Annotated in this window: 48 protein-coding genes, 4 pseudogenes and 1 riboswitch (2 of these 53 only partly in view); of the genes and pseudogenes, 26 read left to right on the plus strand and 26 right to left on the minus strand. The window is 74.2% G+C overall.

Going from position 1 to position 57671, the window contains the following annotated elements:
- Both ACIP5O_RS18105 and ACIP5O_RS18110 read right to left on the minus strand, forming a co-directional pair.
- Positions 1-599, minus strand: the 5' portion of a protein-coding gene (locus ACIP5O_RS18105; protein WP_401294369.1) for an MFS transporter. 637 nt of this gene lie to the left of the window's left edge; the window shows 599 of its 1236 coding nt (coding positions 1-599); its start codon is at positions 597-599; its stop codon lies beyond the left edge, outside the window.
- 290 nt (positions 600-889) lie between these two features.
- Complete coding sequence (locus ACIP5O_RS18110; RefSeq protein ID WP_401294371.1) at positions 890-1690, minus strand: SDR family NAD(P)-dependent oxidoreductase; 801 nt, start codon at positions 1688-1690, stop codon at positions 890-892.
- A 291-nt stretch (positions 1691-1981) separates the two neighbouring features.
- On the opposite strand from ACIP5O_RS18110, the gene ACIP5O_RS18115 reads away from it, so the two are divergent.
- Together ACIP5O_RS18115 and lanL are read left to right on the plus strand one after the other, a co-directional pair.
- Positions 1982-2152, plus strand: coding sequence for an SflA family class IV lanthipeptide (locus ACIP5O_RS18115; protein ID WP_356613668.1), 171 nt, complete (start codon positions 1982-1984; stop codon positions 2150-2152).
- 2 nt (positions 2153-2154) lie between these two features.
- Positions 2155-4674: a class IV lanthionine synthetase LanL gene (lanL, locus tag ACIP5O_RS18120; protein ID WP_401294374.1), complete on the plus strand. Its 2520-nt coding sequence runs from the start codon at positions 2155-2157 to the stop codon at positions 4672-4674.
- Between the two features lie 90 nt (positions 4675-4764).
- Here lanL and ACIP5O_RS18125 read toward each other — a convergent pair whose 3' ends face one another.
- The gene (locus ACIP5O_RS18125) at positions 4765-5214 is read right to left on the minus strand and encodes an ATP-binding protein (RefSeq protein WP_401294376.1); all 450 of its coding nucleotides are present in this window, start codon (positions 5212-5214) and stop codon (positions 4765-4767) included.
- Positions 5215-5743: 529 nt separating this feature from the next.
- Between ACIP5O_RS18125 and ACIP5O_RS18130 the strand changes: the two genes are divergently transcribed.
- Both ACIP5O_RS18130 and ACIP5O_RS18135 read left to right on the plus strand, forming a co-directional pair.
- Complete coding sequence (locus ACIP5O_RS18130; protein WP_401294378.1) at positions 5744-5953, plus strand: hypothetical protein; 210 nt, start codon at positions 5744-5746, stop codon at positions 5951-5953.
- Between the two features lie 355 nt (positions 5954-6308).
- Positions 6309-7202: an alpha/beta fold hydrolase gene (locus ACIP5O_RS18135; protein WP_401294380.1), complete on the plus strand. Its 894-nt coding sequence runs from the start codon at positions 6309-6311 to the stop codon at positions 7200-7202.
- 199 nt (positions 7203-7401) lie between these two features.
- On the opposite strand, the gene ACIP5O_RS18140 is transcribed toward ACIP5O_RS18135, so the two are convergent.
- Positions 7402-7740 (minus strand): thioredoxin family protein, encoded by a 339-nt coding sequence (locus tag ACIP5O_RS18140; protein ID WP_401294382.1) that lies wholly within the window; start codon positions 7738-7740, stop codon positions 7402-7404.
- 110 nt (positions 7741-7850) lie between these two features.
- A complete protein-coding gene (locus ACIP5O_RS18145; RefSeq protein ID WP_401294384.1) occupies positions 7851-8789 on the minus strand; it encodes a GlxA family transcriptional regulator in 939 nt (312 codons plus the stop codon).
- 196 nt (positions 8790-8985) lie between these two features.
- On the opposite strand from ACIP5O_RS18145, the gene ACIP5O_RS18150 reads away from it, so the two are divergent.
- The 10 genes from ACIP5O_RS18150 to ACIP5O_RS18195 all read left to right on the plus strand — a co-directional run bounded on the left by ACIP5O_RS18150 (position 8986) and on the right by ACIP5O_RS18195 (position 19640).
- Positions 8986-9675 (plus strand): DJ-1/PfpI family protein, encoded by a 690-nt coding sequence (locus ACIP5O_RS18150; RefSeq protein ID WP_401294386.1) that lies wholly within the window; start codon positions 8986-8988, stop codon positions 9673-9675.
- Between the two features lie 73 nt (positions 9676-9748).
- Complete coding sequence (locus ACIP5O_RS18155) at positions 9749-10066, plus strand: hypothetical protein (RefSeq protein WP_401294388.1); 318 nt, start codon at positions 9749-9751, stop codon at positions 10064-10066.
- Positions 10063-10530 carry a DUF2269 family protein gene (locus ACIP5O_RS18160; protein WP_401294390.1) on the plus strand — a complete coding sequence of 156 codons (468 nt, stop codon included), beginning with the start codon at positions 10063-10065 and terminating at the stop codon, positions 10528-10530. Before ACIP5O_RS18155 ends, ACIP5O_RS18160 begins: the two co-directional genes overlap by 4 nt.
- A 59-nt stretch (positions 10531-10589) precedes the next feature.
- Positions 10590-11093 carry a GNAT family N-acetyltransferase gene (locus ACIP5O_RS18165; protein WP_401294392.1) on the plus strand — a complete coding sequence of 168 codons (504 nt, stop codon included), beginning with the start codon at positions 10590-10592 and terminating at the stop codon, positions 11091-11093.
- Positions 11094-11486: 393 nt separating this feature from the next.
- The gene (locus tag ACIP5O_RS18170; protein ID WP_356547835.1) at positions 11487-11990 is read left to right on the plus strand and encodes a hypothetical protein; all 504 of its coding nucleotides are present in this window, start codon (positions 11487-11489) and stop codon (positions 11988-11990) included.
- Positions 11990-13384, plus strand: coding sequence for a hypothetical protein (locus ACIP5O_RS18175; protein ID WP_401294395.1), 1395 nt, complete (start codon positions 11990-11992; stop codon positions 13382-13384). Before ACIP5O_RS18170 ends, ACIP5O_RS18175 begins: the two co-directional genes overlap by 1 nt.
- Positions 13381-14808, plus strand: a complete 1428-nt coding sequence (locus ACIP5O_RS18180; protein ID WP_401294397.1) for a VWA domain-containing protein — start codon at positions 13381-13383, stop codon at positions 14806-14808. Before ACIP5O_RS18175 ends, ACIP5O_RS18180 begins: the two co-directional genes overlap by 4 nt.
- A 20-nt stretch (positions 14809-14828) precedes the next feature.
- The gene (locus ACIP5O_RS18185) at positions 14829-15950 is read left to right on the plus strand and encodes an AAA family ATPase (protein ID WP_356547840.1); all 1122 of its coding nucleotides are present in this window, start codon (positions 14829-14831) and stop codon (positions 15948-15950) included.
- Complete coding sequence (locus ACIP5O_RS18190; RefSeq protein ID WP_401294399.1) at positions 15947-19009, plus strand: hypothetical protein; 3063 nt, start codon at positions 15947-15949, stop codon at positions 19007-19009. The genes ACIP5O_RS18185 and ACIP5O_RS18190 overlap by 4 nt, the downstream gene beginning before the upstream one ends.
- A 103-nt stretch (positions 19010-19112) precedes the next feature.
- A complete protein-coding gene (locus ACIP5O_RS18195) occupies positions 19113-19640 on the plus strand; it encodes a hypothetical protein (protein ID WP_401294401.1) in 528 nt (175 codons plus the stop codon).
- 24 nt (positions 19641-19664) lie between these two features.
- Here the strand turns inward: ACIP5O_RS18195 and thpR are convergent, their stop codons facing one another.
- The 6 genes and pseudogenes from thpR to ACIP5O_RS18225 form a co-directional block, all read right to left on the minus strand.
- Positions 19665-20297 (minus strand): RNA 2',3'-cyclic phosphodiesterase, encoded by a 633-nt coding sequence (gene thpR, locus ACIP5O_RS18200; protein WP_401294403.1) that lies wholly within the window; start codon positions 20295-20297, stop codon positions 19665-19667.
- Positions 20298-20437: 140 nt separating this feature from the next.
- A complete protein-coding gene (locus ACIP5O_RS18205; RefSeq protein WP_356547847.1) occupies positions 20438-20647 on the minus strand; it encodes a ferredoxin in 210 nt (69 codons plus the stop codon).
- Between the two features lie 14 nt (positions 20648-20661).
- A complete protein-coding gene (locus ACIP5O_RS18210; RefSeq protein ID WP_401294405.1) occupies positions 20662-21915 on the minus strand; it encodes a cytochrome P450 in 1254 nt (417 codons plus the stop codon).
- 306 nt (positions 21916-22221) lie between these two features.
- Positions 22222-23658 (minus strand): choice-of-anchor A family protein, encoded by a 1437-nt coding sequence (locus tag ACIP5O_RS18215; RefSeq protein WP_401294407.1) that lies wholly within the window; start codon positions 23656-23658, stop codon positions 22222-22224.
- 96 nt (positions 23659-23754) lie between these two features.
- Positions 23755-24636: a peptidoglycan-binding protein gene (locus ACIP5O_RS18220; RefSeq protein ID WP_401294409.1), complete on the minus strand. Its 882-nt coding sequence runs from the start codon at positions 24634-24636 to the stop codon at positions 23755-23757.
- 137 nt (positions 24637-24773) lie between these two features.
- Positions 24774-25389: pseudogene (locus ACIP5O_RS18225) on the minus strand (MFS transporter); the annotation flags it as partial.
- Positions 25390-25662: 273 nt separating this feature from the next.
- Between ACIP5O_RS18225 and ligA the strand changes: the two are divergent.
- A complete protein-coding gene (gene ligA / locus ACIP5O_RS18230; RefSeq protein WP_401294411.1) occupies positions 25663-27729 on the plus strand; it encodes an NAD-dependent DNA ligase LigA in 2067 nt (688 codons plus the stop codon).
- A gap of 139 nt (positions 27730-27868) precedes the next feature.
- Positions 27869-28326 (plus strand): annotated as a pseudogene (locus ACIP5O_RS18235) (SRPBCC family protein).
- Positions 28327-29060: 734 nt separating this feature from the next.
- Here the strand turns inward: ACIP5O_RS18235 and ACIP5O_RS18240 are convergent.
- Positions 29061-30047 (minus strand): MBL fold metallo-hydrolase, encoded by a 987-nt coding sequence (locus ACIP5O_RS18240; RefSeq protein WP_401294413.1) that lies wholly within the window; start codon positions 30045-30047, stop codon positions 29061-29063.
- Between the two features lie 244 nt (positions 30048-30291).
- On the opposite strand from ACIP5O_RS18240, the gene tsaD reads away from it, so the two are divergent.
- From tsaD to ACIP5O_RS18265, 5 genes are all read left to right on the plus strand, one after another.
- Positions 30292-31362 (plus strand): tRNA (adenosine(37)-N6)-threonylcarbamoyltransferase complex transferase subunit TsaD, encoded by a 1071-nt coding sequence (gene tsaD / locus ACIP5O_RS18245; RefSeq protein WP_401294415.1) that lies wholly within the window; start codon positions 30292-30294, stop codon positions 31360-31362.
- Between the two features lie 31 nt (positions 31363-31393).
- Positions 31394-34039, plus strand: coding sequence for an alanine--tRNA ligase (gene alaS, locus ACIP5O_RS18250; RefSeq protein ID WP_401294417.1), 2646 nt, complete (start codon positions 31394-31396; stop codon positions 34037-34039).
- A gap of 413 nt (positions 34040-34452) precedes the next feature.
- On the plus strand, positions 34453-35400 hold the full coding sequence (locus tag ACIP5O_RS18255; protein WP_401294708.1) for a 2OG-Fe(II) oxygenase family protein: 948 nt from the start codon (positions 34453-34455) through the stop codon (positions 35398-35400).
- Between the two features lie 116 nt (positions 35401-35516).
- On the plus strand, positions 35517-36998 hold the full coding sequence (locus ACIP5O_RS18260) for an amidohydrolase family protein (RefSeq protein ID WP_401294419.1): 1482 nt from the start codon (positions 35517-35519) through the stop codon (positions 36996-36998).
- Positions 36999-37129: 131 nt separating this feature from the next.
- Entirely contained in the window at positions 37130-38545 is a 1416-nt protein-coding gene (locus ACIP5O_RS18265; protein ID WP_401294421.1) for a nucleobase:cation symporter-2 family protein, read from the plus strand.
- A gap of 55 nt (positions 38546-38600) precedes the next feature.
- Here the strand turns inward: ACIP5O_RS18265 and ACIP5O_RS18270 are convergent, their stop codons facing one another.
- Genes ACIP5O_RS18270 through ACIP5O_RS18290 form a run of 5 tightly spaced genes read right to left on the minus strand, consistent with a single transcriptional unit; the run spans position 38601 to position 44029 of the window.
- Positions 38601-39374, minus strand: coding sequence for an enoyl-CoA hydratase (locus ACIP5O_RS18270; protein WP_401294423.1), 774 nt, complete (start codon positions 39372-39374; stop codon positions 38601-38603).
- The gene (gene mmsB / locus ACIP5O_RS18275; protein WP_401294710.1) at positions 39371-40300 is read right to left on the minus strand and encodes a 3-hydroxyisobutyrate dehydrogenase; all 930 of its coding nucleotides are present in this window, start codon (positions 40298-40300) and stop codon (positions 39371-39373) included. The genes ACIP5O_RS18270 and mmsB overlap by 4 nt, the downstream gene beginning before the upstream one ends.
- Complete coding sequence (locus ACIP5O_RS18280; protein ID WP_401294425.1) at positions 40297-41379, minus strand: enoyl-CoA hydratase/isomerase family protein; 1083 nt, start codon at positions 41377-41379, stop codon at positions 40297-40299. Before ACIP5O_RS18280 ends, mmsB begins: the two co-directional genes overlap by 4 nt.
- The gene (locus tag ACIP5O_RS18285; protein WP_401294427.1) at positions 41376-42512 is read right to left on the minus strand and encodes an acyl-CoA dehydrogenase family protein; all 1137 of its coding nucleotides are present in this window, start codon (positions 42510-42512) and stop codon (positions 41376-41378) included. The genes ACIP5O_RS18280 and ACIP5O_RS18285 overlap by 4 nt, the downstream gene beginning before the upstream one ends.
- A gap of 17 nt (positions 42513-42529) precedes the next feature.
- The gene (locus tag ACIP5O_RS18290) at positions 42530-44029 is read right to left on the minus strand and encodes a CoA-acylating methylmalonate-semialdehyde dehydrogenase (RefSeq protein WP_401294429.1); all 1500 of its coding nucleotides are present in this window, start codon (positions 44027-44029) and stop codon (positions 42530-42532) included.
- Positions 44030-44239: 210 nt separating this feature from the next.
- Positions 44240-44418, minus strand: a riboswitch (cobalamin riboswitch).
- 218 nt (positions 44419-44636) lie between these two features.
- Here ACIP5O_RS18290 and ACIP5O_RS18295 point away from each other — a divergent pair.
- A complete protein-coding gene (locus ACIP5O_RS18295) occupies positions 44637-45146 on the plus strand; it encodes a hypothetical protein (protein WP_401294431.1) in 510 nt (169 codons plus the stop codon).
- Between the two features lie 29 nt (positions 45147-45175).
- On the opposite strand, the pseudogene ACIP5O_RS18300 reads toward ACIP5O_RS18295, so the two are convergent.
- Together ACIP5O_RS18300 and ACIP5O_RS18305 are read right to left on the minus strand one after the other, a co-directional pair.
- Positions 45176-46301 (minus strand): annotated as a pseudogene (locus tag ACIP5O_RS18300) (mechanosensitive ion channel family protein); the annotation flags it as partial.
- Between the two features lie 98 nt (positions 46302-46399).
- Entirely contained in the window at positions 46400-47800 is a 1401-nt protein-coding gene (locus ACIP5O_RS18305) for an MFS transporter (protein ID WP_401294433.1), read from the minus strand.
- A 117-nt stretch (positions 47801-47917) separates the two neighbouring features.
- Here ACIP5O_RS18305 and ACIP5O_RS18310 point away from each other — a divergent pair, with 117 nt between their 5' ends.
- A complete protein-coding gene (locus tag ACIP5O_RS18310; RefSeq protein ID WP_401294435.1) occupies positions 47918-48835 on the plus strand; it encodes a LysR family transcriptional regulator in 918 nt (305 codons plus the stop codon).
- On the opposite strand, the pseudogene ACIP5O_RS18315 reads toward ACIP5O_RS18310, so the two are convergent.
- Positions 48804-49025: pseudogene (locus ACIP5O_RS18315) on the minus strand (CGNR zinc finger domain-containing protein); the annotation flags it as partial. The gene ACIP5O_RS18310 and the pseudogene ACIP5O_RS18315 overlap by 32 nt on opposite strands.
- Before the next feature lie 138 nt (positions 49026-49163).
- On the opposite strand from ACIP5O_RS18315, the gene ACIP5O_RS18320 reads away from it, so the two are divergent.
- The 3 genes from ACIP5O_RS18320 (at position 49164) to ACIP5O_RS18330 (ending at position 51137) form a co-directional block, all read left to right on the plus strand.
- On the plus strand, positions 49164-49454 hold the full coding sequence (locus ACIP5O_RS18320; RefSeq protein ID WP_401294437.1) for a hypothetical protein: 291 nt from the start codon (positions 49164-49166) through the stop codon (positions 49452-49454).
- A gap of 186 nt (positions 49455-49640) precedes the next feature.
- A complete protein-coding gene (locus tag ACIP5O_RS18325) occupies positions 49641-50660 on the plus strand; it encodes a metallophosphoesterase family protein (RefSeq protein ID WP_401294439.1) in 1020 nt (339 codons plus the stop codon).
- 123 nt (positions 50661-50783) lie between these two features.
- Complete coding sequence (locus tag ACIP5O_RS18330) at positions 50784-51137, plus strand: serine protease inhibitor (protein WP_401294712.1); 354 nt, start codon at positions 50784-50786, stop codon at positions 51135-51137.
- 46 nt (positions 51138-51183) lie between these two features.
- On the opposite strand, the gene ACIP5O_RS18335 is transcribed toward ACIP5O_RS18330, so the two are convergent.
- From ACIP5O_RS18335 to pgsB, 6 genes are all read right to left on the minus strand, one after another.
- Positions 51184-51837: a hypothetical protein gene (locus ACIP5O_RS18335; RefSeq protein WP_401294441.1), complete on the minus strand. Its 654-nt coding sequence runs from the start codon at positions 51835-51837 to the stop codon at positions 51184-51186.
- A gap of 87 nt (positions 51838-51924) precedes the next feature.
- The gene (locus ACIP5O_RS18340) at positions 51925-52632 is read right to left on the minus strand and encodes an NAD-dependent epimerase/dehydratase family protein (RefSeq protein ID WP_401294443.1); all 708 of its coding nucleotides are present in this window, start codon (positions 52630-52632) and stop codon (positions 51925-51927) included.
- A 151-nt stretch (positions 52633-52783) separates the two neighbouring features.
- Positions 52784-55174, minus strand: coding sequence for a SpoIIE family protein phosphatase (locus tag ACIP5O_RS18345; protein ID WP_401294445.1), 2391 nt, complete (start codon positions 55172-55174; stop codon positions 52784-52786).
- 190 nt (positions 55175-55364) lie between these two features.
- Positions 55365-56444 carry a C40 family peptidase gene (locus tag ACIP5O_RS18350; RefSeq protein WP_401294447.1) on the minus strand — a complete coding sequence of 360 codons (1080 nt, stop codon included), beginning with the start codon at positions 56442-56444 and terminating at the stop codon, positions 55365-55367.
- A 36-nt stretch (positions 56445-56480) separates the two neighbouring features.
- Positions 56481-56963 carry a poly-gamma-glutamate biosynthesis protein PgsC/CapC gene (locus tag ACIP5O_RS18355; RefSeq protein ID WP_356547878.1) on the minus strand — a complete coding sequence of 161 codons (483 nt, stop codon included), beginning with the start codon at positions 56961-56963 and terminating at the stop codon, positions 56481-56483.
- 44 nt (positions 56964-57007) lie between these two features.
- Positions 57008-57671, minus strand: the 3' end of a protein-coding gene (gene pgsB, locus ACIP5O_RS18360; protein WP_401294450.1) for a poly-gamma-glutamate synthase PgsB. The gene runs 872 nt beyond the window's last position; only the last 664 of its 1536 coding nucleotides appear in the window; its start codon lies beyond the right edge, outside the window; the stop codon is at positions 57008-57010.

Below are 57671 nucleotides of genomic sequence, written 5' to 3' on the forward strand. Positions count from 1 at the left end.
TGGGGGTTGCGGAACGCCTTCAGCTCCCGGCGCAGGTGGGTGCCCTCGGGGCGGGGCACGGCGGGCACGAGCCGGGCGATGCCGACCAGCCCGGCCACACCGAGCGCGGCGACGACCGCGAAGGTGGTGCGCCAGCCGATCGCCTGCCCGATGAACGTGCCGAGCGGCACGCCGACGATGTTGGCGACCGTCAGGCCGGTGAACATGGTGGCGATCGCGCCGGCCTTCTTGTCCGGGGCGACGAGGCCGGCGGCGACGACGGACCCGATGCCGAAGAACGAACCGTGGGCGAGCGAGGCGACGACGCGGCCGGCCAGCATCAGCCCGAAGCTCGGGGCGAGGGCGGAGAGCGCGTTGCCGAGCACGAAGAGGCCCATCAGGAGCATGAGCATCCGCTTCCGGCTCACCCTGCCCCCGAGGACGGTCAGCAGCGGCGCGCCGACGACGACACCGAGCGCGTAGCCGGTGACCAGCAGGCCCGCGGTGGGGATGGAGACGCCGAAATCGGTGGCGACCTCGGGCAGCAGTCCCATGACGACGAATTCGGTGGTGCCTATCCCGAAGGCCCCGACCGCAAGAGCGAGTAGCGCGAGCGGCATGGCTCGCCCCCTTCCAGGATTGATTGAGTGATCCCTTTGCACGCTTCGACAATAGTTGCATGCGCGCTATAAGTGCAAGCGCGGGTAGATGGTGGGATCTGGGTGATGCTGCGTGCGGGCGGGGCCGGCCCAGGAGGCGCACGGGCGTTCGGCGCTCCTGCGGACGGGGGGAGCGGGCGGCCTGTACTGCCTTGACGCATCCGGCCGGCCGGCGCGGGGTGCGGCGCGCCGCGCCGTCTCCCGCGTGCGCGGCGCTGGTCTCGGCCGGCTCCGGCTTCGCCCGGGTACTTCTACTCTTCGTCGCCGGAGCCGGGCTCGGCCATCTTCCGATGCACCCGCGCCTTGAGGCCGTCGGGCAGGACCTTGTTGGCCGCGGCCTGCGCCTTGGTCCCGACCGAGCCCGCGACGACCTCGGTCTTGCCGTCGAAGAGGGCCTCCAGGCCCTGGCGGGCGACCTGGGCGGGGTCGTCCTTGTCCATTCGGCCGACCCTGGTGTCGTCCATACCGGCACGGCGGAAGACATCGGTCCCGGTCGGGCCGGGCATCAGGGAGGTCAGGGTGACACCCGTGTCCTCGAGTTCGTTCTGCAGGGCCTGGACGAAGGACCGCAGGAACGACTTCGAGGCGTTGTACACGCTGTTGAAGGCGCCGGGCATCGCCGAGGCGGTGGACGAGGTGACCATGACGCGGCCCGCGCCGCGGGCGGCCATGTCGCGGAGGACGAGCTTGGCCAGGTGGACGGTGGAGCGGACGTTGAGGTCGATGATCTCCAGTTCGTCCGCCAGGCGGGTGTCGACGAACGCGCCGCCCCGTGCGACACCGGCGTTCAGGACGACGACGTCGAGCGGTCTGCCCAGGGAGGCGCAGCGGGCGAAGAGGGCTTCGGCCTGCTCGGGGTCGCGCAGGTCGGCCCGGACCACCTCCACCCGCGCCCCGGCCGCCCGGATCCGTTCGGCCGCGCGCCGGAGCCGCACGTCGTCCTCGGCGTTGACGACGAGGTCGTAGCCGCGTTCGGCCAGCTGCTCGGCCAGCTCGAAACCGATGCCGCTGGAGGCGCCGGTGACGAGGGCGAGGGGCTTCGCGTCACTCATGTGAGAGTGCTTCCGGCCCGGGCGGCAGAACGGATGCGGGGAAGCCGGCGTCCGGCCGGGTCGACCGTGGTCGCGGGAGACCGCCCGCGCGCCCCTCCTGCCCGCACGGTGGGTGAATACCGGCCATTGCCGAGCGCTCTCCCGGAAAGGCGACCTGCCCCCTTGTCAGGTCGACCGGTCCTTCCTAGCTTTGTGCAGCACGCCCTTGGCCCAGCGGGTTCACCTGCCCGCGCCCCCCGCCGGCCCGCTCCGGCGCACGACAAGACATGGAGGCGTCACATGCCCGTAGCCGTGCCCGACCTTCTGCAGGACGGCGAACTCCGCGACGCAGGACCGTTGGAGATCGACGACGAGATGATCGTGTTCGAGGACGACGACCGCGGTGGGCGCGAGCACACCCCGTGTCTCGCCGATCCCTGGGTGACCGCGACCACCCGCTTCGCCTGCGACCTGAACTCGTAGGGGTGCCCGGTTCCATCGCCGGCCGCGGCGACCGGTCCGACGACACGTGGTCGTACCTGAACGATCCGCGCATGCCGGCGATGGAACACGGCTGGAAACTCCACGTCTCCACGCGTCCCGGTGACCTCGGGGCCGTGACGGAACTCGTCCTGCCGGTGCTGGACCGGTACGTCTGTCACGCGAAGTTCGTCCGGGATCCGGAAACGCTCCGCCGCATCAACTCCGGAGTGCCGAGCGGGGGCGCCGTCGGAAAGGCGGTCACCGTCTACCCCCTGGCCTGCACCGTGGTGGAGGTCGCCCGCGAACTCGTCGCCGTACTGCGCGGCCGGGAGGGACCGCAGGTCCTCAGCGACAGGAGGGTCGACCCGCGGGCGCCGGTCTACTACCGCTACGGCCCCTTCACGGGCGACTACAGGACCGGCCGGAGCGGACGGCTCGAATCGGTCATGACCGGGCCGGACGGCCGGATCTTCGACGGCCTGGCCGTCGGTCGCTACCGGTGCCCGCCCTGGGCCGAGGACCCCTTCGCGACCGGCTCCGGACACGGTGCCGAACGACCCGCACCCGGCTTCGGCGGCGGCCGTTACGCGGTCACCACCGGCATCGTGCGCGCACCGCGGGGCAACGTCTACCGGGCGGTCGACCGGACCCTGGAGCGGCCGGTGGTGGTCAAACAGGCGAGGGCCTTCGTGGGCGAGGACGAATCGGGCGCGGACGCCCGCGACCGGCTGCGCAACGAACGCACCGTCCTCACCGCCCTCCACGGCGTGCCGGGCGTGCCCCGCGCACTGGACTACTTCGGTCACCACGCGGACGAGTACCTGGTGATGAGCGACTGCGGCGCCCGGAACCTGCGCCGGGAGGTCCAGGAGGAGGGGCCCTACCGCGACGACGACGTCCGGCCCGCGCGCACCCTCTCCGGCCTCGCGGCCCGGCTCCTCCGCGTCCTGGACGCGGTCCACCGCCGAAACGTGGTCGTCCGCGACCTCAAGCCCGACAACGTCGTGCTCGACGCCTCCGGTCACTGCCACCTGGTCGACTTCGGGATCAGCGAGCTGGACGGCACCGGTCCGGGGGGCGCCACCCCCGGGTACGGCGAGCCGGTCCTGCGCGCGGCCGGTCCGGCCGCGCCCGCCGACGACCACTACTCCCTCGGCGCGACCCTGTTCTTCGCCGCCACCGGCATGGATCCGGTGGTCGTCGACGCCGACCACCGGGTCAACCGGGACCGGACCCTGGCCTGTCTGGAGCGGGCGCTGCCCGGACGCGTCCACCGGCGGGCCCGCTCGGTGGTCGCCGGCCTGCTGAGCCTCGTCCCGGCCGAGCGGACCGCCGCCGCCGACCGGCTGCGCACCGGCACGACCACCGTCTCCCGCCCGCCCTCGCGGCCCCGGATCGACGAGGGCCTGCTCGACGAGGTCATCGAGCACACGACCGGGTTCTGTGTCGACGAGGCGCAGGGAATCGTGGATCCCGTACGGGCCGCGCACCGCAACACCCCCATGCCGGTCGACGTCTACGGCGGCAGTTCGGGACTCGGCCTCGAACTCCTCCACCACCTGCACCGTCCTCGCGTACGACCGGCCGTCACGGACCTGGCGCGGTGGACGGCACGGCAATCAAGGAACCTGCCGCCGGGCTTCTACACGGGGCACACCGGCGTCGAACTCTTCCTGACGGCCGCGGGAGCGGACGTACGGCCCGGCCGCCCCGCCCTGCCGGAGCGCGCACCGGACGGCGGGCCTCCCGAAGCGGATCTGATCGCGGGCGCCGCCGGAATCGGCCTGGGCCGACTGGCGCTCGCCCGGCACGCGCTCCGGTCCGGCCACCGGGATGCCGCGGACCGGCACCTCGCCGTCGCCGCCGACTGCGACCGGATGCTGGCGTCCGGCACGGCCCGGCTGACGCCGACCGGCTCCGGCGCGGCCGGCGCCGCCGCACTCCGCGAAGGCCTCGCGCACGGCGAGGCGGGCATCGTCTGCTTCCTGCTCGCGTACGGCGGTGCGACCGGGGACCGGACCGTGATCGACCGCTCCGAAAGGGCCGCCGCCCGTCTGGCCGCCGTGACGCCCGGGATCATCTCGGCGGCCCTCTCGCCGGGAGCGACACGCCGTTACGGCTCCTGGTGCCGCGGCCTGGCCGGAATCGGCGCCGTACTGGTCCGGGCCGCCCGGCACCTGGAGGAACCCGAGTACCTCACCCTCGCCCAGCGGGCCGCACGCGCCTGCGCCGCGCTGGCACCACGGATGCCGCTGGTCACCCAGTGCTGCGGCCTGGCCGGAGTGGGCGATCTGATGGTGGACGTCGCGGAGGCCTCCGGGACGGAGGAGTTCTGGGACGCGGCGGAAACCGTCGCCGTGCTCATCCTGAGCCGCAGCGGCGGCACCTGGTCCCGACCCGTGTTCCCGGATCCCGGCCTGGTCCGGTCGAGTGCCACCTGGGCCGGCGGTTCGGCCGGTGTGCTCGCCTTCTTCAGACGGCTGCGGGACCGGGGCGGACCGAGGCTCGGCCTCCCCGGCTGACGGGCGCCCCCGGTGGACGGACCGCCGCGCCGCCGCGAACGGACCCGGCGCCGTCCCGTCCGCCGGGCGAAGGGGGTTCGTGCACGGGGGTCACCGGTGGTCGTCGACCAGGCCGACGACGGTGGTGATCCGCTTGCCGAGGGGCTCGCGGCACACCGCGAAGCTCCGGGCGACCTTCATGACGATCTCCAGCCCGTGCTGGCCGATCCGAGCGGGGTCGGGCGGGAGGATGGCCGGCGGAGTGGGGTTGCCGTCCCACACGCTGATCTCGATCGTGCCGCCCTCCAACCGCAGGGTCAGCAGGCTGGGGCCGGGGGCGTACTTGCTCGCGTTGGTCATCAGCTCGCTGACCACGAGTTGCACGACGTCCATCGCGTACTCGGAGACCGGCAGGCCGTGGACGGCCTGGACATCGGCGAGGAAACGGTACGTGAGGTCGCGGGCGGCGGCGATGTCCTCGCTGCCCTCGAACGCCCCGGACACCGAAACGGCCTCGTCCCGGCGCGTCCGCCGGTCCCCGCGGTTCGCGATCTGCTCCATGATGCCCAGTCCTCTTCCCTGCCCGACAGAAGCGCAACCCGCATACCCCTGGAATCCGATCTCAAGCACCTCCCGAGCACGCGTACATCAGGGAGGGGGTGACGAGCGCCCGCGGACCTCGGCCCGTCCTCACCCCCCCCCGTAGGGCGCGGTCCGGCACCAAGTGGTCTCCCGCGCGGTCCCCGCACGTGGGCGTCACCCCTATCCTGGGACGGAGCGGGACCGCGCGTGGTCCCGCAGGTTGCGTGCCGTGGCAGAGTGGTCCATTGCAATCGTGGCGGGGGAGGCCCCTCCCGCCACGAGTGATGGGGAAGGGGCGGGCCTGCCCCCATCCGTCTCGCGGGTTCGAATCCCGTCGGCACCGCAACCGTCGGTCCGGGCGACGAGCAGGTCCGCCCTCGCCGCCCTGGCGGTCTCCGCACTCCTGCCGCCTCCTCCGCCCGGAGGACGGCGACCGCGTTGATTCCCTCGGCGAGTGATGGCCGATAACGGCCGATACCGAAGAGCCGGTCACCCAGTTGGGCGGCACATGACGGATCGACACGCTTCCCAGGGCCTGGTCAAGATCGAGATCACGGCCGGAGACCGGCGCGCCGCCGAGGCGGCGGCCGAAAGGATCTCCCGGCTCTGGCTCACCGGCCTCGTGGCCGCGGGACCCGGCGCGGGGCCCGGCCTCCGTACCGCCGACCGTACCGACACGGACCGCACCGCGCGGGCCGGAGCGGCACCGGAGGACTGACCCCAACCGTTCCCCGTCGCACCAGTGACAGGATCAGATCGAAGTCGTTCACAGAGCGTGGACGCTCTCGGGGTTGTCGCACCGACACCACTGCGGGAACCGTTCTGCGGGATCGGCGCACGCGTCGGCGGGAGTGGCGGCGACAGGACGACCCGCTCACGTTCCCCGACGACGGCACCGACGCGGCCCTCACCGGCCGGAGCCGGCCATGGGGCGCCCGGCGCGCCACCGCGGCCGGTGACGCCGGTCCTGCCGGGGCCGTCGAGCCCGACGTGTCCACGCCCGGAAGCACGGACGACGAGGAGGACCCGCGGTGACAGCGGAAGTCAGCAGGGCGAGTGCGAACGAGACGGTCATGGAGCACAGGTTGTCGTACGAGGGCTTCGCCTACGACGCGCGGGTCGTGGGGTCGCCGGCCGCACCGGGCGCCGTGCCGGTGGTGATCCTGGGAGGCTCCTCGCAGGACCGCTACACCTGGGTGAGGCACGAAACGCGGCTGACGCCGACGGCCGCGGTCATCACCGTGGACCTGCCGGGTTACGGGTCCGCCGACTTCCTGCCGGCCACCTACGGCCTGGACTTCCTGGCCGACGCGGTCCACCACATGATCACCGGTCTCGGACATCCCGTCGTGCACCTGATGGGAGCCTGCTACGGAGGCAACGTCGCCCTGCGCTTCGCACAACGCCACCCGGAGGCCGTGAGGAGCATGATCCTGGCGGGTACGACGCTGGTGGTGCCCGAGAACTTCAAGGCGGCGGTCGCCGGATGGGAGGAGATGCTGCGACGGGGGGACCGCGTCGGCTACGCCTCCGGCATGGTGGCGGCGTTCACGGCGCCCGCGGAACTCGGTCCCGTGCGCAAGCGCAACGTCATGGCCCGCATGCTCCACCGGCAGGGCACGAACCGTACCGCGCGCGAACTGCGCATGGACGCGGAGCACAGCGACCGCCTGCTCCGCCACGGCGTGTACGCCTCCGGCCCGCTGCCCGACGTGCCCTGTCTCGCTTTCACCGGCGAGTACGACACCCTCACGCCGCCTTCGGACAGTCGCCAGGTGGCGGGTCTCTTCCCCCGGGCACGGTTCACCACGGTCAAGGAGACCGACCACCTCTCGCTCCTCGAGAGGCCCTCGGAGGTGGCTGACCTCTGGCAGCGCTTCTACACCGGCAGTCCTTTCGACGAGCTGGACTTCCTGAACGACGTCGAACGGCTCGAGCGCCCCGCGGCGCCCCTGGCGGCCGTGTGAAGCACCGGGGCCCGACCCCTCGCGAACGCGGTCGTTCATCGCCCCGACCCGTCTGGCGTCCGTAGCGCCTCTCCTCCGTTCCCGAACGCCGGCGCCGCCCGACCGCGACGCCGGCGAGGAGCACCCCGAGGACGAGGACCACCGGACCGCACAGCCGCACTCCGGCCTCGACCCGGGCGGCCGGCGGGGCGCGGGGTTCTCAGAGGCGGCCGTCCAGGAGCTTCCGCACCTCGGCGGTGGTCAGGGGGCCCGTGCCGTGCGCGACCGCCTCCCCCTCCTCGATGAGGACGCAGGACGGCGCCCCGGTGACCCCGTACCGCTCGGTCGCGGCCGGACAGCGCGCGATGTCGGCGCGGACGACCGTCAGGCGGCCCGCGTACTCGTCGGCGACGCCGCCCACGACGAGGTCCATCGCCCGGCAGGCCTCGATCGCCTTGGGCCACGTCCCGATGAAGTACGCGAGGACCGGGACCCCGCTCAGCCCGAGGACGAAGTCGAACTCCGCGTCCTCACGGGGCCGGTGGACCCGCTTCGTCATGAGACTCCCGTCCTCGTGATCCGTGTTCTCGTCCCCATCATCTCCCGCATCATCTCCCGCGCGACGAGCACGGACGCGCGGCGCCCGAGATGCCGGGCCGGTGGGTCCGCTCAGCCGAAGGTGCGCCGGTAGGTCTGCGGGCTGACGCCGGTGGTGCGTTTGAAGCGGTCGCGGAACGTGGTGGGCGAGCCGAAGCCGACCTGGGCGCCGATGCGCTCCACGGAGTGCTCCGTGGTCTCCAGGAGGTGCTGTGCCCGGCGGATGCGGGCCCGGTGGAGCCACTGGAGCGGGGTGGTGCCGGTCTGGTCGCGGAACCGCCGGATCAGGGTCCGGGTGCTGGTGCCGGACCGCGCGGCGATGTCGGCCAGCGTGAGGTCGCGGGCCAGGTTCTCCCGCAGCCAGGCGAGCAGCGCCTCCAGTTCGGAGCCCCGCGGCGCGGGGGTGTGGTCGTGGACGATGAACTGCGCCTGGCCGCCCTCGCGTTCGAGGGGCATCACCGACAGGCGGGCGGCATCGGCGGCGACCGCCGATCCGTAGTCCCGGCGGATCATGTGCAGGCACAGGTCCAGGCCCGCGGCCGCGCCGGCCGAGGTGAGGATCCGGCCGTTGTCGACGTAGAGGACGTCCGGGTCGACGTCGACCTCCGGGTGGAGGGCGGCCAGGAGTCCGGCCGCCTGCCAGTGGGTCGTGGCCCGCAGCCCGTCGAGGAGCCCGGTGGCGGCCAGGGGGAAGGTCCCCACGCAGAGGGAGGCGATCCGGGTCCCCTCGGCGGCGGCCGACCGCAGCGCGTCGCGCACGGCGGGGGAGAGCGGGGCCGTGGGGTCGGCGACGCCCGGCACGACGACCGTGTCCGCGCCCCGGAGGCCCTCCAGGCCCCAGGGGGCGCGCAGGACGAAGGCCCCCGCGTCGACCTCGTCGCGCTCGGCGCAGACCCGGACCTGGTAGCCGGGCCGCCCGTCGGGCAGGCGGGTCCGCGAGAAGACCTCGATCGGGGTGGACAGGTCGAACGGGATCACCCGGTCCAACGCGAGAACGGCGACGGTGTGCATGGCCGGAACCTACCCCCTCGCCGTACGACCGCTCCAGGACGGACCGCGGAAACTGCCATGTCAGCGCAGTCCTGAGGCCTTCACAGACCTCTGGCAATTTCCCGTTGGAACCTGTCACTCCTGCCACTGGGCGAACGGGCCGACGGACGGTTGACTTCAACGCGTCGCAGAGAGAGATCGACCCCGAGGAACGCCCGTGCACATCCAGATCGTCCTGTTCGACGGTTTCGACCCGCTCGACGTCGTCGCCCCCTACGAGGTGCTCTACGCCGGCGGCACGGCGTCGGGCGGCGCGGTGACCGTCGAGCTGGTCTCCGCGGAGGGCCCCCGCGAGGTGACCAGCGGCACCGGGGGGTTGGCACTGCGCGCCACCAGCCCCCTCGACCCGGAGCGGGCGGACGTGCTGCTCGTGCCCGGCGCCTCCGGCCGCGCGGGCGAACCGGGCGAGCTTCCGGAGGAAGAGGTGGGCGCCGGAGGGCGGAAGCAGGACGAGTTCGTCCCGGTGCTGCTGGGCCGCGCGCTGACCACCGGACTCCCCGCCCTCCTCGGGCGGGCGATGGACGACCCGGACGTCACGGTCGCCACCGTCTGCGGCGGCTCCCTCGTCCTGGCCATGGCGGGCCTGCTGGAGGGACGCCACGCCACCACCCACCACCTGGGCCTGGACCTGCTGGACGCCACCGGCGCCCACGCGGTCCGCGCCCGCGTCGTCGACGACGGCGACCTGATCACCGGAGCCGGCGTCACCTCCGGACTCGACCTGGGCCTGTACCTGCTCGAACGCGAACTGGGCCCCCGCGTCGCCCACGCCGTCGAGGAGCTGTTCGCCCACGAGCGGCGCGGCACCGTCTGGCGCGCCCGGGGCCCGGTCCCCGCCGCCCTCTGAGCCTCCCCTCGTACCGCACCGCACCGCATCACACCGCGCTGCACCACATCGCACAGTCAGGAAGAACATCGGCATGACCGTCGAAGGCATCTGGGACCTGTCCCTCTCCACCCCCATCGGCAGGATGAAGGCCGTGCTCGAACTCCGTGAGCAGGACGCCGTCCTGACCGGGGTCGCCCACGGAGCCGGCGAGCGGGTGCCCCTCGTCGACATCGCCCTCGACGGCGACCGGCTCACCTGGAAGCAGGCCGTCACCAAGCCCATGCGGCTGAACCTGGCGTTCGACGTGACGGTCGACGGCGACACCCTCCGGGGCACCTCCAGGGCCGGCCGCCTCCCGGCCTCGAAGGTCACCGGCACCCGCCGGACCGCCCCGGAGGACCGGGCGTGACCAAGCTCCTGCTGTCCCTGCACGTCCTGGCCGCCCTCGTCGCCGTCGGCCCGGTCACCGTCGCCGCGAGCATGTTCCCCGCGACGCTGCGCCGCGCCCTGGGCGATCCCGGTGACGGCGACGCGCGGACGACCCTGCGGACCCTGCACCGCGTCTGCCGGGTCTACGCCGGCGTCGGCGTCGCCGTCCCCCTCACCGGCTTCTTCACGGCCGGCAGCCTCGGCGTCCTCGGCGACGCCTGGCTGATCGCCTCGATCCTGCTGACCGCGGCCGCCGCCGGTGTCCTGGCCCTGCTCGTCCTGCCCGCCCAGGAGGATGCGCTGACCGGGACGGCGGGTCCCATCACGCCGCCGACCCCCTCGGACCCGAGCCGACTGGCCGTGTCCACCGGTGTCTTCAACCTGCTGTGGGCCACCGTCACCGTCCTGATGATCGTCCGCCCCGGCTCCACGACGGGGGCGTGACCACGAACACCCGGTATCCCGACCGCGGTCCGTGATGGCCCATGAGGCAGGGTGGGTCCATGACCTCGTACAAGGCGATGGCGTACCACCTGGAGACCGAGCGGCTCGTCATGCGGCCGTGGGCCGAGTCGGACGCCTCCGAGTTCTGCGCCCTCCTCTCCGAACGCGGCAAGGGGACGCCCCCGGTCGAGCGCATCCGGACGGCCATCGCGGGCTTCCTCACCGCGACGGAGGAGACGGGCATCGCCCTGCTGCCCGTCCAGCGCCGCGAGGAGGGCGACTTCATCGGCTACTGCGGGCTGATCGTCGGCCGCACCACCCTGGAGGAGCCCGAGATCGCGTACGAACTGTTCCAGCGCGTGCACGGACGCGGTTACGCCACCGAGGCCGCCGCCGCGGTCCTCGACGCCGCCGCGGCGACCGGACGGAAGCGGCTCTGGTCGACCGTCGGCACGTGGAACGGGCCGTCGCTCCGCGTCCTCGAGAAGCTCGGGTTCGAGCGGGACCGCGTCTCCACGGAGGAGAACGGCGAAGTGGCCTGGCTCACGCGCGCGTTGCCGTGAAGCGGACGCCGTGACCACCGGTGTCGGGGGAGCGGGGGAGTCCTGGCGGCTCCGCCGCGACCAGGGAGATCAACCCTTTTCGTACGCGCATGGTCGTCCTCGCTGTGAACCGTCCCGCCTCGGTGCGGGACGGTTCACGGGTATCGCGCGGCCGTGTTCGAGCTCCGGCTCACCCGCCGGGTTCCACTCTCCGAGCGCAGAAACGCCCTCGGTCCGGCGGGCCCCCGTGTCCGAAGCCCCGTCAGAAGCCACGCCCGATGCCGCGTCCGATGCCGCCTCAGGAGCCGTGCCCGATGCCGCGTCCGAGGCCGTTGTCAGTGGCCGGGGATAGGTTCGTCGACGTTCCGCCGGTCGGGCGTGAACACCCCCTTCGACGTGCATGGGAGAGGTACGTTGCCGGTCTGGGAGAGGTCGAGTACGGCGCGGGTGGTACCGCCCGCGCGACCGCGGAAACTCGCCAAGGTGCCGTTCGTCGAGCTGGCCGACGGACGGTTGCAGGGCGTCGTGTCCAGCGGTTCCGACACGGGACGCGTGTACGTGTCCTCCGTCGCCGCCGGGACGTACGCGTTCGCGTGCAGCACCAACAACAACCGCCCCTGCGGCGGCGCGCGCGGCTCCTTCTGCAACCACATCCGCGCGCTCGTCGGCGAGGCCGTCCTCCAGTACGGCGCCGGGCGCGTCGCCCGCTACCTGAAGGCCGACGCGCCGGGTACGGAGCCCGACGCGTCCGCGCTCGTGGCGGCGATGACCGCCACGCGCCCCGCGCAGGGCGACACCTCGGCCGCCGCCCCGGTCTTCAGCCGGTTCCTGCGGCACCTGGCCTACCTCGAACTGGAGCCGACGACCCTGCCGGTGCCCGAGCTGCACTGGTTCCCGCCGACGAGGGCGGTGGCCTGATGCGCACGGACCTGCTCGCCGATCCCCTCGACGGCCTCGACGAGGCCCTGGACGCCGTCGACGCCTTCGACCGGGTGCTCGTCGCCGGCCTGCTCCGGCCCGGGCCCGAACAGGCCGGCGGACTCGCCGCCCTCGTGGACGCCGTCGCCGGGACACCGCTGGCGACACGGGTCGCCGAGGCGGCCGACAAGGCCGCGGCCGGTGCCGCCGGCGAGGACCACTTCGTCGCGCTCGCCGCCGCCCGCACCGCCCTCATGGGCTCCGCGCACGACGCCCTGACGGCCCGCGTCGCGGACGTCACCGGCCGGCCGGCCGCCGAGCCGACGGCCCCGCGGACCGCGGCGGAGGAGCCCGCCGCGCACGTGCTCGCCGCCGCCCGCGCCTGGCTGTGCGACCTCGCCCGCGCCGGCTGGCGGGGCATCGACCACGACCTCGTCGGCGGCGCCGCGCCCGTCGTCTCCGCCCTGCTCCCGGACCCGGCGCTGCGCCGGCAGGCCACGCTCCTCGACGGATTCGCGGCCGAACTCGCCGCCTCCTGCCCGGGAGCCACCCTGGAACACGTCCCGGTGCGCCGCTGGGCCGACCTGTGGTCGCGCGCCCTGCTCCTCACCCTGCCCGGCGCCGACCGCACCGCCGCCGTCTCCACCGCGACCGGCCGCCTCCTGCCGCTCGGCGTCGACCTCCAGGAGCACGCCACCGCCGTACAGGCCCAGGTCCACGCCGTGTTCGAGCCCGCCGACGGCACGGCACCCCGCCTCGTCCGGGCCGCGGTGTCCGCGCCCAAGCCGGACACCGTCGTCGGCGCCGGCCTGTGGCAGCTGCTCCGGCCCCGCATGTCGCTGCTCGCCGCCGCGGGCGAGGGCCGTTCCGTGGAGCTCGACGCCATGCCCGTCACCGCCGAGGGCGACCTCCTCTGGGACGACGGGCGGGCCCGTACGGGAGAGCCCGCCGATCCCTTCGCCACGGCCCGGGTGATCCTCTCCACCGCCGCCGACCCGGTGACCGCCCCGCTGGACCGCCACCCGTCCCGCATCGCCGTGCCCGTCCTCCTGGAGGGGTACGCGACGGAGCGGGCGGACGACGGGGCGCTCGCCCTCACGGTCGCGGGACACCGGCTGGCCGTCGACACCGACCGGATCCCGGTCGCCGGGCCGCTCACCCCGGAGGCGGTCGCCGCGTCCGGCGCGTGCCTGGGGCTGCTCCGCTGGGACGCGGGGGAGTTCGTCCTCCAGCCGCTCGCCGTCGAGACGACCGTCCGGAAGAAGACCATCGCCGTCCACGCGGGCGCGTGGGCCGGGGGCACCACCGACAAGGCCGGGGCCCGCGCGGAGAAGGCGGCCACGGACGCGGTCTCCGTCCTGCGCGAACGAGCCGGAAAGCTGCTGCGCACATGACCGACTCCACCGCTCCGGCGCCTACTGGTACGGCATCCATCGGCCCGGCATCCATCGGCCCGGCGCCCGCCGCGCCGCAGACCGCGGGCCCCGCCGGTACGGGACCCGTCCCCGATCCCGACGACAACCGCCGCCAGGTCCTCTACTGGCGTCTCCTCGCCCGGCTCTTCGACCCCGAGGAGCAGGCCGCCCTGGAGTCGGCGAGCCTCGCCGTCGTCGAGGACGTCGGCCTGCCGCCGGCCCTGCTCGACCCGGGCGTCTCCGTCGACTCCGTCGTCCAGCGCCACCCGGAGCTGGCCGACGAGTTCGACGGCCTGATGAGCCCAGAGGCCGAGCCGGACGGGGCGCGCGACCGGGCCGCCGAGGTCCGGCGGGCCGCCCTCGCCTCGAAGCTGCTGCTCAACGTCTTCTCCACCGGCTCGGGCGCCGTGTCCGCCGGACAGCTGGCCCGCTGGCAGTCGGACGCCAAACGGCTGGAGCGCGCCCTCGGCCGCCCGCCCGGCGGGAGGGGAGCCGGAGCGTCCGCCGACGGCGGCCTCGGGGCCGAACTCGGCGACATCGAGGCCGACCTCGTGAGCCGCATGCGTCTGCGCGAGGTCCTCGCCGACCCGAAGCTGGCCGCCCGGCTCACCCCCAGCATGTCCCTGATCGAGCAGTTGCTCCGCGACAAGGGCAACCTCTCCGGCACCGCCCTCGCCCAGGCCAAGTCCCTCATCCGGCGGTACGTCGACGGGGTCGCCGAAGTCCTCCGCACCCAGGTGGAGAAGGCCACCGCCGGCGAGCTCGACCGCTCGGTCCCGCCCAAGCGGGTCTTCCGCAACCTGGACCTCGACCGCACCATCTGGAAGAACCTCACCAACTGGAGCCCGGAGGAGGAGCGGCTCTACGTCGACCGCCTCCACTACCGGCACACGACCCGCAGGACCACGCCCCAGCGGCTGATCGTGGTCGTGGACCAGTCCGGTTCCATGGTCGACTCGATGGTCAACTGCACCATCCTCGCCTCGATCTTCGCCGGGCTCCCCAAGGTGGACGTCCACCTCGTCGCGTACGACACCCGCGCGATCGACCTCACCCCCTGGGTGCGCGACCCGTTCGACGTGCTCCTGCGCACCAACCTCGGCGGCGGCAACGACGGGCCCGTGGCGATGGCCATGGCCCGGCCGAAGATCGCCGAACCGAAGAACACCGTCATGGTCTGGATCTCCGACTTCTACGAGTTCGACCGCTCGCAGCCGCTGTTCGAGGGCATCGAGGCGGTCCACCGCTCCGGCGTGCGGTTCATCCCCGTCGGCTCGGTGACCAGCTCGGGACGGCAGGAGGTCAACCCCTGGTTCCGGGAGCGCTTCAAGGCGCTCGGCACCCCGGTGGTCTCCGGCCGCATCGACAAGCTCGTGCACGAACTCAAGACCTTCCTCACCTGAGAACCCGAAAGGCCCCTCGCATGTCCGACCTGCTCCGCGCTCCCGCCGAGATCAAGTACGCCGAGGAACTCGACTGGCTGGAGTCGATCGACGACGCCCCCAAGCCGTTCTCCTGGCGCCTGTCCCCGAAGATGGTCCGCCTGTTCGTCCTGGGCTCCGAGCGCGCCGACGGCCTGGACCGGGAGGTAGCGCAGAAGTGGTTCGGCGACCGCAGCTTCGTCGAGCGCTCCATCGTCACCCTCGCCTCCGACCGCGGCCTCCTCCTCATCGGCGACCCCGGCACCGGCAAGAGCTGGCTCGCGGAACTCCTCGCGGCCGCCATCAGCCGCAACTCCACGCAGGTGGTCCAGGGCACGGCCGGCACCACCGAGGACCACATCAAGTACTCCTGGAACGTCTCCATGGTCATCGCCAAGGGACAGTCCCGCGAGTCGATGATCCCCTCGCCGATCATGACCGCCATGGAGACCGGCACCATAGGCCGCTTCGAGGAGCTGACCCGCTCCACCAGCGACGTCCAGGACGCCCTCATCTCGATCCTCTCCGAGAAGTACGTCTCCGTCCCCGAACTCGACGGCGCCGACGGCGGGAACATCGTCTTCGCCAAGCCCGGCTTCTCGGTCATCGCCACCGCCAACAGCCGCGACCGGGGCGTCAACGACCTCTCGTCCGCGCTCAAGCGCCGGTTCAACTTCGTCCGCATCCCGGTCGTGACGAACAAGAGGAGCGAGGCCGAGATCGTCCGCTTCCGCACCGAGGAGCTGCTGCGCCGGCACCGGATCGAGCTGGACGTGCCGCCCACCCTCCTCGACGTCCTCCTCCAGAGCTTCGCCGACCTGCGCGCCTCCGCCGCCGCGGCCGGCAGCGACGACGAGAAGCTGGAGTCCGCGCTCTCCACCGCCGAGCAGATCGGCGTCCTGGAGGACTCGATCCTGCACGGCACCTTCTTCGGCGAGCGCACCCTGACCGCCCGCACCCTCGCGGCCTCGCTCGTCGGCACCCTCGCCCGCCGCGAGCCCGAGGACCTCGCCATCCTCAACAAGTACCTGCACGGCGTCGTCGAGCCCCGGGGCAAGGAGGAGGGCGGCCCCTGGCCCGAGTTCCTGGAGGGCGGTCGCGAGGCGATCGCGAAGCTGGCATGAGCACGGCCCCCGAGACCCGCGCGGCCTCCGCCACCGGGACGACCACCGAGTCCCGCGCGGCCTCCGCCACCGGGACGGCCGTCACCCCGACGGCCGTCACCCCGTCCTTCGCCGCTCTGCGCGGTCAACTGCACACCGCAGCAGAGGAGTTCGCCGGAGGGCCGGACGCCCTGGAGGACATCCTCCTCGGCATGGTCGACGACGTCGACCGGGCGGTCCGCGAACCGCTGGAGATCTTCCCCGTCTGCCACCACTCGCCCGCCTCCGCCCTCGCCATGGCCCGCCGACTGCGCGAGAAGCGGCCCAAGGTCGTGTACCTGGAGCTGTGCGAGGACATGGCCCCGCTCCTGACCGAACTGCGCAACTGCCGGCTGCCGGTCGCGGTGCAGGCCTTCGCGAGCGACATCGACGGCTTCCCGCCCGACTGGGCCCCGCTGTCCGTCGTCGCCCCGATCACGGAGGCCTCCGCCGAGTACCAGGCCGTCGCGTACGCCCTCGACACCCCCGGCGTGGAACTCGTCCTCGTCGACCGCTCCTCCGACCACGTCTTCCAGTGGGACGCCCGCCGCCCGGCCGGCGACGACCAGGAGGAGACGGCCCGGGAGGACGGGGCCGCGCTGCACGGCGAGGCCGTCGGCGTCGAGATCGGCGACCTGCGCCCGCGCTTCGCCGAGCTGGAGGAGCACCTCCTGCGCCACGGCAAGGTGCGGCACTGGTCGGAGTGGTGGCACCAGTACGTCGAGGTACCGCTCGGCGACGGCGACCACGACACCTACCGCCAGGTCATGTTCCTCATCGGTAGCCTCTTCCGGCGGCTCGCCCCCGGCGACGGGGATCGCGTCCGCGTCGACGAGGACCGTGAGCGGTACATGTGGACCCGGATGCGCGAGCACCTGGCCGCCACCGGCACCGACCCGGCGGACTGCCTCTACGTCTGCGGCGCCTTCCACGCCGCCAGCCGCGTCGAGGAGTTCGGCGTGCACGGTGCCGACGGCTTCGCGATCTCCCCGCGCACCGCCACGACCTGGCAGTACGGCCTGATCCCGTCCAGCCACGCGGCCATCGAGGCGCAGTTCGGCCTCGCCTCCGGCTCCGTGTCGATCGCCGCCGCGCAGTGGACGAAGAACCTCGCGCGCACCCGCGTGCGGCCGTACCGCCTGGAGGGACAGGCCGGGACGAGGAAGAGCTCCGCGAAAACCCCCACGAAGGCCCTCGCGAAAACCCCCGCGAAGACCCTCGCCGAGAAGACGGCGGCGCCCGTCGCGATCCCGGGCCCGGACCAGAACCCGGACCAGGACCCGGCTCCCGCCGAGGACAGGCTCTCCGGTTTCCTCCGGCGGCCGCCCGTCCTCGACGCCCTGGACGAGGCCGAACTGCTCGGCTGGTCCGTGGACGTCGTCCGCGCCGCCCGCCGCAGCGGCTACCTCGCCTCCACCGCCGACGCCATCGCCGTCTTCGAGACCTCGATCCTGCTCGCCGGGATGCGGGACCGGGCCAAGCCCACCCCGTACGACTTCCAGGACGCGGCGGTCACCTGCATCGAGAAGGACGCCGTGCCCGGGCGGCGGGACGTCCGCAGGATCGTCGAGATCATGATGGGCGGCGACCGGATCGGCCAGGTCGGCTACGAGGCGCTGCCGCCCCTCGCCCGCGACGTGCACGACCGGCTCGCACCGCTGGAACCGAACCTCCAGCAGCGCGGCGTACGACGGGCCCTGCTCGACATGACCTCCCGGCCGGAACTGCGGGCCTGCTCCGACGTGCTGTGGATGCTGCGCCGCCTGCTCCCGGCCGGCGCGGCCCGCCCCGTCATGGGGGAGCGGCGGCTGGGCGAGCGGTCCCTCCAGGAGTCCTGGGACCTCGCGCTCGGCACCCACCAACGAGCCCTCATCGAACTGGGCTACGAGGGCGTCAGCCTCGAACAGGTCCTGGAGCAGCGCCTGCGCCGCACCTCCTACGGGCCGCGGGCGACGGCGGCGGAGGTCCTCGCGGCCGTCGAGGACGCCACCCTGTACCTCGGCGGCCGGCGGCTCGCCGACGAACTGGGCACGCGCGCCCTGGAGGTCCTCGCGGGCGAGCGCACCGTGGACGGGGCGCCGGAGGTGCTGCGCCGGGTGCGCGGCCTCCTCGCGTACCACCGCACCGCCGAACCGGTGCTGCCCCCGTGGATCGAGTCCTTCGTCCGCACCGGGTACGCGCACTACTGCACCCTGCTGCCCACGGCCTTCCAGGACGAGGACGCGACCGCGGGGCAGGTGGCGGCCATGCTGGGCTTCCTGTTCGGCATGGAGGGCCTGGCCCTGTCCCTGGGCTGCGACAGGACCCAGCTGGAACTGGCCGTCGCCCAGTCGCATCCGAAGGACCCGGCGAAGACGGCGCTGCTCTGGGCGGCACAGGTGCGACTCGGCACCCTCTCCCGGGAGGAGCTGCGGGCCCGCTGCGACGAACTGCTCGCCAGCCCCCTGGTCGTGCCCTCCTACCCGCGCTACCTCAGCGGCTTCGTGCACGCCCTCGAACCGGTGCCCGGGCTCGCGGACGTCGTGGTGGAGGCCGTGTCGAACGCCTTCGCACGGCTGCCGGACGCCGTCCTGCTGCCCTGGCTGCCGGTCCTCGTCACGACCCTCCGCGCGAACGCGGCGGACCTCGCCCCGCTGCTCGTCCGCGAGGCGGGACGGACCTTCCCGGCCCGGCTCGCCGACCTGGACGCCTGGATCCCGCCGTGGCGCCGGCCCCCGGCCGCGCCCCGCGCCGCCCGCCCCGGCCCGGCGTCCGCCGCCCCGCGCGGCGCCGCGCTCCTGCCCGCCCACCCGGCGACCTGCGACGCGCTCGCGGAACTCCTGGGCTGCACGGAGGAGTGGGCTCCGGCCGGCGGACCGCCCCCGGGCGCGACCGGCGCGGCGCTCCTGTCCGCGCACCCGGACACCTGCGACGCGCTGGCGCGGCTCCTGGGCTGCGACGAACCGTGGGCCCCGGCCGGCGCGGCCCCCCGCCCGCCGTCCCTGACGGACCGCCACCCGGCCACCGCCCACGCGGTGGCGGCCCTCCTCGCGGACCGGTGACCCCTCGGTCCGGCCCCGTCCACCCACGGGGCCGGTTCACTCGTCACGGTGATACGGGCCGCGCCGCCTCCCCGTCCCGTACGGGCTCGGGCAGCGTGGCCCCATGCACGCCCGCCGCACCCCGTACCTCCTGATCGCCGCGTTCCTCGCGAGCGGCTGCGTGGCCGTTCCGCACGGCCCCGCCCCGGGCCCGCCGGACCGCCCCGCCGCCCTCGCTCCGGCCGCCGAACGAGCCCCTTCGCCGCTGCCGACCTGGCCGGATCCCCCGCAGGGAACACCGCGCGAGGCGCTCGTCACCACGGAGCCCCGGACCGAACCTGCCCGAACACCGGCCTCCCGTCGGCCGGCGGCGGAGAAGAGCGGCACGGGATCCGTCCCCCGCTCCCCGAAGACGACGATGAAGCAGAGAACGACCAAAAAGAGGGAGACGGCCAAAAAGAAGGAGACGACCAGGAAGAACCGGACGCGAGCCGTCCCCCGCCCCCCGAAGCAAAAGAGACCCCTCCAGGACCGCAACCGTCCGTCCACCGCCGCCGGTCAGCCCGAGCTGCGCCGGCTCTGCCGGCAGGCCGAACGGATCGAGGCCCCCATGGGCGCGGCCGACCTCTGCCGGGGAATGTACGGCCGGTGAGCGCGCCCCTCCGGGAGGGCGGGCTCAGACCCCGCCGAAGGGCCAGGACTCGACGTCGCGGTAGCGGATCGGCCCCGGGCCGCGCCCGAAGTCGCTGCCGACCAGGTGCAGCCGCCCGGCCCGCCACCGGCGCCCGGTGAACCCGGCGAGTCCGGCGGCGGCCTCGACCACGGAGGCGGTGTCGTTGCGGCGGGCGCGGGCCAGCGTCAGATGCGGGCGCAACGGCCGGTCCTCGAAGGGGATCCCGCACTCCTCGACCACGCCGCGCACCCCGGCCGCGAGCCCGTGCAGCCCCTCCAGGTCCCCGTCGATCCCGCTCCACAGCACCCGGTCGTCGAAGTGCCCGCCGCCGCGCAGCGCCAGTTCGACCGGCCGGTGCGAGGCCGCGAGGTCCGCGAGCGGCGGCCGGAGGAGCGGGACGGTCGCGACCGGGAGCTCACCGAGGAACGCCAGCGTGATGTGCCAGTCCGCGATGCGGTTCCACCGCATGCGCGGGTACGCCGCGTAGGCCGGGCCCAGCGCGTCGGCCAGCTCGTCCTTCGCGTCGTCGGGCGGCGCGAGCGCGACGAACACGCGGACGGTCGCGGACCGCGCCCGTACGTCCCCGCCGGACTCGCCGGACCCACCGGACTCGCCGGGTCCGGGCCCCTCGCCCATGTTCCGTTCCCCACTCACCGCTCACCGCTCGCCGTGCCGCTCTGTTCCCGCTCTGCTCCGAGGCGAGGGTACGCGGCCGGCGCGCCGCGACCGGCACCGGCCCCGGCCCCTGAGGCCGGGGCCGGGCGCGGCTCTCCGGCTCACGTCCCCGGTCCACCGCCGGGGCCGTCGAGGGTGATCGCCTGTACGGGACAGGCACGGGCGGCCTCGCGGACCAGCGTCCCGCGGCCGTCCTCCCGGCCCGGCACGACCGTCCCGAACCCGTCGTCGTCCTGGGTGAAGACGTCCGGCGAGGTCAGGGCGCACTGCCCGGCGCCGATGCAGACGTCCCCGTCGATCGAGACGTGCACGCGTGTCGCCCCCTTCACCAGGTCACGGGGAGTTCGAGCATCCCCTGGATCGTGTCGCCCGGCTTGAACGGGACCTCCTCGGCGGGAACGGCGAGCCGCAGCCCCGGCATCCGGCGCAGGAGCGTCCCGAGCGCGATCTCCAGCTCCGCGCGGGCCAGGTTCTGCCCCAGGCACTGGTGGATGCCGAAGCCGAACGCCACGTGGTGGCGGGCCGGGCGCTCCCAGTCGAGGACGTCCGGGTCGCTGTAGGCGGCGGCGTCCCGGTTGATGACGGACGTCGAGAACACCACGCCCTCTCCCGCCCGGATCACCGTCCCGGCGACGTCGATGTCCTCGCGGGCGACCCGCAGCAGCCCGTCCGCGATGGACAGGAACCGCAGCAGCTCCTCCACGGCGGTGGGCACGAGCCCGGGATCGGCCCGCAGCTCGGCGAGGCGCTCCGGGTGGCGCAACAGCGTGAACGTGCCGAGGGAGATCATGTTCGCCGTGGTCTCGTGCCCCGCGACGAGGAGGATCGTGGCGAGCTGCACCAGCTCCTGCCGGTCGGGCCCGCCGTCCCCGGCCGCCGCGCGCGCCACCAGGTCGTCGAGGACGCCCTCGCCGGGCTCCCGCCGCTTCCGGTCGATCAGGTCGCCGAGGTAACCCTCCAGGCGGGCGAGCGCGTCCTCGGTGTCCGCGCCCGTCGGTCCGCGCAGCAGCCGCCGCGACTGCTCCTCGAAGAAGTCGTGGTCCGCGTACGGCACGCCGAGCAGGTCGCAGATGACGATCGACGGCACCGGCAGCGCGAACGCGCTCACCAGCTCGGCCGGCGGCCCCTGGGCCTCCATCGCGTCGAGCAGCCGGTCCACGGTCTCCTGGATGCGGGGCCGCAGGCGCTCGGCGCGCTTGAGGGTGAAGCTCGGGATCAGCATCCGGCGCTGGACGTTGTGCTCGGGGTCGTCCCAGCCGAGCAGCGCCGCGCGCCGCCGCCTGCGCAGGCCGGCCACCCGCTCGGTCGGCAGCGGGAAGTCGTCCCGCGTGGAGTCGGTCGACAGGCGCTGGTCCGCGAGCAGCGCCCGGGCGGTCGCGTGCCCGGAGACGAGCCACACCTCCCGCCCGTCCCAGAGGGTCACCCGCGACAGCGGGCCCTCGTCGTCGACGCGGGGGTAGGCGGCGGGCGGGTGATAGGGGCAGGTACGGCTCTGGGGGAACGCCACGGGCTGTGTCACGGGTCGTGCCGCGGGCTCTGTCTCGGACCGCGTCTCGGAGCGTGTCACGGGTTGCGTCATGGGGGCCTCGCTAGGGGCGAATCGGTGGCTCTGACGTCGCTTCCGTCACCACTACATGCCTCAGGCACCTATCCGGTCTACGCACAGTTCGGCCAATCCACCGGAATGGCCCCGTACCTTCCGTCTTCCCCGTGTTCCTACGGGTTCTCAGCGCTCGAACGGGGTAAGGCGGGCGTCCGATCGGTCGGTGGAAACCCCGCCTGACCCGATGTCAGGAGTGGCCGGTAATCCGCCTCGCACCCCTTCCCGGGCCCCGGTCCGCCCGCCCCGGAGGAGAGAGTCCCTCCGGGGCGGGCGGGTCCGGGATCAGTGCCGGCCGGGGGCCCGGCGGCGACGGGTGAGCACCAGGATCCCGGCGCCGGCGGCGGCGAGGACCCCGGCGGCCACCGCGTACGGGGTGAACTGCGCTCCCGTGGTCGCGAGCGAGCCGTCACCGTGGTCGGTCGCGGACGGCGAGGGCGTCGCCGTGCCGGGTGCGGCGGGGGCGGAGGCGTCCTCCGTGGGCGGCGCGGAGGGCTCGGAGGTCCCCGGCGCCGTCGTCTCCGGGGTGCCGGGAGTGGCGCCCCCGCCGGTGGGAGGCGTGGTGGAGGGCGCCGGGCCGGAGGGCTCGGTCCCGGGCCGCGTCGGCGTCGGCGCGGGCGTGGTGCCCGGGCTGTCCGGCGTCGGCTTGCAGCCGAAGGTCGAGGAGCCGTTCCACGGGTAGTTGTGGGTCTCGTTACCCGATCCGTGGGTCCGCAGGTCGCCGCCGACGTAGACGCGTCCGTTCGTGCTGGCCGTCAGGTCCGCGGACGCCTTGGGCGCGAGGATCGAACCCATGAAGTTCCCGCCGCCGCCGAGGGCGATCGACGGGGACGCCTCGAAGTTGTAGAGGATCCGGGACGCGGCCTCGCCGAAGTGCGCGGATGCGTAGGCGTCCACGCGGTCGCCGTTGAAGCCGACGGACAGGGGCGAGATGCCGACCGGGCGGCCGCCCGTCACGTTCACCACGACCGGGGCGTCCTCGGGGATCGACCGGAAGTCGAAGGACGAGGCCCCGTCGAGCTTCTCGGCGGAGATCTCGAACACCTGCGGGCTGCCGGAGCCGCCGCCCTCGAAGGTGACGGTGTCGCCCGAGCGCACGCTCGTGCCGGTGGGCTTCAGCGCCCCCAGGGACGTGGACTCGCCCCGCAGGGTGTCGCCGAAGGTGTCGTACGGGGTGAGGGCGCCCCGCGCGCCCAGACCCGAGGAGCGGCTGCCGCCGTTCGTCTCCAGGTCGCCCTTCTCGTCGATCTTCCCGCCGACGCGGACGGCACCGCCGTAACGGGGGCCGGCCGTGAGGCCGTGGCCGACGTCGACCCGCGTGCCCTCGGCGATCGTCAGGTCCCCGCCCACGGAGAGCATGACCGCCCCGGAGTCCGGCAGGATGCCCGAACCGGCGCCGACGCGGCCCACGTTGAAGGTGCCGCCGGACGCCTTGGCGAAGGTGGCGCTGCCGCCGACGACGAGCAGGCCCTCGGCCTCGGCGGTCGCGCCGTCGGCGGTGTAGTCGCCGCCGGCGTAGAGGGCCACGTTGGCGTCGAGGAACCGCGGCTCGTGACCGATGCCGGGCTCCGCGCCGGGAGCCGGACAGGTCCGGGCGGCCCCCGGCGCGGGGGCGGGGGCGAAGGGCGCGGCCAGGGCGTTGCCCGCGGTGGTGAGGCCGAGGACGAGCCCGACGGCGACGGCGCTGCTCAGCCGCGTGCGCGCTCTTCCGGTGTTGCTCATGTGCGTGAACCTTTCCGATGTCCTGTGAGGGGCATGAGGGGCATGAGGGGCATGAGGGGTATGAGGGGTATGAGTGGTGGGGAGGGACAGGGGGTCTCAGTCGGTCTCGGCCCGCAGGACGGCGCGGGTGAGCGGGCCGTAGACGCCGTTCTCCTGCGGGATGTTCCGCGCCACCTGGTAGCGGCGCAGGGCCGCCTCCACGGACTCGCCGAAGACGCCGTCGGCGGGGCCGAGGTACAGCTGGAGCTGCTGGAGCCGCCGCTGGAGGTCGGCGACTTCGGGGCCGGTGCTTCCCCGCCCGACCTCACCCCGTCTTCCCTCGTCCCGCCCGCCCTCGTCCCGGCCGGAGTGCGGGGGGCGGTGGCGGTGCGACGACGAAGGAGTGGGCGTCGGGGCGGGCGCGGCGGCCTGAGGGGCCGTGACGGTGGGGGAGGCCGTGGACGGGGTGGAGGCGGGGGTGGCGCCGGGGGTCGGGGTCCCGGACGTCGAGGGGGTCGTCGGGGACGGGGCGGACGGCGTCGTCCGTACGGTGCTCGTCCCGGGGGACGGGGGCGCGTCGGAGGCGGCGCCCCGGGCGGGGGGCGGGACGGGCGTGAGGAGGTCGGGGAGCGAGACGGACGGGTGCGACGCCGGTACGGAGTCGGGTTCGGCGGAGAGCCACACCGCCACCGCGGCGCCGAGTCCCGCGGACAGCGCGCCCGCGAGCATCAGGGGGAGCGGCATGGACCGCCACGCGGGTGCTGCCGCGCGGGCGCGCCGGGTCCGCCGTGACGCGTGGGCGGGCTTCGCGGCTCGCGGGGGCACCTTCGGCAGTCGGACGGTCGCGTCGAAGAGCGCGATGTCCTGTCCCCGCGCCCCCGTGCCGTCCCGGTCCTGTCCGGCGACCTTCCCGAAGACGTGGTCGCCCCGGTGTTCCGCGCCCGTTGCTTCACGAGTGACGGACGTGACCGCTGTGGTCGGGGCAGCCCTGTTGCGCATCGAGTGCTCCAGAAGAGGGGAAGCCGAGGGAGGTGTGGCGAAGCCGTGGAGATATTGACCGTCGTTCAAAGCAAGCGTCAACTATGCTCGAAGCAGCACAAATTGGGCTTTCCGAGACCTTGTTTCTTAAAGAACTTTTAACGCGTGACGCAGGTCACACGGGAAAGCGGTCCGGAGTCGTCTCCGGGCCGCTGACGCGAGCCGCTCCGACCGCTTCCGCTCAGCGTGTGCCCATGTGCTTTTCGAGGCGGGTGCCGTGGCGAAGGGGGATCGACATCAGGTCGCCGGGGCGTCCAGCTCCAGGCGGTGCCGGCGGCTGCGGGGGACGATCGCGGCGGTGCCCGCCCGCAACAGGACCAGGTGCTCGGCGCCGTCGGGCCCGGTGGCGCGGCAGGGCTGGTGGCCGTGCCCGTGCGGTGTGCGGCGACGGTGGCCAGGGAGGCCAGGCCGATGCAGCCGCCGGGTTGGCGGGAGCTGTTCATGAGCCCGGAGGCCGTGCCGGCCTCATGGGGGGCGACGCCGGTGGTCGCGGCGGCGACGATCGGGGCGATGACCAGTCCGACGCCGGCCCCGGTGACGACGCGGGAGCCGAGGACGTCGGTGAGGAAGCCGCCGTCGGGGCGGACGAAGGCGGAACCGGACCAGGCCCGTGGCGACGAGCAGGGCGCCGGGCACCAGGGACGTGCGGGGGGTGTGCGCCGCGGTGACGCGGGTCGCGACGAGGCTGCCCGCGATCAGGCTCACGGAGGCGGGGGAAGCCCGAACGCGACGGCGGCGTGGCGGCGCAGTCGGCGCTCGGCGTCGACCGCCTGGAGACCGTGTTCACCGGGGCTCATGACCCTCGCCCGCCTTGGCGTCCACACGGCCGACGTCGGCCTGCTCTTCCCGTACCGCGGTGTGCGGGCGGCCCGTTCGGGCGCCGCCGAGGTCGCGAGGGCGCCCCGGAGAACACGGCGTCACGGCGTCCCGGCGGGCCCCGTGACGCAGCCCCGGGGCGTTGTCAGACCCATGGGCAAGGATGTTCCCATGACGAACGTTTCCGCCGTTGAGGCGTCTTTCAGCATGTCCGGCCGCGCCGAGTACGAGGCGGCCGTCCAGCGTCTGCGCGACGCCTCCCGCGCCTATTACGGCGCGGGCTACAGCCTCATGGACGACGCCGCGTACGACCGGCTGCGCCTGGCCGTGCTGGACTGGGAGGCGGAGCACCCCGACGAGACCGCCCCGGACTCGCCCACGGACCAGGTCGCCGACGGCGCCGCCCCCGCCGGCGACGTCGCCCACACCTCGCGCCTCCTCAGCCTCGACAACGTCTTCGCCCCCGAACAGCTCGTGGCCTGGGGCGCGTCGCTCCGGCGCCGCCTGGGGCACGAACCGGCGGGCGGGTTCACCGTCGAGCCGAAGATGGACGGCGCGGCCGTCGCCGCCCGCTACCGCGACGGCCGGCTCGTGCAGATCGTCACGCGCGGCGACGGCACCCACGGCGAGGACGTCAGCCACGTCATCGGCACCGTCGTGGGCCTCCCCGAGCGACTTCCCGTGCCCGCCACCTTCGAGGCCCGGGGCGAAGTCCTCTTCACCCAGGAGCAGTTCGAGGCGGCGAACGAGACGCGCGCCGCGCACGGCGCCGCCGTCTTCGCCAACCCCCGCAATGGCACGGCCGGCACGCTGCGGGCGAAGGACCGCCCGTACCGGCTCGCCATGACCTTCTGGGCGTACGGCGCCGTCGAACTGGACGGCGTGCCCTTCCTGCCCGCCGGCGCCGGACACGCCGAGACCCTCGCCGCCGTCGCGCGGGCCGGGGTGCGGACCACGGCGGACACCCCGGCCGGTCTGCACGTGGTCGCCACGCTCGACGAGGCGCAGGAGAGGATCGACGCGATCGCCACGATGCGCGCGAGCCTGCCGTTCGGCATCGACGGCGTCGTCGTCAAGGCCGACAGCGCCACCGAGCAGGCGACGGCCGGCTTCGGCACCCGCTTCCCCTATTGGGCCGTCGCCTACAAGCTCCCCGCCGTCGAACGGCAGACCGTCCTCCAGGACGTGTTCTGGGAGGTCGGCCGCACGGGCGTGCTCGCCCCCACCGCGGTCCTCGCCCCCGTGGAGCTCGACGGCTCCACGGTCACCCGCGCCACCCTCCACAACCCGGCCGACATCCTCCGCCGCGACCTCCACATCGGCGACACCGTGACCGTCTACAAGGCCGGCGACATCATCCCGCGCGTCCAGGCCGCCGTCGTCGAGCTCCGCCCGCGGGACGCCACCCCCGTCCCGCTGCCCCACGAGTGCCCCCACTGCGGCGGCGGGATCGACAAGAGCCAGGAGCGGTGGCGCTGCGCGAAGGGCACCGCCTGCGCGCTCGCCCCGCTCATCGAGTACGCCGCCGGCCGCGACATCCTCGACATCGACGGCCTCGGCAGGAAGTACGTCGACGCGCTGATCGCCTCCGGTGACGTCGGTGACGTCGCCGACCTGTTCACCCTCACCGAGGAGCAGCTCACCACCGCCTCCGGCAGCGCCAAGCGCGGCGCCAGACTGGCCGAGCAGATCCGGCTCGCCAAAACCCGCCCCCTCAGCCGCGTCTTCTGCGCCCTCGGCGTCCCCGGCACCGGCCGCAGCATGTCCCGGCGCATCGCCGCCCACTTCGGCACGATGGAGGCCATCCGCGCGGCCGACGCCGACACCCTCCAGGACGTCGGGGGCATCGGCCCGGAGAAGGCCCCGGTCGTCGTCGAGCAGGTCGCCGCGCTCGCCCCCGTGATCGACAAGCTGATCGCGGCCGGCGTCACCATGACCGAGCCGCGGCCCGAGAAGGCCGAGGGCGCCGTCGAGGGTCCGCTGAGCGGGAAGACCGTCGTCGTGACCGGGAGGATGACCGGTCCCCTCGACGGCTGGGGGCGCTCCGAGATGGGCGCCCTCATCGAGAAGGCCGGCGGCCGCATGGGCAGCGGCGTCAACTCCCGGACCGCCTTCCTGGTCGCCGCCCCGACGGCCGGCGGCAAGCCCAGCTCCAAGGCGGTCAAGGCGCGGGAGGCGGGCGTCGAGGTGCTGACCCCGGAGGACTTCGCGGTCCTGGTCGCCGACCACCTGGAGTAGGCCCGGGGCCGGCCCCTCCCCGCGCACGCCGCTCGCCGTGCGGGCGGTCCGGAGGTCGCACAGGGTCGCGGTGCCGTCGCGACCGGACCGGAGGCACGACGCGGGGGAGGGGCACGGCCCGGCCGACCGGAGGTGGCCCGTGTCAGGACGGTTCGAGGCGACGACCGAGATCGACCGGCCCGTCGAGGACGTGTGCGCGTACCCCGCCGACGGGCGCAACGACCCCGAGTCCAGCCCCGGGGTCCTGCGGATCGACCGGATCCCCGACGGTCCGACCGCCGTGGGCACGGTCTTCCGGTGCACCGTCAAGGACGCCGGGACGAAGTCCGCCCGGGAGTTCCGCGTCACCGCCCTCGAAGCCCCGACCCGGATCCGGTGGGCCGAGGTCTCGAGGAACAGCGCGACGGCCCGCGAGGGCGGCTACGACCTGCGACCGTTCCCGGACGGGGGACGCGGGTCCGCATCTTCAACGTCCGGGAGGGCCACGGGATCGGCCGGCTCCTCGTCGGCCTCGCGCTCGCCGCCGCCCGCAAGGGCGCCGACGCCTTCGGCGCCCGGATCGGGGCGGCGGCCGAGGCGGCGATCCCTCCCCGCTGACGGCCCTGCCCCCGCCCGGCCGGGGACGCGGCGCGGAGACCCCGGCCGGGAGCCGGGACGGGGCGCCGCACCGCACCGGCACGGCCCGGCGAATGGAGCACGCCGACGGGCTCTCCGAGCGGCCGGCGGAGGGCGACGTCTGCCGCGCCCTCGACCTGACCACCGGTGAGGTGCTCGCCGAGCACGTCCTGCCGTCCCGCGCCGCGGCGCACGAGTTCCAGGGGTTTCCCGACGCACGGCCCGAGGTCCTCCTCACCGCCCCCATGGGGCAGGACGGCACCTTGTGCCTCCTGGTGACCCACACCGCCGACGGGCTCCACGTGCGGGTGACCGGCACCGTCACCGAAGCGTGCGTCGGCGCCGGCCCGGAGGGGGCGCCGGTCATCCAGGACATCGGTGGCGGACACCTCGCCCGCACGCAGGACGGCGCCGACGTCGCCGACGACGTCGCCGGCGAGGTCCTTCCCGAGGGATGGGTCTTCGTCGGCCACACCCCGGGCTTCGTCGACGGCGAGCGCGTTCTCGTCGTGGCGGCCGAGGAGCAGTGGGCGGAGGAGGGCACCCCCCTCCTCCTCGACGCCCGCACGCTCGGGCCCCTCGCCGCGCTCGACCACCCGCGGGCACCGGGAGTCTCCGTCCTGCCGCCCGGCGACGGCACGTGGCTCGCCCACGACGGGGACACAGTGCTGCGCTGGACGACCGCCCGAACCCACGGCCGGGGCGTGCGGCGGCCGTCAGCGCGGCTCCGGACCCGGCCACGCGCGCGGGTACGGCACCCGCAGCGACCCGGCCGGTACGGGGGTGTGGTCGGCGGACGCGTGCAGGCGGCCGTCCCGCAGGACGACCGCGCCGCTGCCGAGCATGGACGTGACCAGCTCGGCGGCCAGCGCCTCGGGCGCGAGGCCCAGGAGGCGGGCCGCGTCGGTCAGCCAGGCCCGCGCGAGCAGATAGGGCTCGGCCTCGCCGGCCGGGACGCCGCCGCGGATCATCAGGGCGAACGCGAAGATCCGGCGTGCGCCGTACCGGACGGCCCCGGCGGGGTCGTCGACGAGGCGTTGGGCCCGCCGCAGGGCGGCGGCGAAGGCGGCGGCCGGGTCGGCGGGGACCGGACCGTGGGACGGGAGCACCACGCGCGCTCCGAGGTCGGCCATCCGCTTGAGGGAGGCCAGCGCGGTGGCGGCCGCGTCCGGGCCGTCGAGGGCGAGGTTCACCCAGCCGACGTCGTAGTCCGAAAGGGCGTCCCCGACCACGAGCAGCCCCTCGTCCGGCTGCCACAGGGCCAGGTGGCCCGGCGTGTGCCCGGGCGTGCGGACGACCTCCCAGTCGGCGTCGCCGAGCCGGAGCACCTGCCCGTCGTCGAGCGACACGTCGACGGTGTACGGGGCCACCGGCTGGTCCAGGTACTCCGCCGCGCAGCAGCCGGGGTCCCGCCGCGCGATCGCCTCGGCCTCCGGCGCCCCGGCGGCGACGCCCGCGCCCCGCGCCTGGAGGAGGGCGTTGCCGCCGACGTGGTCGGAGTGCCAGTGGGTGTTCACGACGAGCTCGACCTCCCCGGCCCGCTCGCGGACCCAGGCGGCGGTCTCCTCCGCGTGCCCCGTGAAACCGGAGTCGACCAGGGCCGCCCGCCGCCCGTGGAGCAGCAGCGTGTTGGCGTCGGGGAAGGGCCGCTGCCACCAGGTCGCCCAGGAGGGCAGCGCGGGTGCGACCTGCCGCGCGCTCACCGTCCGGCCTCTTCCGGCCGTATCCGGTCTTCCACGTGCTCTCCTCCGATGGCAACCGACGGACGTCACGGACGACGGGCGTGCGGCGGGCGGACGGCGGTACGGCTTCGCCGACCGGGGCCGTCCACCCGCGACGATCATCATGACACCGGGCCCCGCCCTCCAAAGGCTCCGGGCCGTTCGTCCCCGCCACCCTTGTTGCACATATATTGCAGTTGCGGAATCAGTGCAGAAGGAGTGAGCGGTGAGCGGACCAGTGGTGCTCGGGATCGAGTCCTCGTGCGACGAGACCGGGGCGGGGATCGTCCGGGACGGGAAGCTGCTCGCGCACGTCGTCGCGACCAGCATGGACGAGCACGCCCGCTTCGGTGGGGTCGTGCCCGAGATCGCCGCGCGGGCGCACCTGCACTCCTTCAACCCCGTCGTGCGGGAGGCGCTCGACCGGGCCGGACTGCGGCTGAACCAGATCGACGCGGTCGCCGTCACCACCGGGCCCGGCCTCTCCGGCGCCCTCCAGGTCGGCCTCGCCGGAGCGAAGACGCTCGCCTACGCCGCCGGAGTCCCGCTCCACGGCGTGCACCACCTCGCCGGACACGTCGCCGCCGACACCCTGGAACACGGGCCGCTGCCCAGCCCCTGCGTCGTCCTGATCGTCTCCGGCGGCCACACCTCCCTGCTCCTCGTCCGGGACCTGGTCCGCGAGCCGATCCTGCACCTGGGCGATACCCTCGACGACGCGGCGGGGGAGTGCTTCGACAAGGTCGCCCGCATCCTCGGCCTGCCCTATCCCGGCGGGCCCGCCATCGACCGGGCCGCCCGGGACGGCGACCCGCGCGCGGTGGACTTCCCCCGGCCGCTGACCCGCGGCGGGGACGACCCGTACGCCTTCTCCTTCTCCGGCCTCAAGACCGCCGCCGCCCGCTGGGTCGAGAAGCACCGCCTCCAGGGCCTGGACGTGCCCGTCGCCGACGGCGCCGCCGCCCTCCAGGAGGCCGTCGCCGACGTCCTCAGCCGCAAGGCCCTCGCGGCCTGCGAGGCGTACGACGTGAAGACGCTGATCGTGGTCGGCGGGGTCGCCGCGAACTCCCGCGTCCGCGCCCTCACCGAGCGGCGGTGCGCCGCCGCCGGGGTCGAGCTGCGCGTCCCGCCCATGACGCTGTGCACCGACAACGGCGCCATGATCGCCGCCGTCGGCGACCTCCTCGTCCGCTCGGGAGCGGAGCCCGCCCCGCTGAACGTGTCCATCGACCCCTCCGCGCCCCTGGAGTACGCCTCCCTGACCCCGCTCCCCGCCCCCTCCGCCCGCGCCGCCTGACCGTCCCCCTCCACCGGAAGCAGTGAGAACCTTGCGTACCGCCGACATCCGCCAGCGCTTCCTCGATTACTTCGCCGCCCGGGGACACACCGTCGTGCCCAGCGCGCCGCTGCCCACCCCCGACCCCACCCTGCTGTTCGTCAACGCCGGCATGGTCCCCTTCAAGCCGTACTTCACCGGCGAGGCGGCCCCCCTGTGGCAGCGGGCCACGAGCGTGCAGAAGTGCGTGCGGACCCTGGACATCGAGGAGGTCGGGAAGACCACCCGGCACGGCTCCTTCTTCCAGATGAACGGCAACTTCTCCTTCGGGGACTACTTCAAGGAGGAGGCCATCGCCTTCGCCTGGGACCTGTCCACGAAGCCGTGGGCCGAGGGCGGCTACGGGCTCGACCCCGAGAAGATCTGGGTGACCGTCCACCACTCCGACACCGACGCCCGCGGCATCTGGCGCGAGGTCGCCGGCCTGCCCGACGAGCGGATCGTGGCGCGCGGCGACGAGGACAACTTCTGGTCCATGGGCGTCCCCGGCCCCTGCGGCCCCTGCTCCGAGCTGTACTACGACCGCGGCCCGGCCCTCGGCCGCGAGGGCGGGCCCGCCGTCGACGAGGACCGGTACATGGAGTTCTGGAACCTCGTCTTCATGCAGTACGAGCGCGGCGAGGGCCCCGGCAAGAGCGGTTACCCGATCCTCGGCGAACTGCCCCGCCGCAACATCGACACCGGCATGGGCCTGGAGCGGATGGCCACCCTCCTCCAGGGCGTCGACAACCTCTACGAGATCGACGAGACCCGCCCCGTCCTCGACCGGGCCGCCGCCCTCGCCGGCGTCCGCTACGGCGACGACGAGCAGGCCGACGTACGGCTCCGCGTGGTCGCCGACCACGTCCGCACCGCGCTCATGCTCCTCGCCGACGGCACCGCCCCCGGCAACGAGGGACGCGGCTACGTCCTGCGCCGCATCCTGCGCCGCTCGGTCCGCTCCATGCGCCAGCTCGGCTTCCAGGACCCCGCCCTGCCCGAACTGCTGCCCGTGGCCCGCGACCGCATGGCCCCCGGTTACCCCGAGGTCGTCGAGTCCTACGCCCGTATCTCCGACCAGGCGTACGGCGAGGAGGACGCCTTCCGCGCCACCCTCAAGCAGGGCACCACCGTCCTCGACACCGCCGTCGCCAAGGTCAGGGAGGGCGGCGGACGCTCCCTGCCCGGCGCGCAGGCGTTCCTGCTCCACGACACCTACGGCTTCCCCGTCGACCTCACCCTGGAGATGGCCGCCGAACAGGGCGTCGAGGTCGACCGCGAGGGCTTCACCGCCCTCATGAACGAGCAGCGCGAACGGGCCCGCGCCGACGCCCGTGCCCGCAAGTCCGGCGGCACGGCGGACACCACCGCCCTCCGCACCGTCCTGGACGCCCACGGTCCCACCGACTGGCGGGCCTGGGACACCCTCACCACCGAGTCCCGCGTCCTCGCCCTCCTCGGCACCGAGGGCCCCGTCCCGGCGGCCCGCACCGGCGACCTCGTCACCGTCGTCCTCGACCGCACCCCCTTCTACGCCGAGTCCGGCGGCCAGGACAGCGACGCGGGCCTCCTCTCCGGGACTTCGGCCGAGGCCGAGGTCGTCGACGTCCAGCGGCCCCTGCCTGGCCTCGTCGTCCACCGGGTCAGGATCACGGCGGGCGAACTGGCCGTCGACGACACCGTGCACGCCGCCGTCGACCCCGAGTGGCGCCTCGGCGCCCGCCAGGCCCACTCCGGCACCCACGTCCTGCACGCCGCCCTGCGCGAGGTCCTCGGTCCCACCGCCCTCCAGTCCGGCTCCTACAACCGGCCCGGCCACCTCCGCCTCGACTTCCCCTGGCGCGGCGCCCTCTCCCCGGCCGTCCGGAGCGAGGTCGAGGAGGCCGCCAACCGGGCCCTGCGCCGCGACCTGCCCGTCGGCGTCCGCTGGACGACCCTGCCCGAGGCCAAGGAACTCGGCGCGCTCGCCCTCTTCGACGAGACGTACGGGGAGAAGGTGCGGGTCGTCGAGATCGGCGGCCCCTGGTCACGCGAGCTGTGCGGCGGCACCCACGTCGACCACGCCTCCCAGATCGGCACGGTCGCCCTCACCGCCGAGTCCTCCGTCGGCGCCGGCATGCGCCGCCTGGAGGCGGCCGTCGGCATCGAGGGCTTCGGGTACCTCGCCCGCGAGCGCGACCTCGTGGGCCGGATCGCCGAGCAGCTGAACGCGCCCCGCGCCGAACTGCCCGACAGGATCGCGGGCCTCCTCGACCGCCTCAAGGCCGCCGACCGGGAGAACGCCCGCCTCAAGGCCCGGGCCACGGCCGCCCACGCCGCCGAACTCGCCGCGGGGGCCGTCGAGGCGGGGGACACGCTGGTCGTCACCGCGACCGTCGACGGCGGCGCCGACGAGGCCCGCGCCCTCGCCCTCGCGGTCCGCGACCGCCTCCCGCACGCCCGCCCCGGCCTGGTGGCCGTCGCCACCTCGTCGGGCGGACTGGTCCTCACCGTCAACGCCCCGGCCCGCGAGGCCGGCCGGAACGCCTCCGCGACCGTCAAGCAGCTCCTCGGCGGCCGGGGCGGCGGCTCCCCGGAGGTCGCCCAGGGCGGAGGCGTCCCCACCGGGGACCTGGCCGCGATCCTCGCGAACCTGCCCCGGGTCGTGGCCGGGGCCTGAGCCGGCGGTCCTGCTTCCGCGTTCGGTTCCGGACGCGGAAGTCGGGGCCGAGGGACCCTTCGTACGGGCTTGCGCGGGCTTGCGCGGGCGACCCTTTACGCGGGCGACACCGGGCGTAGCAGGCCCGTAACACCGGGCCGGGAGACTTCTCGGCATCGCGCAGCACCCGGAGGCCCGGAGAAGGGCCGGGGGGCTGCCAGTCCACGACGCGTCGGCAACCAGGCCGTACGCGAGCGTGCCCGGTCCGCCGCGAGCGGACCGGTGGAAGCGCCGGGGGCGGTGACCGCGCTTCGTTCCCCCGCGCGTCCGGCACGGTTCCGGACGCGCCCCGAACAGGGAGAACCACGTTGACCACCCAGCACCACGACCCGCGCACCCCGAACGCCGACGCGGAACTCGACCGGGAGCGGCGCATGGGCCGCTCCGCGGGCACCGAGACGACGGCGCGGGAGATCCAGGTCGTCGATCTGACGGACTTCGAGAACCGGCGCGCCCGGATCACCGAGGAGCTGTGGCGGGCCGCCACGGAGACCGGTTTCCTCCAGCTCTCCGGGCACGGAATCACCCGCGCCGAGACCGACGCCGCGTTCGCCGCGGCCGAGGCCTACTTCGCGCTGCCGGAGGAGACCAAGCGCGGGCACGCGCTGAAGAAGGGGCTCAACGCCGGCTGGGAGTACCGCAGTCAGGTGCGCCCCTCCACCGGCACGCCGGACGAGAAGGAGTCGTACCAGCTCACCCGTCCCCACATGGCGGGACTGTGGCCCGGCGAGGAGGAGCTGCCGGGGTTCCGCGACACGCTCCTGTCCTTCGAGGCGCGCTGCCACGCCCTCGCCCAGCGGGTCCTGTCCTGCTTCGCCGAACGCCTCGGACTCGCACGGGACTTCTTCGCCGAACGCCACGACCCGGCCAGTCCGCTGCACCAGAGCACCCTGCGGCTGCTGCACTACTACGCGGTCCCCGAGGCGGCCCGCGGGCGGTCCGACGGCGCCTGGCGGGCCGGCGCGCACACCGACTTCGACTGCCTGACCCTGCTGTTCCAGCGGGACGGGCAGGACGGACTGCAGGTCTGCCCCGGCGCCGAGGCCGACACCCTGGCCTGGACCCCGGTCCCCGCCCGCGCCGACCTGGTCACCTGCAACATCGGCGACATGCTGATGCGGTGGAGCGGCGACCGGCTGCTGTCCAACTTCCACCGCGTCGCCCCGCCCGCGCCCGACGGCGACCAGGGGCCGCGCCACTCGATCGCCTACTTCGCCCAGGCCGACCGGAACGCCGTGATCACCTCGCCGGACGGACGCCACGCGCCGATCACCGCCGAGGACTACCTGAGACAGCGCATCGCCGCCAACTTCGGCGGCTGAGCCTCCCCCGTCTCCCTCTCCCTTCCCCTCACCGGAGGCCGGCCGCCGGGCCCCGCAGTCACGCGCGGGTCGCGGCGGCGGCCCCGGCACCCCCGGACCGAAAGCGGGGCACGCCCATGCCCGAAAAGTCTCCCGACCCCCTGCCCGACCCCCTGACCGCCCCTCTGCCCGCACCGCGCCCCTGCGCGCTCCTGCTGTCCGGCGCCCAGGTCGTCACCGTCGACGACGAGCGGACCGTATACGCCTCCGGCTCGGTGGCCGTCGACGGCGACCGGATCGTCGACGTCGGACCGGCCCGCGAGGTCGAGGCCCGCTGGCGTCCCCGCCGCACCGTCGACTGCCGGGGCCGCGCGATCCTGCCCGGCTTCACCGACGCCCACACCCACCTCTTCCAGTCCTTCGCCCGCGGCATCGGCGACGGCGAGCCGATCCGGCCCTGGCTCAACCACTTCATGTGGCCCTACGCCGTCCACCTCGACGCGGAGGACGCCCTCACCGCCGTACGCCTGAGCGCCGTCGAGGCGGCCCGCGCCGGCATCACCAGCGTCGTGGACCACCACTACGCGCCCACCGACCCCGAGACCGTCCTCGCCGTGGCCGACGCGATCGAGGAGGTCGGCCTGCGCGGCGCGGTCGCCCGGGGCATGCTCGGCGACCGCACGAAGACCGCCGACGCGCGCGGCCTGCCCGACGCGCTGTACCGCTACGGCACCGCCGAGGAACTGGAGCTGACCCGGCAGTGCGTGGAGGCCCGCGGCCCCGACGCGCGCGTCCGTGTCTGGCCCGCCCCGCTCAACCTCTCCTACGTCGACCAGGACCTGATCGGCGGCGCGGTCGCCCTGGCCCGGGAGCACGGGGTCCGCTGGCACACCCACTGCAGCGAGGGCGCCGGGGACCCGCGGAGCTATCTGGAGGCCCACGGCGTCCGCCCGGTGACCTGGCTGGCGCGCGAGGGCCTGCTCGACGCGCGGGCGACGCTCGCCCACGCCGTCTGGCTGGACGAGGAGGAGACGGCCGCGGTCGGCGCGGCGGGCGCAGGCGTCGCCCACAACCCCTGCTCCAACGCCTATCTGGCCTCCGGCACGATGCCCTGGCTGCCGCTGCGCGAGGCGGGCGCGGTCGTGGCCCTCGGCACGGACGGGCCGAGCGCCGGCGGCCGGCAGGACATGTTCGAGGTGATGAAGCAGACGCTGTTCGCGCAGCGACTGGCCACCCTCGACCCGGCCGGGGTGCGCTGCGAGGACGTCCTGGAGGCGGCCACCCGGGACGGGGCCCGGTACACGGGCGTGCGGGACGCCGGTGTCGTCCGCCCCGGGGCCCTCGCGGACCTGGTGGTCGTGGACCTCTCGGGCACGGCGGCGCAGCCCGTGCACCGGGCCGTGTCGACGCTGGTGTACACGGCCCGGGCGGGCGACGTGGTGATGACGCTGGTCGGCGGGAGGGTCGTCTACGAGGACGGTCACTGCCCCGGCGTCGACGAGGAAGCACTGGGCGCGCGGGCCCGCGAACGGGCGGACCGCCTGGTGGAACGGGCCGGATTCGGCCCGCTGACGGTGCCGTGGCGGCACCGGGCGCGACGACTGGGGAGGACCTCATGACGGATGTGACGCGGGTACCGGGTGGGGCTGCTGCGACGGACGAGACGCGGTTGCCGGGGAGGACCGCCGCGACGGACGCGATACAGCCACCGGACGGGGCCACTGCGTCGGCCGTGACGCAGCCGTCGGACGTGACGCAGCCACCGGGCGGGACCGCTTCCCCGTACATCCCGTGCGCCGCAGGCACCACGGGCCGGGGCCCCGTCGACGCCGCCCCCGCCTGGTGGCGGCTGGCGGCGCTGGGCCTGCAGCACGTGCTCGCCTTCTACGCGGGTGCCGTGGTCATGCCGCTCCTGGTCGCGCAGGGCATGGGCCTGTCCGAGACCGACACCGCCTCGCTCGTGAACACCGCGCTGGTCGCCTGCGGTGTGGCCACCCTGCTGCAGACCGTGGGCCTGCCCGGCGTCGGCATCCGGCTGCCGGTGGTCCAGGGCATGTCGACGGCGGCCGTACCGTCCCTGGTGTCCGTCGGCGTGGCGGCGGGCGGTGCGCGTGCCGGGCTGCCCACGGTGTTCGGGGCGGTGATCGCGGCCGGGCTCGTGCTCTTCCTGGTGGCCCCGGTCTTCGGCCGGCTGGTGCGCTTCTTCCCGCCCCTGGTCACCGGCACGATCGTCACCGTCGTCGGGGTGACCCTGATGGCGGTGGCCGCCCGGCAGGTGGGCGGCGGGAACCCGGACGCGGCCGGCTTCGGGGCTCCGGTCCAGCTCGGTCTGGCCGCCGTCACCCTCGTGGTCGTCGTCGTGCTGTACCGGTTCGCGAAGGGCTTCGTCGCCTCGGTCGCCGTCCTGCTCGGCCTGGCGGCGGGCACGGCGGTCGCGGCCCTTGCCGGACGGGCCGACTTCTCCCGCGTCGGCGACGCCCCCTGGTTCGGGATGCAGGCCCCGCTGCACTACGGCGTGCCCCGCTTCGACGTGATGGCGGTCCTCGCGATCGTCCTCGTCATGGTGATCATCGCGGTCGAGTCGATCGGCCAGTTCTTCGCCGTCGGGGAGATCGCCGGACGCGAGGTGGACGAGCGGGCCGTCGTCCGCGCGCTGCGCGCCGACGGCCTGGCCACGGTGGCGTCGGGGCTGCTCAACTCCTTCCCCACCACGGTCTACAGCCAGAACGTGGGGCTGCTGCGGCTGACCGGGGTGACGTCCCGCCGGGTCGTCGCGGCCGGAGGGGTGATCATGCTGGTCCTCGGTACGGTTCCCAAGGTGGGCGCGGTGGTCGCGGCGATGCCGCCGGCCGTCCTGGGCGGCGCCACCGTCGTCCTGTTCTCGACGATCGCCGTCGTGGGCATGCAGATCCTCGTCAAGGCCGACCTGTCGGGGGCGCGGAACACGGTCCTGGTGGCCGCGAGCCTCGGCATCGGCTTCCTGCCCACCGCGTATCCGCAGTTCGCCGAGCACATGCCGACCCGGCAGCTCCGGGTCCTCTTCGAGAGCGGCATCATGCTGGGGACGCTCACCGCGGTCGTCCTCAACCTGTTCTTCCACCACCTCCCGTCGTGGCGCGGCTCCCGCCACGGCGCGCCGCCCGTGACCGCGGCCGACGTGACGTGACGCGGGGGAGCGACCGGCCGGGCGGGGGAGGGGCCCCCGCCCGGCCGGTCACGCGTCAGCCGTGGACGAACCCCGGCGGACGCTTCTCCACGAAAGCGGACATGCCCTCCTTCTGGTCCGCCGTGGCGAACACCGCGTGGAACAGGCGCCGTTCGAAGCGCACGCCCTCGGCGAGCGTGGTCTCGAAGGCCCGGTTCACGGACTCCTTCGCCATCATCGCGACCGGCTTGGACATCGCCGCCACCGTGCCCGCCACCTTCCACGCCTCGGCGAGGAGCTCGTCCGCCGGCACGATCCGGGACACCAGACCGGCCCGTTCGGCCTCGACGGCGTCCATCGTCCGGCCGGTCAGGCACAGCTCCATGGCCTTCGCCTTGCCGACGGCCCGGGTCAGCCGCTGGGAGCCGCCGATGCCGGGGATGACCCCGAGCCCGATCTCCGGCTGCCCGAAGACCGCCGTGTCGGCGGCCAGCAGGACGTCGCAGAGCATCGCCAGTTCGCAGCCGCCGCCCAGGGCGTACCCGGCGACCGCCGCGACCGTGGGCGTACGGACCTGCCCGAGGCGGTCCCAGGCCGTGAACCAGTCGGAGAGGTACATGTCCATGTAGCTCCGCGGGCGCATCTCCTTGATGTCGGCGCCCGCGGCGAACGCCTTCTCCGAACCGGTCAGGACGACACAGCCCACGCCCGGGTCCCGGTCCAGCTCCTCGAAGGCGGCCACGACCTCCTCCATCACCCGGAGGTTCAGGGCGTTGAGCGCCTCGGGGCGGTGGAGCGTGACGAGCGCGACGCGGTCCTCGCGCTCGACCAGGATGGTCTCGTAGGTCATGGGTGCGTCCCGTCCGTCGTCGTTTCCTCCGGTGCCGCCCCGGACGCCCGGATCGTCCGTACGATCGCCGAGAAGTCCAGCCCCGCGCCGTCCCCCTCCGCGAAGGCCGCGTACAACTCCGCTGCCTTCAGGCCGAGTTGCGCGTCCACGCCGCCGGCCCGCAGGGCGTTGGCGGCGAGGTTCAGGTCCTTGGCCATCAGGGGCGCCGCGAAGCCCGGCCGGTAGTCGCGGTTCGCCGGGCTGCCCGGCACCGGCCCCGGTACAGGGCAGTTGACGGTGAGCGCCCAGCACTGCCCGGAGGCCGTGGACGCCACGTCGTACAGCGCCTGGTGGTCCAGGCCCAGGCTCTCGGCGAGGACGAAGGCTTCGCTGACGCCGATCATCGAGATCCCGAGGATCATGTTGTTGCAGATCTTCGCCGCCTGCCCGGACCCGGCGGGCCCGCAGTGCACGACCTTCCGGCCCATGGCCGACAGGAGCTGTTCGGCCTCCGCGAACTCCTCCGCGCCGCCGCCCGCCATGAAGGTGAGCGTCCCGGCCTCCGCGCCCATCACCCCGCCGGACACGGGCGCGTCGAGCCCCCGGTGGCCTGCGGCGCGCGCCGCCCCGTGCGCGGCGCGGGCGTCGGCCACGTCGATGGTGGAGCAGTCGACGAACAGCGTGCCGGGCCGCGCCGCGGCGAGCAGGCCCCGCTCGCCGTAGAGGTCCAGGACGTGGCGGCCGGTCGGCAGCATGGTGATCACCACGTCCGCCTCCGCCGCGGCCTTCGCCGCCGACCCGGCGGGCTCCGCCCCGGAGGCGGCAGCGGCGGCCACGGCCTCCGGCACCACGTCGTACCCGAGGACGCGGTGCCCGGCCCCGACGAGGTTGGCGGCCATCGGCCCGCCCATGCGGCCGAGTCCGACGAAGGCGACGGTACGGGTCACCACGGCACCTCCTGGAGGGACGCGGGCCCGGCGAGCCGCAGTTCGCGGTCGCCGAGCGGGGCGAAGAACCGGTCCACGTCCGCCGCGCCCACCTCGGCGAGCGTCGCGGGGGACCAGCGGGGGGCGCGGTCCTTGTCGATCACCTGGGCACGGATGCCCTCCACCAGGTCGGGGGAGGACAGGGCGGCGCAGGAGACGCGGTACTCCTGCTCCAGGACCCGTTCCAGCGGGCCGAGCCGCCGCGCCCGGCGCACCGAGGCCAGGGTCGCCTTGAGCGCGGTCGGGGACTTGGCCAGGAGCAGGTCGGCGGCCCGCTTCGCGGCCGGGACGCCGCTGTCGAGCAGCCGGGCGAGGATCTCCTCCACGGTGTCCGCCGCGTAACAGGGGTCGATCCACTCCCGGGCGGCGGCCAGTTCGCCCGGCGGGGGCGTCTGGACGTGCCGGGCGAGGGCCCCGTGGACGGAGGTCCGCGCGAGGTCGCCGGCCAGCTCCGGGAGCCGGCCCGCGGGGACGAAGTGGTCCGCGAGCCCGCACAGCAGGGCGTCGGCCGCGCCGACGACCGCACCGGTCAGGGCGAGGTGGACGCCCAGTTCCCCCGGCGCGAGCCCGAGGAGGTACGTGCCGCCGACGTCGGGGACGAAGCCGATGCCGGTCTCCGGCATGGCGACCCCGGAGCGTTCGGTGACGACGCGGACCGTGCCGTGGGCGGAGATCCCGACGCCGCCGCCCATGACGATGCCGTCCATGAGGGCCACGTACGGCTTGGGGTAGCGGGCGATCCGGGCGTTCAGCCGGTACTCGTCCCGCCAGAAGTCCGCCGACGCCGTCCCGCCCGTCCGGGCGTCCTCGTGGATGGCGCGGATGTCGCCCCCGGCGCACAGGCCGCGCTCGCCCGCCCCCCGGACCACGACCGTCTCCACGGCCGGGTCGTGCTCCCACGTGGTCAGGGCCTCGTCGATGCGGAGCACCATCGCGTGGGTGAGCGCGTTGAGCGCCTTCGGACGGTTCAGGGTGAGGTACCCGGCCCGCCCCTCGACATGGACGAGGACGTCACCGGAGCCGTGCTTCCCGGCGCTCACCGCAGCGCCTCCGTGAGCCCCCGGGCGACGATGACCCGCATGATCTCGTTCGTTCCTTCCAGGATCCGGTGCACCCGCAGATCGCGGACGATCTTCTCGATGCCGTACTCGTTCAGGTAGCCGTAGCCGCCGTGGAGCTGGAGCGCCCGGTCGGCGACCGCGTACCCGGTGTCCGTGGCGAACCGCTTGGCCATCGCGCACAACCGCGGGGCCTGCGGATCGCCCCGGTCCAGGGCGTCCGCCGCCTGCCGCACCAGCGCGCGGGCGGCGGCCAGTTCGGTGGCCATGTCCGCGAGGCGGAACTGCAGCGCCTGCGCGTCGAGCAGCCGGGCCCCGAAGGCCTCCCGGTCCGCGAGGTGGGCCAGGCTGCGGTCCAGGGCGCTCTGCGCGCCGCCGAGCGAGCAGGCGGCGATGCCGAGCCGGCCGCCGTTGAGCCCGTTCATGGCGATGCGGAAGCCCTCGCCCTCGGCGCCGAGGCGCCGGTCGGCGGGGATCCGCACCCCGTCGAGGACCACCTGCCGGGTGGGCTGGGCGTTCCAGCCCATCTTCCGCTCGTCGGCGCCGAAGGAGACGCCCGGGTCGTCGCGCTCGACGACGAAGGCGGTGACCCCGCCGGGGCCCTCGGCGCCCGTACGGGCCATGACGACGTACACGGCGGAGGCGCCCGCCCCGGAGACGAACTGCTTCACCCCCGTCAGGACGTAGTCGTCGCCGACCCGCTCGGCCCGGGTGCGCAGCGCGGCGGCGTCGGAACCGGCACCCGGCTCGGTCAGGCAGTAGCTGCCGAGCCGGCGCGCCGAGCACAGGTCCGGGAGCCAGCGCCCGCGCTGGGCGTCGTCGCCGTACCGGCCGATCATCCAGGCGACCATGTTGTGGATGGAGAGGTACCCGGCGATCGAGGGGCAGCCGGTGGCCAGGGCCTCGAAGACGAGGACGCCGTCGACCCGGCCGAGGCCGGAACCGCCGTGCTCCTCGCGGACGTAGACGCCGCCGAGGCCGAGCCCCGCGGCCCTGCGCAGGACGTCGACCGGGAAGTGCTTCTCCCGGTCCCAGGCGACGGCGTGCGGGCCGAGCTGCTCCTGCGCGAAGTCGAGGGTGACCTCCGCCAGGGCGAGCTGGTCCTTCGTGAGCATGCTGGTGGACACTCCGCTCACCCCATCGTCGGCATGGTGAAGCTCGCGCCCTCCTTGACCCCGGAGGGCCAGCGCGAGGTGACGGTCTTGGTGCGGGTGTGGAAGCGGATCGAGTCCGGCCCGTGCTGGTTCAGGTCCCCGAACCCGGACGCCTTCCAGCCGCCGAAGGTGTGGTACGCCACGGGGACCGGGATCGGGACGTTGACGCCGACCATCCCGGTGTCGACCCGGCGCGCGAACTCGCGGGCGGTGTCGCCGTCCCGGGTGAAGAGGGCGACGCCGTTCCCGTACGCGTGCTCGCTGGGCAGCCGGAGCGCCTCCTCGAAGTCGGCGGCGCGCACGACGCACAGCACCGGGCCGAAGATCTCCTCGCGGTGGATCCGCATCTCCGGGGTGACCCGGTCGAAGAGCGAGGCGCCCGCGAAGAAGCCGTCCTCGTGGCCGGGCAGGGTGAACCCGCGTCCGTCGACGACGAGTTCGGCCCCCTCCTCCACGCCGATGTCGACGTAGCGGGTGACCCGTTCCAGGGCGTCCCGGCTCACCAGCGGCCCGAAGTCGGCCTCCGGGTCGTCGGAGCGGCCGATCCGGAGGGCGGCGACGCGCTCCTTCAGTGCGGCCACCAGCCGGTCGGCGGTCTCCTCGCCGACGGGCACGGCGACGGAGATCGCCATGCAGCGCTCGCCCGCCGAGCCGTAACCGGCCCCCACCAGGGCGTCGACGGCCTGGTCGAGGTCGGCGTCGGGCATCACGATCATGTGGTTCTTGGCGCCGCCGAAGCACTGGGCGCGCTTGCCGTGGGCGGCGGCCGTCGCGTAGATGTGCGCGGCGACCGGGGTGGAGCCGACGAAGCCGAGGGCCTGCACGCGGGGGTCTTCGAGGAGGGTGGTGACGGCCTCCTCGCCGCCGTTGACGACGTTGAGGACACCGGCCGGGAGCCCCGCCTCCAGGAACAGCTCCGCGAGCCGGAGCGGTACGGAGGGATCGCGTTCGGACGGCTTGAGGATGAAGGCGTTGCCGCAGGCCAGGGCGGGTGCGGCCTGCCACAGCGGAATCATCGCGGGGAAGTTGAACGGGGTGATGCCGGCGACGACGCCGAGCGGGCTGCGCAAGGAGTGCACGTCGATGCCGGTTCCGGCGTTGTCGGTGAACTCCCCCTTGAGGAGGTGGGGAGCGCCGGCGGCGAACTCCACGACTTCGAGCCCGCGTTGCAGATCGCCGTGGGCGTCCGCGACGGTCTTGCCGTGCTCGGCGGACAACAGCCTCGCCAGCTCGTCGCGTTCGCCCTCGACGAGCCGGAGGAACCGCAACAGGACGCGGGCGCGCCGCTGCGGGTTCCACGCGCCCCACTCCCGCTGGGCGGCGACCGCGTCCGCGATCGCCCGCTCGGTGTCGGCGCGGCCGGCGAGCGGGACGCGGGCCTGGACGGCGCCGGTGTTGGGGTCGTACACGTCGCCGAAGAGGCCGGACGTGCCGGCGGTGTGCTTCCCGCCGATGAAATGGGTGAGTTCACGGACCATGGGGGCCTGCTCTCGTCAGGTCGGATCCGGGGATGGCACGGCGGACCGCCGGCCGCACCGGGTGGGTGCGCCGCGGGGGGACGCCGTGGGACGGGGCGGCGCGGGGCCGCCGAAGAGCTACGTGGACGCGGGGGTCGCCGCTCGCTCCGCCGGATCACCAGGGTCGTGGGTACGGACCGGTGCCATGCGTGTCTGCTCCATCCTCGTGGACAACACGGAACGCTCCGCGGCCGGTATCCTGACTCCCGGATCCCCGCGTGCCGCCCGCCTTCCCGACGGACCTCGTCAGTGACGTGTGGACGGCGGCACACTCCCCGGTCACAGTGGCGGGACCGTGCCGGATTCACACCGGCTTCCCTGCACCGCGGACCTTGTGTCACGAACATATAGTTGGACGTCCTAGTAAGTCCACCCCCGCGCCCCGCCACCATCCGTGTCGGCCGGATCCCGCCGATCCCCCTGCGGCCGGCCGGACCTCCGTCGCGCACGGGGTCTCCCGGGGCGTCCGGGCCTTCCTCCGCTCCCGAGGTCTGTCAGGCGGATCAGGACCGTCGGCGTGCCCGGAAATTCCCGGCCGCGCCCTCCGACGACCGGGCAGAATCGCGGCATGACCGCCCCGCACCTCGACGAGGAACCGCCCGAGCACCGGAGGTTCGCCCGGTACCTGGAGGCTCTGGAAGCCGTACCGGAGGAGGCCGAGGCCGAGCTGGTGTCCGCCGTCCTGCGCGACCGGGACGCGACGATGGCCGGCAGCGCGGTGGTCCGTCACCTGGACCGCAGGGCCGCCGGCCTCCTGGCCGGCCCGCACTTCACGGAATGGGCCCGGCGCCTCGCCGAGACCGTCGCGGCCCACGACTTCCCCGCCCGCCGCCTGCGCGAGTGGTCCCTGCTCCACGCCCTCGTACAGGACGAGGCCCGGTCCCCCGGAGAACTCCTCGACGCGTCCGACTGGCTCCAGCGCACGGCCGCCTCCCGGCGCTTCGCGACGCCGCCCACCGCCCTCGCGCTCCTGGCCGAACGGGGACGCACCCGCCGCGTCCGGAGCGAGGCGAGCCGAATGCTGTGGTACGGGCCGGTCCTTCGCGGCCGGTCGTCGGCGCACGAGCCGCCGGTCTGAGCGGACGGACCCGCGCGGGTCGTTCGACACCGCCCCGTACGCGGAGCGGGCCGCCGTCCACCACCTCGCCCTCGTCGCCCCGGCCGAGCCCCCGGCGACTCAGGCCGCCTTGCCCGACTCCTCGGGGGCGGAGGCGGTGACGACCCGGGGAAGGGCGCCCGGGTGCTCCCGGGCCAGCCAGCGCACGAGTTCCTCGCGTACGGCGCAGCGGGTCGTCCACAGGTCGTCGGCGTCCTTGGCGGTCACGATCGCGCGGACCGTGATGGCGGTGGGCGACGTGTCCGTGACGGCCAGGTCCCAGCCGCGCCCGTCCCAGGCCGGACAGGCGGCGAGGAACTCCCGCAGGTGCGCCCGCATGAGCGCGACGGGCGTGGAGTGGTCGCAGTGGACGAAGACCGACCCCGTCATCTGGGCACCGCCCCGCGACCAGTTCTCGAACGGACGCGAGGTGAAGTACGAGACGGGCAGCGTCACCCGGCGCTCGTCCCAGGTCCTGACCGTGAGGAAGGTCAGCGTCACCTCCTCCACGAGACCCCACTCGCCGTCGACGACGACCGTGTCCCCGATGCGGACCATGTCGCCGAAGGCGATCTGGAAGCCGGCGAAGAGGTTGCCGAGCGTCGACTGCGCCGCCACGCCGGCCACGATGCCGATGATCCCGGCCGAGGCCAGCAGCGACGTGCCGAGGGTGCGGAAGGAGGGGAAGGTGACGAGGGCGACGGCGGCCGCGAGCACTCCGACGGCGACCGACACCACCCGCATGATCAGCGTGACCTGCGTACGGACCCGGCGCAGCCGCGCGGCGTCCCGCGCACGCCCGGCGTAGCGCGTGTACGAGGACTCCACGACGGCCGAGGCCGCCCGGATCGTCAGCCAGGCGCCGCCGCCTATCAGGCACAGCAGCAGCACGTGGCCGATCACCTGGGCGTGCTCGTCCAGGAGGGACGCGGCCGACGCCGGATAGGTCCAGCGGAGCAGGGCGGTCAGCAGGACGACGAACAACGGCGTACGGCAGCGGCGCAGCAACCCCCACAGCGGTGTCTCGTGGTGGCGCGCGTCCGCGTGACGGGCCAACAGGTCCGCCAGGCGGACCACGACGAACGCCACGAGGGCCGAGCCGCCGACGGATGCCGCCAGCCGAAGAACGCTCTCCATGTGCTCCCCAGTCGATGAGACGAACAGGTTCGTCGATGACGCCTGACCGCCGACCGGCACCCCAAACATCCCGCCGGACCGCCGCCGACGGCCCGGACTCACCCCACCTGGGGTTTCGGCGCCCCGTCGCCGCCGCGCCACCACGCGAGGGTGACGAGGGACACGGCCAGGACGAGACCGGCGACCACGCGGAAGCCGAAGGACATCGCGGTGGAGAAGACCTCCGAGCCGTGGGAGGAGAGCGCCGTCCCCATGACGGCGACGCCCAGCGCACTGCCGATCTCGCGGGTCGCGCCGTTCAGCCCCGACCCCAGACCGGCCCGGTCCTGCGGGAGGGAGGTCATGACGGCGGCCGACAGGACGGGGACGCACAGGCCCATGCCCAGGGAGAGGAGCACGAGGAAGAGGGCGTAGAGGGGGTACGGGGTGGAGGCGGTGGCGAAGGACATCAGGACCAGACCGGCGACGATGCCGGCCAGGCCGACGGCGACGACGCCGTCGCCGAAGCGGGCGGCCAGCCGGATGCTGTGGCGCGAGGCGACCATCATGCCGATCGCCAGGGGGGCGATCGCGCAGCCCGCGACCAGCGGCGAGTACCCCTTGGCGTACTGGAGGTACTGGGCGTTGACGTAGAAGAGGGAGAACAGGCCGAAGAACGCGGTCCCGACGCCGAGGGCGCCGGCCCGCAGCCTGCGGACGCGGAAGACGCGCGGGTCGAGCAGCGGGCGCTCCGCGCGCAGCGAGCGCGTCACGAACAGCGCGATCAGGACGGCCGACAGGAGCAGCCCGCCGATCACCCGCGCGGACGCCCAGCCGGACGAGGGCCCCTCGATGATCCCGTACAGCAGGGCCCCGACGCCCGCGACGAGCAGGGCCGAGCCCGGCAGGTCCAGGGTCGCGGGCCGCCGCCCGCCGCGCGGCGCGAAGCGGGCCGCCAGCAGGCCGAGGACGACGGCCGGCGGCGCGACCGACAGGAACAGGCCCTGCCACGGCAGGTACTGGAGGGCCAGACCCCCGCCGATGTTCCCGACGACACCGGCGATGCCGGTCGCGGCCGTCCAGACGGCGACCGCCTGCGGCCGCCCGGCCGGTTCGGTCACCTCCAGCATCAGCGACAGGGTGGCCGGCATGACGAGCGCCGCCCCCACGCCGGTGACGGCCCGGCCGGCGATCAGGACGGCCACGCCGGGAGCGGCCGCCGACACGAGGGCGCCGACCGCGACCAGGGCGAGCCCGGTCAGGAGCGCGCCCTTGCGGCCGTACCGGTCGCCGAGCGCGCCGGCGGGGATCAGCAGGCAGCCGAAGACCAGCACGTAGGTGTCGACGATCCACAGCAACTGGCCGGGGGAGGGCGCGAGCGCGCTCGCCGCCAGCTTCGGGATCGCCAGGTTGACCGCCGCCACGAGCGACACCACCAGCACGGAGCACGCGGCCATGACGGCGTACACGGCCCGCAGGCCGACGGGGCGCGGCGCGGGACGCACTTCATCCAGGAGCATGGGAAGGATCTTTCGTTCGAAGAGACCGAAGGAGGGGGCCGGCCGACCGTGCTGCCACGGTAGGCTCGCACCGGACTTGCCTTCAAATGCAACTTCGCGAAGAGATAAGTGCACGCCATGCAACTGAATCTGGACCTGAACCTGCTGGTCGCCCTGGACGCCCTCCTGGAGGAGGGCAGCGTCGGCGGCGCCGCCGACCGGCTCAACCTGTCGTCGCCCGCGATGAGCCGGACCCTCGGCCGCATCCGGCGCGCCCTCGGCGATCCCGTACTGGTCCGCTCCGGGCGCGCCATGGTCCCCACCCCGCGCGCCCTTGCCGTACGGGCCGAGGTCCACGAACTGGTCGTACGGGCCCGCGCCGTCTTCGCGCCGGCCGGCGAGATCGACCCGGCCCGCCTCGAACGGGTCTTCACCGTCCAGGCGGACGAGTCCCTGGTCGTCCGCCTCGGCGCACCGCTCCTGACCCGGATGCGGGCCGAAGCCCCGGGCGTCTCCCTCCGGTTCCTGGGCGAGGGCCCGCAGGACGTGCAGTTCCTCCGCGAGGACCTGGCCGACCTGGAGATCGGCAACATCACGGGCACCGGCCCCGAGACCCGGATCGAACCGCTCCTGGAGGACCGCTTCGTGGGCGTCGCCCGCGCCGGGCACCCTCTCCTGGACGGCGGGGTCACCCCCGCCGGGTTCGCCGCCGCCGACCACCTCAACTACTCGCGCCGGGGCCGGTTCACCGGCCCGATCGACACGGCCCTCGCCGAACACGGCCTGACACGGAGGGTCGTGGCCGTCTACCCGACCTTCGCCTCGGCCCTCCTCGCCCTGCTCGACACCGACTTCGTCGGCATCCTCGGAGAGCGCGTCCACTCGGCCACGGCCCGCCGCTTCGGCCTGGCCACCTTCCCGATCCCCCTCGACCTCCCCTTCCTCCGCCTCTCCCTCGCCTGGCACCCCCGCTACCAGGCCGACCCCGCCCACACCTGGCTGCGCGGCCTGGTGGGGGAGGTCGTCAGGAGCGAACTGGGCGACGAGCCGGAGTGAACCCGTCCGGGAACGGCGGGCCGGGATCCGACCGAGCCCGTTCGACGCGGTCGGCGGCACGCGAGCGCCGGTGCGCCGCGACCCGTTCGCGGGTCGCGCACCGACGGGAGCAGTAGCGGCGCTCCCGCTCGCCGCCCTGGACGAGGAAGACGTTCCGACAGCCGGACGAGGCGCAGATCCCGCCCGGCGGGCCTCCGCCCTGGCCGCCCACGCCGTACTCGCCCGCTTCCCGCGGGCCATCGCCCCGGACACCCTTCTCTGGACCGGCGCCCTGGTCCAGGCCGCGGCCCCGACCGCGGCCGTCTCCGGCGACCCGGTCGTCCTCGTCGTGGCCGCGTTCGTCGCCGGAATCGGCGAAGGCCCCCAGTTGACCGCGTTGTTCGCCGTCCGCCACCGGGAGGCACCGGAGCGCCTGCGGAGCCAGGTCTTCACCACCGGTGCCAGTCTGAAGACCACCGGGTTCGCCCTGGGAGCCGCGGTCGCGGGGCCGGTCGCGACCTGGTCCCTGCCGGGCGCCCTGCTGCTCGCGGCGGGCACGGCGGCCCTCGCGGTCCCAGCCTTCTTCGCCGTCCCCGCGGCGGACGCCGGACCGTCCCGGGACCGGGCGGTCGCCGGGTGAGCGCGTACGGACGAGCACCGGGCCTCGTCCCGCCGGAACGCGTTCACGCCACGGACACCCGGAGCCGGGCGGAGGGCCACCGAGGTTGCGTATCCATAACGGGTCCGGATCGAAGCGCGGTGCCCCGGACACGCGTGCGTGGGCCCGGGAGGGCGCCGGCACCGCCGCAACCGAAAGGAACCCCCTGTGGATCGCAGGTCTCTCCTCACCGTCGCGACGGGCGGGGTGGGAGCGGTCGCCGCCTCCCAGGTGCCGGCGGGCACGGCGTCCCCCGCGCACGCCGGCCCGGGACGCCCCGTCACCTCCTTCAACGTCATCAGCGACATCCAGGGCGACCTCCGGGACCTCGGCGTCGCCCTGGAGGACATGAACCGCACCAACCCCCGGAGCTCGGGCCTCGCCGTCGCCGGCGACATCACCCCGCGCGGGTACGACGCCGAGTACGCGGAGGTCTCCGCCGAACTCGCGCGCCACACCCGTCCCCGCACGGTCGCCTGGGCGATCGGCAACCACGAGTTCTACGTCCCCAAGTGGCGCGACCCGTCGACCCTCGCGCAGGACACCTGGCCCAACGGGACCACCGAGGACTCCCTGTTCCGCAGCTTCTACCGCTTCGCCGGCCGCGACACGGTGCACGCCGAGCACTCCTTCGGCGGCATCCCGGTGCTGAGCCTCGGCACCGAGAAGTACATGCACTACCACGACCCGAAGCTCTGGGACGAGGTGTGGCTGAGCGAGGCGCAGCTCACCTGGCTCGAACAGCGCCTCGCGTACTGGGCGCGCCGCCGCAAGCCCGTCGTGGTCGTCACGCACCACCCCCTCCCGAACACCGTCTCGGGCAGCCGCAACCGGCTCTACTCCCGCGACTACCTCCAGGCGGACCGGCTCCTCGGGATCCTCGGCCGCCACCGCGACGTCTTCCTCTTCTGCGGGCACACCCACTGGGACCTCGCCCTGTCGGACTGGTACGTCCGCAGGGTCGTCCCCGGCACCGCCAACCCGGAAGGCTTCTCCGTCGTCAACACCGGCGCCGTACAGACGGGTTACACCGACGACGGCAAGGGCGGCGAGGTCTCCGTCCCCGGCACGTTCAACCAGGGGCTCCAGGTCGAGGTCTTCCACGACCGCGTCGTCGTCAGGGCGCGCGACTTCGCCGCCGGCCGCTGGCTGAAGCAGATCACGGTCCCGCTGTCGACGCGGATCTGACGTGCCTCGGCCCGCCCGGTGGTCCCCACCCGGCGACGCCCGCCGGGTGGGCCGTACCGGTGACCGAAAGTCCGTCCGCGGTGACCGCCGGGGCGGCGAATCGTTCTGTCGGACGTGAAGAAGATGCTCCTGGCGGCCCTCGCGGCCGCCTCCGTCACCGCCCTGATCGCTCCGGCCGTCGCCACCGCGGCCCCGGAGACCGCCGACGCCACCGCCACCGCGGTCCCCGCCGTCCTCGATGCGGCCGCCCTGCCCGGCGCCCGTACGACGGACCACGCCGGGACGAGGACCCAGTGGCCCGAGACCCTCGGGCTGCCGAAGGCCTGGGCCGAGAGGGTGATCCTGCGGGACCGGCCGGACCTGCACGTCGTGCACGTCCCCGAGGGCGCCCTGGTCACCATGGACTACAACGAGAGCCGCGTCCGGATCGTCCACGACGCCTTCGGCCTCGTCAGCCAGGTCCCCACCATCGGCTAGGGCCCGTCCTTCGGATCACGGCGGAGCCCGCGCCGACCGGTCCGGCTCACGCGTCCGGCCAGTCCAGGCACTCCTCGTGGAACCTCCCCGCGAAGGCGTTCCGCGCGTGGGCCCGCATCCTCGGGCCGTACACGGGATCGGCGGCGAGCGAGGAATAGCCGCCCTCCGGCCGCGCGACGAGGCCCGCCGTGTCCGCCAGGTAGACGTCGAGGCCCGGGTACATCAGCTCGACGCACGGCAGGTCGTCCACGTCGAGCGCGAACACCGGGTACTCGCCGTACGCGTCCGGCTCGCCCGTGGCGAGGACCCGGCGGGAGTCGGAACCGCCGGGCAGGAGGAAGCACTCGTCGAAACGCTCCGACAGCGCCTCGAAGGGTGCTCCCCAGCCGTCGCCGAACTCGTCGCGGCCGATCCGCCCGAGCGTCCGCGGCGTGAAGCCCGACCCGGAGTCGAACCAGCCGAACCGGCGCAGCAGACCGCTGTCGAACGCCAGCCACCGGCGCAGACTGGGCGGCAGCGGGCGCCCGCTCGGGAACGCGGCCCCCGCGAGCACGTCGTCGGCCAGCGGCTCCGCCGCCCCCGCCACCCAGGGGCCCGCCCACGCGTTGTAGTCCAGCACCGGCCGCCCGGGATCGGCGCGTACGGAGGCCATGACGCGGTCGGTCAGCGGAACGCCGTGCTCGGCGGAGGGGTTTCCCATGATGCGGATCGTCCTGTTCGCGATGTGCTGTCGGCCGGTGCCCGGTCGGCCCCAACCTAAAGCCCCGGCACCGGCCCGGGGCGGGGATCAGTCGTTCCCGTCCGCCGCGAGGGCGAGGTCGCGGCGGGCGTGCCAGGCCGGCGAGTCCGCGATGCCCCGCTCGATGGAGAGGGCCGGTTCCCGGCCCAGGAGTTCGCGGGCGAGGGTGACGTCGGGGTAGGCGCCCGCGTTGTCACCGGGCCGCCGGCCGACCACCTCGGTGGCGAGCGGCTCGCCGGTGACGTTCTCGAACGCCCGGATCAGCTCGAAGACGGTGGTGCCGTGACCGGTCCCCGGGGCGATCGGCCGGTACGGGGCGGCGCCGGCGTCCCCCGACGTGATCGCGTCGAAGCGGCGGAGGGCCGCGACGTGGGCGCGCGCCAGGTCGTGGTCGTGGTCGTGGTCGCGGATCCCGGGGACGCAGCCGATCGGGTTGAAGTACCGCGGGGAGATCGCGCGCAGCGGCGTGCCGGCGGCGACGTCCTCGCAGTAGCGCAGCGGCTCCGCCACGGACTCGGGGACGACGATCTTCGCCGCGCACCCAAGGGCGGCGTGGACGTCGGGATGGTCGGAGAAGATCCTGTCGACCAGCTCCCCGTCGGCGATGTAGCCGCGGTACAAGATCCGCCCCTCGACGAACTCGGCGCGTCCCGTCGACAGGTCGTCGAGGACCACGACGTCGATCCCCTCGTCGAGGCAGGCCGCGGCGACGGTGGAACCGATGAACCCGGCTCCGCCGGTGATCAGTACCTTCACGTGCGCTTCTTCAGGGTCGGACCCGGACCCGGCACGCCGATCGCGCGCCGGGGGCCGGTTGACGTGGCACCACCACCACATGGCACCACCACCATGTGACCCACCGCCATGTGACCCCGCTACCACGTGGAACCAGTACCGCGTGGTTCCGCTACCGCCCCGCGTCCACCTCGTCCGGCATCTCCTGCTCCGCCCAGATCGTCTTGCCGTGCCGCGTGTAGCGGCAGCCCCACCGGGTGGTGAGCTGGGCGACCAGGTACAGGCCCCGGCCGCCCTCGTCGGTGAGCAGGGCGCGGCGCATGCGGGGCTGGGTGGCGCTCGGGTCGGAGACCTCGCAGACCAGGCGGCCCGCCCGGATCAGCCGCACCTCGACCGGACCGCCGGCGTAGCGGATGGCGTTGGTGACCAGCTCGCTCAGGACCAGCTCGGTGGTGAAGGCCAGCTCCGTGAGGCCCCAGTCGTCCAACTGCCGGGCCGCGGCCCCGCGCACCTCCGCCACGGCGGCCGGATCGGCGGCCACCGGCCAGACGACGTGGTCGTACGACGGCACCGCGCGCGTACGGGCGAGCAGCAGGGTGATGTCGTCGGTGAGGTGGTCGGCGGGGCGGCCGGCGACGATCTCGCGCCCGAGCCTCCGCAGCGGCGTGTCGAAGACCCCCGGCGCCGCGAGACGGCGGGCGAGGTCGGCCATGCCCTCGTCGACGTCGCGCTCGCGGCTCTCGATCAGACCGTCGGTGTAGAGGGCGAGGATGCTCCCCGGTTCCACGTCGACCTCGGCGATCTCGAAGGGCAGCCCGCTCACGCCCAGCGGAGGCCCGGGGTTCACGGGGACGAAGGCGACGGTCCCGTCCGGGGCCGCCACGGCCGGCGGCGGATGCCCGGCGGAGGCCATGGCGAGCCGCCGGGACACCGGGTCGTAGATCGCGTACAGACAGGTCGCGCCGATCGGGTCGGTCCGGGGCCGGGCGGGCCCCGTCGCGTCGTCGGACTCGTCGCTCCCGTCGGTCTCCACGCCGAGCTGGGAGACCAGGTCGTCGAGGTGCACGAGCAGCTCGTCCGGCTCCAGGTCGAGGTCGGCGAGGGTGCGGACCGCGGTCCGCAGCCGGCCCATCATCGCCGTCGCCGCGAGGCCGTGGCCGACGACGTCGCCGGCGACCAGGGCGACCCGGGCGGACGAGAGCGGGATGACGTCGAACCAGTCGCCGCCGACTCCGGTGCCGGTGTCGGCGGGCAGATAGACCCCGGCGGTGGTCACGGCGACGTTCTCGGCCTCCGACGGCGGCAGCAGGCTGCGCTGGAGGCCCACCGACGCGCGGTGCTCGCGGGTGTAGCGGCGGGCGTTGTCCAGGGCGAGCGCGGCGTGCCCGGCGATCTCGTGCAGCAGGTGCAGGTCGGCCGCCTCGTACGGCGGCTTCCCGGCGTCGCGGTGGACGGTCACGCGTCCGAGGACACTGCCCCGGGCGCGCAGCGCGACGGTCATCGAGGTGAGCGGGTCGGCGGGCTTCGCGGGGGCGTCGGGCCTGGCCAGGACGACGTGGTCGAGCGGCGCCTCCGCCGTCCTGTGCCCGGCCACGGCGGTCCGGCGCAGCGGCATGCTGCCGTCCGGGGCGGGGGTGGGCTCCTCGCCGGTGAACACCTCCTCCGCGATCTCCACCACGGAGAGGTCGCCCACCGCCGGCACGAGCGCCGCCGCCAGGTCCTCGGCGGTGCCGACGACCGACAGCGAGCCGCCGACGGCCGCGGTCACGCGGTGCAGCACGGACAGCCGCTCACTGGTGCGGCGCAGCTCGGTGACGTCCGTGAACAGCGCCGTCACCCCGAACACGTGCCCGTCGGGCGCCTGCAGCCGGAACGCCGAGATGGCCATCACCGCCCCGCCCCCGGGCTCTTCGAGGGTGCGGACCGTCTCCTCCGCCCGCACGAGCGGCAGCCCCGTCCGCAGCACCTCGCGCAGCTGCCGTTCGACGGCCGCGGCGTCCTCGGCGTACAGGAAGTCCATGAGCCGCCGGCCGCGCAGGTCCGGCGCGAGCCCGGTGTACGGGAGGAGATGGGTGTTGGTCCTGACCAGCCGCAGGTCCACGTCGAAGACGGCCAGGCCGAGCCGGTCCTGGAGGAACAGCTCCGTGGTGAACGCCTGGTCCTGCCGCCACCGCGCCGCCGTCCCCTCGGGGGCCGCGAGGACGAAGTACCGGGACGCCCCGGCGCACGAGCCGGCGTCCGTGAGCGGCAGGACCTGGAAGTCGACCCTCAGCTCCCCGCCGCCGCCCGTGAGCGCCACGGCCACGCCGGACCAGGCCTCGGGCCACCGGTCGGACGGCGGTACGTGCCGGGTGTCAGGATCCTTGAGCAGTTCCCCGATGTGCCGCCCGCAGGCCCGGTCGGCGGACAGGGAGAGCAGGTCCTCCGCCGCGCGCGTCCACCCGATGATCCGGCCCTCGGAGTCCAGCAGCGCCCCCGCGGTCTCACCGGCGAAGGGCAGCCCCCGGTACTCCGGTGCGAAGGGCGGGATCTCGTCGTCCACCTCGTGCTCTGCCTCCCTCACACGACACGGCACCCCCGCGCGGGCTCACCTTGAGCGTTTCCTCCATGTCACACCGGGCCCCCTGCTGCGCGGGGCCGGACCTCCATCATCCCTCGGCGGGCCCCGCCCGCCAGTCGGCCGGGGCGGCCCACTGGGCCGAAAGAGCCGCGAGGGCCGTGTGGGCCGTGTGGGCCGTGCGGACGGTACGGACCTAGAGGCGCTTCGCGCTGCGCAGGGCCTTGGCGTAGTAGCCGTTGCCGTCGAGCCGGGAGACGCCGCCGATGTCGCCGATGGTGGGGCCGTTGACCTCCTCGCGGCTGGAGACGAAGATCAGGTGCCCCTCCGTGTCGTGGCCGAGGACCATGCCGACGTGGTCGAGGCGCTGTCCGGTCCGTCCGTCGAGCTTGAAGAAGACGAGGTCGCCCGGCTGGAGCTGGTCGATGGCGGTGGAGCGGTGCTCCGCCGTGACACCGGTCAGCGGCAGGACGTCCACGCCCTGGCGGGAACGCGCCATGCCGTTGGCCGTGCGGGGCAGGCCGTCGCCCGACTTGTCCGAGGACATCAGCGGGTAGCGGGCGCGGTAGCCGAGGACCATCCGCATGTAGCCGGAGCAGTCCAGGGACCGGGCGCGCACGGCGTCCGGCGCCCCGACGGTGCCGTCCCGGAAGGGGTACGGCGTGCCCAGGTAGTCGTAGAAGTCCGACTGTTCGAGGCGCAGGTCGCCGCCCTCGGCGCCGGTGGTGTTCAGCGGACCGAAGTTCGCGTCGCCCGCGAAGGCGAGGCCCTTGGCGTCCTTCCGCTGCGGCGCCCCCGCCACGTACTGGAAGGCGAAGGCGAAGACGTCGTCCTGCTCGCTCCCGGCGTACTCCGCGTACCAGTCCTTGAACCACTTCTTCTTCTCGGCGCCCTTGGTCCAGGGCTCGGGCATGACCCGCACCCAGTCCGTCGTGGAGACCTTGGACGCCGTGGAGGCCGGCTCGGCGAAGGTCCGGGCCGGGCCGGTCAGCTTCGCGGTGCGCGCGCCGTCGGTCAGGACCGCCATGACCTGGCCGTCGGCGCCGCGCAGCACGCTGCGCGCGGGGTTGTCCAGGCGGGACCACCGCTCCCCGCCCTTCTCCCGGGCCGCGCCGGTCTGCTTCCCGGCCCCGTCGAGCACGCCGACGTTGCGCACCTCGGTGACGCCCTGCTCCTCCCGCTCGCGCAGCTCCAGGGTGAGGTAGCCCGAGGCCGCGACGAGCCCGAGGACCGCGAGGCCCGAGAGGAGCGGGCGTGACTTCTTCTTCCCTGCCATGGGGTTGTTCCTCGTTTCTGGGGGTGCCGGGGACGGTCAGGCGACGGGCATGACGCCGAGCAGCAGACCGGCGGCGACGACGATGTAGGCCATGAGCGAGACGGAGGCCGTCGCGAGGAGGGTGGGGCCCTTGGGCTGGCGGACCAGCTGATAGGCGATGAGACCGGGCACGATGAAGCCGAGGGTCTGGTTGCCGTACATCAGCGGGAACTCCAGCGAGAGCACGATCATCACCGTGGCCTGCAGCAGCACCCCGAGGAGGACCACCGCGGCGAACAGCCGCTTGCCGTACAGGATCACCAGCCGCTGCATGAGCTTGGTGCCCGCGTACGTGAGGGCGGTGACGCCGACGACCATGGCCGCCCGCTGGAGGTCCTCGATGAGGGTGAGGGCGAGCCATCCCGGTGTGATCATCCCACCGGGGGAGAGGTTGGTGGTGAGGTAGCACAGCAGGGAGAAGAGCAGGCCGATGGCGATGCCCAGGGCGGCCATCTCGGGGGTCAGGGCAGCGGTGGTCAACGGGGGCTCCGGGCGCGTGTACGGGTGGTGAGGCGGGACGGCGGTCAGGGACGCGGGGACGGGGGCTCGTCCTCAGGGGCCGGCTGGTGGAACCAGCCGAAGGTCTCCCCGCCGCCGTCTCCGTGCGGAGCCCGGACCGGTCCGTGCTCGTGGTGCGGCTCGTCGTGGCGCGGTTCCGCGTGGTGGTGTCCGGCGTGGTGCGGTTCCGCGCGGTGCGGCTCGTCGTGGTGCGGTGCGGGGCGGTAGTACTCCGGCGGGATCCGTACGAGGGGGATCTCCTGGGTCTGGCTGACCTGGTACCGCTCCTCGTAGGCCTGGGGGTACGAGGCGTACGGGTCGAGGTGCATCGGCTGCGGGGCGACGGCCGCGGCCGTGTCCGGGCCGGTCGGGGCGCCGCTCTCGTCCGCCGGGAGTTCGGCGAGGTACTCGAGCAGCTCCTCGCCCTGTCCGTGGATGTTGCCGATGGCGACGAGCGAGGACCCGTCGGGCATCCGGTCGAGCATGGCCGGCATGAACTCCTCGGCCGCCCGCCGCTCGCCGCCGAGGTCGACCGCCCGGTCCCGCCACTCGGCGGGAATGGCGTCGATGGCGCTCTTCGAGGGGTGCCCGATGACGAAGACGTTGTCCGGGCGCAGATCGGGGATGATCTCGCCCATCTGCCCGTTGCGCTCGACGCGGTCGGGCCGGCAGTTGATCACGACGTTCAGC

This window comes from Streptomyces sp. NPDC088915, assembly GCF_044749825.1.
GTDB lineage: Bacteria > Actinomycetota > Actinomycetes > Streptomycetales > Streptomycetaceae > Streptomyces.

Coding starts and splice junctions, on each gene's coding strand:
- ACIP5O_RS18110 (WP_401294371.1), bottom strand. CDS start 1,690: ATGAGTGACGCGAAGCCCCTCGCCCTCGTCACCGGCGCCTCCAGCGGC.
- ACIP5O_RS18125 (WP_401294376.1), bottom strand. CDS start 5,214: ATGGAGCAGATCGCGAACCGCGGGGACCGGCGGACGCGCCGGGACGAG.
- ACIP5O_RS18130 (WP_401294378.1), top strand. CDS start 5,744: ATGACGGATCGACACGCTTCCCAGGGCCTGGTCAAGATCGAGATCACG.
- ACIP5O_RS18135 (WP_401294380.1), top strand. CDS start 6,309: ATGGAGCACAGGTTGTCGTACGAGGGCTTCGCCTACGACGCGCGGGTC.
- ACIP5O_RS18140 (WP_401294382.1), bottom strand. CDS start 7,740: ATGACGAAGCGGGTCCACCGGCCCCGTGAGGACGCGGAGTTCGACTTC.
- ACIP5O_RS18145 (WP_401294384.1), bottom strand. CDS start 8,789: ATGCACACCGTCGCCGTTCTCGCGTTGGACCGGGTGATCCCGTTCGAC.
- ACIP5O_RS18155 (WP_401294388.1), top strand. CDS start 9,749: ATGACCGTCGAAGGCATCTGGGACCTGTCCCTCTCCACCCCCATCGGC.
- ACIP5O_RS18165 (WP_401294392.1), top strand. CDS start 10,590: ATGACCTCGTACAAGGCGATGGCGTACCACCTGGAGACCGAGCGGCTC.
- ACIP5O_RS18175 (WP_401294395.1), top strand. CDS start 11,990: ATGCGCACGGACCTGCTCGCCGATCCCCTCGACGGCCTCGACGAGGCC.
- ACIP5O_RS18180 (WP_401294397.1), top strand. CDS start 13,381: ATGACCGACTCCACCGCTCCGGCGCCTACTGGTACGGCATCCATCGGC.
- ACIP5O_RS18185 (WP_356547840.1), top strand. CDS start 14,829: ATGTCCGACCTGCTCCGCGCTCCCGCCGAGATCAAGTACGCCGAGGAA.
- ACIP5O_RS18190 (WP_401294399.1), top strand. CDS start 15,947: ATGAGCACGGCCCCCGAGACCCGCGCGGCCTCCGCCACCGGGACGACC.
- ACIP5O_RS18195 (WP_401294401.1), top strand. CDS start 19,113: ATGCACGCCCGCCGCACCCCGTACCTCCTGATCGCCGCGTTCCTCGCG.
- thpR (WP_401294403.1), bottom strand. CDS start 20,297: ATGGGCGAGGGGCCCGGACCCGGCGAGTCCGGTGGGTCCGGCGAGTCC.
- ACIP5O_RS18210 (WP_401294405.1), bottom strand. CDS start 21,915: ATGACGCAACCCGTGACACGCTCCGAGACGCGGTCCGAGACAGAGCCC.
- ACIP5O_RS18215 (WP_401294407.1), bottom strand. CDS start 23,658: ATGAGCAACACCGGAAGAGCGCGCACGCGGCTGAGCAGCGCCGTCGCC.
- ACIP5O_RS18220 (WP_401294409.1), bottom strand. CDS start 24,636: ATGCGCAACAGGGCTGCCCCGACCACAGCGGTCACGTCCGTCACTCGT.
- ligA (WP_401294411.1), top strand. CDS start 25,663: ATGACGAACGTTTCCGCCGTTGAGGCGTCTTTCAGCATGTCCGGCCGC.
- ACIP5O_RS18255 (WP_401294708.1), top strand. CDS start 34,453: ATGGGCCGCTCCGCGGGCACCGAGACGACGGCGCGGGAGATCCAGGTC.
- ACIP5O_RS18260 (WP_401294419.1), top strand. CDS start 35,517: ATGCCCGAAAAGTCTCCCGACCCCCTGCCCGACCCCCTGACCGCCCCT.
- ACIP5O_RS18270 (WP_401294423.1), bottom strand. CDS start 39,374: ATGACCTACGAGACCATCCTGGTCGAGCGCGAGGACCGCGTCGCGCTC.
- ACIP5O_RS18285 (WP_401294427.1), bottom strand. CDS start 42,512: ATGCTCACGAAGGACCAGCTCGCCCTGGCGGAGGTCACCCTCGACTTC.
- ACIP5O_RS18290 (WP_401294429.1), bottom strand. CDS start 44,029: ATGGTCCGTGAACTCACCCATTTCATCGGCGGGAAGCACACCGCCGGC.
- ACIP5O_RS18295 (WP_401294431.1), top strand. CDS start 44,637: ATGACCGCCCCGCACCTCGACGAGGAACCGCCCGAGCACCGGAGGTTC.
- ACIP5O_RS18305 (WP_401294433.1), bottom strand. CDS start 47,800: ATGCTCCTGGATGAAGTGCGTCCCGCGCCGCGCCCCGTCGGCCTGCGG.
- ACIP5O_RS18310 (WP_401294435.1), top strand. CDS start 47,918: ATGCAACTGAATCTGGACCTGAACCTGCTGGTCGCCCTGGACGCCCTC.
- ACIP5O_RS18330 (WP_401294712.1), top strand. CDS start 50,784: ATGCTCCTGGCGGCCCTCGCGGCCGCCTCCGTCACCGCCCTGATCGCT.
- ACIP5O_RS18335 (WP_401294441.1), bottom strand. CDS start 51,837: ATGGGAAACCCCTCCGCCGAGCACGGCGTTCCGCTGACCGACCGCGTC.
- ACIP5O_RS18350 (WP_401294447.1), bottom strand. CDS start 56,444: ATGGCAGGGAAGAAGAAGTCACGCCCGCTCCTCTCGGGCCTCGCGGTC.